This window comes from Streptomyces sp. NC-S4 (assembly GCF_054353315.1).
In genome coordinates, this window is sequence record NZ_CM135937.1 from 5,262,756 (window position 1) to 5,318,709 (window position 55,954).

General features: G+C 71.8%; 53 protein-coding genes, 2 pseudogenes and 1 riboswitch (1 of these 56 running past the window's edge). Of the genes and pseudogenes, 33 read left to right on the top strand and 22 right to left on the bottom strand.

The window, feature by feature from the left end; translation table 11 throughout:
• Positions 1-96 carry the beginning of a carboxymuconolactone decarboxylase family protein gene (locus ACXNSR_RS23775; protein ID WP_458637502.1) on the bottom strand. Its footprint begins 396 nt before the window's first position, so 96 of the gene's 492 nt are visible here — the first part of the coding sequence; the start codon lies at positions 94-96; its stop codon lies off the left edge, out of view.
• Positions 97-143: 47 nt separating this feature from the next.
• Between ACXNSR_RS23775 and pdxR the strand changes: the two genes are divergently transcribed.
• Positions 144-1,541 carry a MocR-like pyridoxine biosynthesis transcription factor PdxR gene (gene pdxR, locus ACXNSR_RS23780; protein ID WP_458637503.1) on the top strand — a complete coding sequence of 466 codons (1,398 nt, stop codon included), beginning with the start codon at positions 144-146 and terminating at the stop codon, positions 1,539-1,541.
• A 53-nt stretch (positions 1,542-1,594) separates the two neighbouring features.
• On the opposite strand, the gene ACXNSR_RS23785 is transcribed toward pdxR, so the two are convergent.
• Complete coding sequence (locus ACXNSR_RS23785) at positions 1,595-2,443, bottom strand: DMT family protein (RefSeq protein ID WP_458643370.1); 849 nt, start codon at positions 2,441-2,443, stop codon at positions 1,595-1,597.
• 116 nt (positions 2,444-2,559) lie between these two features.
• On the opposite strand from ACXNSR_RS23785, the gene ACXNSR_RS23790 reads away from it, so the two are divergent.
• Both ACXNSR_RS23790 and ACXNSR_RS23795 read left to right on the top strand, forming a co-directional pair.
• Positions 2,560-2,862 (top strand): hypothetical protein, encoded by a 303-nt coding sequence (locus ACXNSR_RS23790; RefSeq protein WP_030710521.1) that lies wholly within the window; start codon positions 2,560-2,562, stop codon positions 2,860-2,862.
• An 8-nt stretch (positions 2,863-2,870) separates the two neighbouring features.
• Entirely contained in the window at positions 2,871-4,073 is a 1,203-nt protein-coding gene (locus ACXNSR_RS23795) for a glutathionylspermidine synthase family protein (protein ID WP_458637504.1), read from the top strand.
• Positions 4,074-4,093: 20 nt separating this feature from the next.
• Here the strand turns inward: ACXNSR_RS23795 and rocD are convergent, their stop codons facing one another.
• Positions 4,094-5,299, bottom strand: coding sequence for an ornithine--oxo-acid transaminase (rocD, locus tag ACXNSR_RS23800; protein ID WP_458637505.1), 1,206 nt, complete (start codon positions 5,297-5,299; stop codon positions 4,094-4,096).
• A gap of 131 nt (positions 5,300-5,430) precedes the next feature.
• A riboswitch (ZMP/ZTP riboswitch) is annotated at positions 5,431-5,521 on the top strand.
• Between the two features lie 34 nt (positions 5,522-5,555).
• Between rocD and ACXNSR_RS23805 the strand changes: the two genes are divergently transcribed.
• The 4 genes from ACXNSR_RS23805 (at position 5,556) to ACXNSR_RS23820 (ending at position 9,842) form a co-directional block, all read left to right on the top strand.
• Positions 5,556-6,824, top strand: coding sequence for a serine hydroxymethyltransferase (locus ACXNSR_RS23805; protein ID WP_458637506.1), 1,269 nt, complete (start codon positions 5,556-5,558; stop codon positions 6,822-6,824).
• Between the two features lie 169 nt (positions 6,825-6,993).
• Entirely contained in the window at positions 6,994-8,007 is a 1,014-nt protein-coding gene (gene trpS / locus ACXNSR_RS23810; protein WP_458637507.1) for a tryptophan--tRNA ligase, read from the top strand.
• A gap of 97 nt (positions 8,008-8,104) precedes the next feature.
• Positions 8,105-8,728, top strand: coding sequence for a 2'-5' RNA ligase family protein (locus tag ACXNSR_RS23815; protein WP_458637508.1), 624 nt, complete (start codon positions 8,105-8,107; stop codon positions 8,726-8,728).
• Positions 8,729-8,930: 202 nt separating this feature from the next.
• On the top strand, positions 8,931-9,842 hold the full coding sequence (locus ACXNSR_RS23820; protein ID WP_458637509.1) for a YihY/virulence factor BrkB family protein: 912 nt from the start codon (positions 8,931-8,933) through the stop codon (positions 9,840-9,842).
• Positions 9,843-9,915: 73 nt separating this feature from the next.
• Here ACXNSR_RS23820 and ACXNSR_RS23825 read toward each other — a convergent pair whose 3' ends face one another.
• The 3 genes from ACXNSR_RS23825 to ACXNSR_RS23835 form a co-directional block, all read right to left on the bottom strand.
• Complete coding sequence (locus tag ACXNSR_RS23825; protein WP_458637510.1) at positions 9,916-10,344, bottom strand: hypothetical protein; 429 nt, start codon at positions 10,342-10,344, stop codon at positions 9,916-9,918.
• Between the two features lie 59 nt (positions 10,345-10,403).
• A complete protein-coding gene (locus ACXNSR_RS23830; RefSeq protein ID WP_458637511.1) occupies positions 10,404-11,300 on the bottom strand; it encodes a hypothetical protein in 897 nt (298 codons plus the stop codon).
• Between the two features lie 118 nt (positions 11,301-11,418).
• The gene (locus ACXNSR_RS23835) at positions 11,419-12,627 is read right to left on the bottom strand and encodes a D-alanyl-D-alanine carboxypeptidase family protein (protein ID WP_458637512.1); all 1,209 of its coding nucleotides are present in this window, start codon (positions 12,625-12,627) and stop codon (positions 11,419-11,421) included.
• Positions 12,628-12,748: 121 nt separating this feature from the next.
• Here ACXNSR_RS23835 and ACXNSR_RS23840 point away from each other — a divergent pair, with 121 nt between their 5' ends.
• From ACXNSR_RS23840 to ACXNSR_RS23850, 3 genes are all read left to right on the top strand, one after another.
• On the top strand, positions 12,749-13,027 hold the full coding sequence (locus tag ACXNSR_RS23840; RefSeq protein WP_458637513.1) for an SCO4848 family membrane protein: 279 nt from the start codon (positions 12,749-12,751) through the stop codon (positions 13,025-13,027).
• Complete coding sequence (locus ACXNSR_RS23845; protein WP_458637514.1) at positions 13,024-14,280, top strand: metallophosphoesterase; 1,257 nt, start codon at positions 13,024-13,026, stop codon at positions 14,278-14,280. Before ACXNSR_RS23840 ends, ACXNSR_RS23845 begins: the two co-directional genes overlap by 4 nt.
• 122 nt (positions 14,281-14,402) lie before the next feature.
• Positions 14,403-15,959, top strand: coding sequence for an ABC transporter substrate-binding protein (locus tag ACXNSR_RS23850; RefSeq protein ID WP_458637515.1), 1,557 nt, complete (start codon positions 14,403-14,405; stop codon positions 15,957-15,959).
• An 18-nt stretch (positions 15,960-15,977) separates the two neighbouring features.
• Here the strand turns inward: ACXNSR_RS23850 and ACXNSR_RS23855 are convergent, their stop codons facing one another.
• The 4 genes from ACXNSR_RS23855 to ACXNSR_RS23870 form a co-directional block, all read right to left on the bottom strand.
• A complete protein-coding gene (locus ACXNSR_RS23855; protein ID WP_458637516.1) occupies positions 15,978-16,718 on the bottom strand; it encodes a TetR family transcriptional regulator in 741 nt (246 codons plus the stop codon).
• Between the two features lie 11 nt (positions 16,719-16,729).
• Positions 16,730-17,158 (bottom strand): thiol-disulfide oxidoreductase DCC family protein, encoded by a 429-nt coding sequence (locus ACXNSR_RS23860; protein WP_458637517.1) that lies wholly within the window; start codon positions 17,156-17,158, stop codon positions 16,730-16,732.
• Positions 17,159-17,161: 3 nt separating this feature from the next.
• Positions 17,162-17,566: a hypothetical protein gene (locus tag ACXNSR_RS23865; protein ID WP_458637518.1), complete on the bottom strand. Its 405-nt coding sequence runs from the start codon at positions 17,564-17,566 to the stop codon at positions 17,162-17,164.
• 79 nt (positions 17,567-17,645) lie between these two features.
• Positions 17,646-18,308 (bottom strand): DUF998 domain-containing protein, encoded by a 663-nt coding sequence (locus ACXNSR_RS23870; RefSeq protein ID WP_458637519.1) that lies wholly within the window; start codon positions 18,306-18,308, stop codon positions 17,646-17,648.
• Between the two features lie 141 nt (positions 18,309-18,449).
• Here ACXNSR_RS23870 and ACXNSR_RS23875 point away from each other — a divergent pair, with 141 nt between their 5' ends.
• Together ACXNSR_RS23875 and ACXNSR_RS23880 are read left to right on the top strand one after the other, a co-directional pair.
• A complete protein-coding gene (locus ACXNSR_RS23875; protein ID WP_458637520.1) occupies positions 18,450-18,773 on the top strand; it encodes a YciI family protein in 324 nt (107 codons plus the stop codon).
• Between the two features lie 95 nt (positions 18,774-18,868).
• Entirely contained in the window at positions 18,869-20,860 is a 1,992-nt protein-coding gene (locus tag ACXNSR_RS23880; protein WP_458637521.1) for a sigma-70 family RNA polymerase sigma factor, read from the top strand.
• Here the strand turns inward: ACXNSR_RS23880 and ACXNSR_RS23885 are convergent.
• From ACXNSR_RS23885 to ACXNSR_RS23910, 6 genes are all read right to left on the bottom strand, one after another.
• Positions 20,836-21,360: a hypothetical protein gene (locus ACXNSR_RS23885; RefSeq protein WP_458637522.1), complete on the bottom strand. Its 525-nt coding sequence runs from the start codon at positions 21,358-21,360 to the stop codon at positions 20,836-20,838. The two genes, ACXNSR_RS23880 and ACXNSR_RS23885, sit on opposite strands and share 25 nt — an antisense overlap.
• A 422-nt stretch (positions 21,361-21,782) precedes the next feature.
• Positions 21,783-22,541 carry a succinate dehydrogenase iron-sulfur subunit gene (locus ACXNSR_RS23890; RefSeq protein ID WP_189733159.1) on the bottom strand — a complete coding sequence of 253 codons (759 nt, stop codon included), beginning with the start codon at positions 22,539-22,541 and terminating at the stop codon, positions 21,783-21,785.
• Positions 22,541-24,295, bottom strand: coding sequence for a succinate dehydrogenase flavoprotein subunit (gene sdhA / locus ACXNSR_RS23895; RefSeq protein WP_458637523.1), 1,755 nt, complete (start codon positions 24,293-24,295; stop codon positions 22,541-22,543). The genes ACXNSR_RS23890 and sdhA overlap by 1 nt, the downstream gene beginning before the upstream one ends.
• A 23-nt stretch (positions 24,296-24,318) precedes the next feature.
• Positions 24,319-24,801, bottom strand: coding sequence for a succinate dehydrogenase hydrophobic membrane anchor subunit (locus ACXNSR_RS23900; protein WP_376159330.1), 483 nt, complete (start codon positions 24,799-24,801; stop codon positions 24,319-24,321).
• Positions 24,802-24,806: 5 nt separating this feature from the next.
• Positions 24,807-25,187 carry a succinate dehydrogenase, cytochrome b556 subunit gene (gene sdhC, locus ACXNSR_RS23905; protein ID WP_458637524.1) on the bottom strand — a complete coding sequence of 127 codons (381 nt, stop codon included), beginning with the start codon at positions 25,185-25,187 and terminating at the stop codon, positions 24,807-24,809.
• Positions 25,188-25,339: 152 nt separating this feature from the next.
• Positions 25,340-25,972, bottom strand: coding sequence for a 2-oxo-4-hydroxy-4-carboxy-5-ureidoimidazoline decarboxylase (locus ACXNSR_RS23910; RefSeq protein ID WP_458637525.1), 633 nt, complete (start codon positions 25,970-25,972; stop codon positions 25,340-25,342).
• Positions 25,973-26,312: 340 nt separating this feature from the next.
• Here ACXNSR_RS23910 and ACXNSR_RS23915 point away from each other — a divergent pair, with 340 nt between their 5' ends.
• Positions 26,313-27,056: an RNA polymerase sigma factor gene (locus ACXNSR_RS23915; RefSeq protein ID WP_458643371.1), complete on the top strand. Its 744-nt coding sequence runs from the start codon at positions 26,313-26,315 to the stop codon at positions 27,054-27,056.
• On the top strand, positions 27,056-28,111 hold the full coding sequence (locus ACXNSR_RS23920; RefSeq protein ID WP_458637526.1) for a hypothetical protein: 1,056 nt from the start codon (positions 27,056-27,058) through the stop codon (positions 28,109-28,111). Before ACXNSR_RS23915 ends, ACXNSR_RS23920 begins: the two co-directional genes overlap by 1 nt.
• A 294-nt stretch (positions 28,112-28,405) precedes the next feature.
• On the opposite strand, the gene ACXNSR_RS23925 is transcribed toward ACXNSR_RS23920, so the two are convergent.
• Complete coding sequence (locus ACXNSR_RS23925; RefSeq protein WP_458637527.1) at positions 28,406-29,290, bottom strand: L,D-transpeptidase family protein; 885 nt, start codon at positions 29,288-29,290, stop codon at positions 28,406-28,408.
• 206 nt (positions 29,291-29,496) lie between these two features.
• Here ACXNSR_RS23925 and ACXNSR_RS23930 point away from each other — a divergent pair, with 206 nt between their 5' ends.
• Positions 29,497-31,077, top strand: a complete 1,581-nt coding sequence (locus tag ACXNSR_RS23930) for an acyl-CoA mutase large subunit family protein (RefSeq protein ID WP_458637528.1) — start codon at positions 29,497-29,499, stop codon at positions 31,075-31,077.
• 45 nt (positions 31,078-31,122) lie between these two features.
• Positions 31,123-31,773: a leucine efflux protein LeuE gene (leuE, locus tag ACXNSR_RS23935; protein WP_458637529.1), complete on the top strand. Its 651-nt coding sequence runs from the start codon at positions 31,123-31,125 to the stop codon at positions 31,771-31,773.
• Between the two features lie 6 nt (positions 31,774-31,779).
• On the opposite strand, the gene ACXNSR_RS23940 is transcribed toward leuE, so the two are convergent.
• Together ACXNSR_RS23940 and ACXNSR_RS23945 are read right to left on the bottom strand one after the other, a co-directional pair.
• The gene (locus ACXNSR_RS23940) at positions 31,780-33,126 is read right to left on the bottom strand and encodes a polysialyltransferase family glycosyltransferase (RefSeq protein ID WP_458637530.1); all 1,347 of its coding nucleotides are present in this window, start codon (positions 33,124-33,126) and stop codon (positions 31,780-31,782) included.
• On the bottom strand, positions 33,126-34,109 hold the full coding sequence (locus ACXNSR_RS23945) for a glycosyltransferase family 2 protein (RefSeq protein WP_458637531.1): 984 nt from the start codon (positions 34,107-34,109) through the stop codon (positions 33,126-33,128). Before ACXNSR_RS23945 ends, ACXNSR_RS23940 begins: the two co-directional genes overlap by 1 nt.
• Positions 34,110-34,285: 176 nt before the next feature.
• Here ACXNSR_RS23945 and ACXNSR_RS23950 point away from each other — a divergent pair, with 176 nt between their 5' ends.
• The 13 genes and pseudogenes from ACXNSR_RS23950 to ACXNSR_RS24010 all read left to right on the top strand — a co-directional run bounded on the left by ACXNSR_RS23950 (position 34,286) and on the right by ACXNSR_RS24010 (position 48,219).
• A complete protein-coding gene (locus ACXNSR_RS23950; RefSeq protein WP_458637532.1) occupies positions 34,286-35,629 on the top strand; it encodes a DUF6716 putative glycosyltransferase in 1,344 nt (447 codons plus the stop codon).
• A pseudogene (locus tag ACXNSR_RS23955) lies at positions 35,626-35,991 on the top strand (acylneuraminate cytidylyltransferase family protein); the annotation flags it as partial. The gene ACXNSR_RS23950 and the pseudogene ACXNSR_RS23955, both read left to right, overlap by 4 nt.
• A gap of 432 nt (positions 35,992-36,423) precedes the next feature.
• Complete coding sequence (locus tag ACXNSR_RS23960; protein ID WP_458643372.1) at positions 36,424-37,332, top strand: N-acetylneuraminate synthase family protein; 909 nt, start codon at positions 36,424-36,426, stop codon at positions 37,330-37,332.
• A 210-nt stretch (positions 37,333-37,542) separates the two neighbouring features.
• Entirely contained in the window at positions 37,543-38,715 is a 1,173-nt protein-coding gene (locus ACXNSR_RS23965; RefSeq protein ID WP_458637533.1) for a hypothetical protein, read from the top strand.
• 137 nt (positions 38,716-38,852) lie between these two features.
• Entirely contained in the window at positions 38,853-40,097 is a 1,245-nt protein-coding gene (locus ACXNSR_RS23970) for an amidohydrolase (RefSeq protein WP_458643373.1), read from the top strand.
• A gap of 229 nt (positions 40,098-40,326) precedes the next feature.
• On the top strand, positions 40,327-41,388 hold the full coding sequence (locus tag ACXNSR_RS23975) for a BMP family lipoprotein (RefSeq protein ID WP_030009881.1): 1,062 nt from the start codon (positions 40,327-40,329) through the stop codon (positions 41,386-41,388).
• 230 nt (positions 41,389-41,618) lie between these two features.
• Positions 41,619-43,277 (top strand): ABC transporter ATP-binding protein, encoded by a 1,659-nt coding sequence (locus ACXNSR_RS23980; protein WP_458643374.1) that lies wholly within the window; start codon positions 41,619-41,621, stop codon positions 43,275-43,277.
• Positions 43,274-44,389: an ABC transporter permease gene (locus ACXNSR_RS23985; protein WP_458637534.1), complete on the top strand. Its 1,116-nt coding sequence runs from the start codon at positions 43,274-43,276 to the stop codon at positions 44,387-44,389. Before ACXNSR_RS23980 ends, ACXNSR_RS23985 begins: the two co-directional genes overlap by 4 nt.
• Positions 44,386-45,648 carry an ABC transporter permease gene (locus tag ACXNSR_RS23990; protein ID WP_458637535.1) on the top strand — a complete coding sequence of 421 codons (1,263 nt, stop codon included), beginning with the start codon at positions 44,386-44,388 and terminating at the stop codon, positions 45,646-45,648. Before ACXNSR_RS23985 ends, ACXNSR_RS23990 begins: the two co-directional genes overlap by 4 nt.
• On the top strand, positions 45,645-46,043 hold the full coding sequence (locus ACXNSR_RS23995) for a cytidine deaminase (protein WP_458637536.1): 399 nt from the start codon (positions 45,645-45,647) through the stop codon (positions 46,041-46,043). The genes ACXNSR_RS23990 and ACXNSR_RS23995 overlap by 4 nt, the downstream gene beginning before the upstream one ends.
• 103 nt (positions 46,044-46,146) lie before the next feature.
• Positions 46,147-47,424, top strand: coding sequence for a thymidine phosphorylase (locus tag ACXNSR_RS24000; protein ID WP_458637537.1), 1,278 nt, complete (start codon positions 46,147-46,149; stop codon positions 47,422-47,424).
• Positions 47,425-47,580: 156 nt separating this feature from the next.
• Positions 47,581-47,829, top strand: a pseudogene (locus ACXNSR_RS24005) (Uma2 family endonuclease); the annotation flags it as partial.
• Between the two features lie 51 nt (positions 47,830-47,880).
• Positions 47,881-48,219, top strand: coding sequence for an STAS domain-containing protein (locus tag ACXNSR_RS24010; protein WP_458637538.1), 339 nt, complete (start codon positions 47,881-47,883; stop codon positions 48,217-48,219).
• Here the strand turns inward: ACXNSR_RS24010 and ACXNSR_RS24015 are convergent.
• The gene (locus tag ACXNSR_RS24015; protein WP_458637539.1) at positions 48,106-49,113 is read right to left on the bottom strand and encodes a sigma-70 family RNA polymerase sigma factor; all 1,008 of its coding nucleotides are present in this window, start codon (positions 49,111-49,113) and stop codon (positions 48,106-48,108) included. The two genes, ACXNSR_RS24010 and ACXNSR_RS24015, sit on opposite strands and share 114 nt — an antisense overlap.
• 199 nt (positions 49,114-49,312) lie before the next feature.
• On the opposite strand from ACXNSR_RS24015, the gene ACXNSR_RS24020 reads away from it, so the two are divergent.
• Positions 49,313-50,614 (top strand): MFS transporter, encoded by a 1,302-nt coding sequence (locus tag ACXNSR_RS24020; protein WP_458637540.1) that lies wholly within the window; start codon positions 49,313-49,315, stop codon positions 50,612-50,614.
• Here ACXNSR_RS24020 and ACXNSR_RS24025 read toward each other — a convergent pair.
• Positions 50,611-51,309 (bottom strand): L,D-transpeptidase family protein, encoded by a 699-nt coding sequence (locus ACXNSR_RS24025; protein ID WP_458637541.1) that lies wholly within the window; start codon positions 51,307-51,309, stop codon positions 50,611-50,613. The genes ACXNSR_RS24020 and ACXNSR_RS24025 overlap by 4 nt on opposite strands.
• An 89-nt stretch (positions 51,310-51,398) precedes the next feature.
• On the bottom strand, positions 51,399-52,682 hold the full coding sequence (locus ACXNSR_RS24030; protein WP_458637542.1) for an MFS transporter: 1,284 nt from the start codon (positions 52,680-52,682) through the stop codon (positions 51,399-51,401).
• A gap of 62 nt (positions 52,683-52,744) precedes the next feature.
• Here ACXNSR_RS24030 and ACXNSR_RS24035 point away from each other — a divergent pair, with 62 nt between their 5' ends.
• The 3 genes from ACXNSR_RS24035 to ACXNSR_RS24045 all read left to right on the top strand — a co-directional run bounded on the left by ACXNSR_RS24035 (position 52,745) and on the right by ACXNSR_RS24045 (position 55,584).
• Positions 52,745-53,719, top strand: coding sequence for a LysR family transcriptional regulator (locus tag ACXNSR_RS24035; protein ID WP_458643375.1), 975 nt, complete (start codon positions 52,745-52,747; stop codon positions 53,717-53,719).
• Positions 53,720-53,818: 99 nt separating this feature from the next.
• Positions 53,819-54,856, top strand: coding sequence for a hypothetical protein (locus tag ACXNSR_RS24040; protein WP_458643376.1), 1,038 nt, complete (start codon positions 53,819-53,821; stop codon positions 54,854-54,856).
• A 251-nt stretch (positions 54,857-55,107) separates the two neighbouring features.
• Entirely contained in the window at positions 55,108-55,584 is a 477-nt protein-coding gene (locus ACXNSR_RS24045; protein WP_458637543.1) for a hypothetical protein, read from the top strand.
• Positions 55,585-55,954 lie beyond the last annotated feature (370 nt).

Genomic DNA, 55,954 nt, shown 5'->3' on the forward strand with positions numbered 1-55,954 from the left:
CTCCAGGGCGAGGACGGCCTTGTAGACCTCGGGGGCGAGCTTCGCCATGTGCATGCGCGGGGTGTGCTCGGGGGCGTGTTCGTGCGTGGTCGTCATGTGATCCACCCTAGGAGGCAGGCGGCCCACCGATATGGTCCATTTCCATGACGGAATCGTGGGCCACTTTCGGCGCCGACCTGCACCTGGACCTCACCGCCGGACGCGGCCTGCGGGCCGGGCTCACCGAGGCCCTGCGCGAGGCGGCGCGCAGCGGGCGGCTGGCGGCCGGAACCAGGCTGCCGTCCTCCCGCACCCTGGCCGCGGACCTGGGCGTCGCCCGGAACACGGTCGCCGAGGCGTACGCCGAGCTCGTCGCCGAAGGCTGGCTGACGGCCCGCCGGGGCTCCGGCACCCGTGTCGCCGAACGGGCCCGCCCGCGACGGCCCGCGGCCGCCGCCCCCGTGCGGCGCCCTGCGCGCGAGGGGCCCGCGTACAGCCTGATCCCCGGCTCCCCGGACCTGGGCGGCTTCCCTCGCGCGGCCTGGCTGTCGGCCGCCCGGCGGGCGCTGACCGGCGCGCCGAACGAGGCCTTCGGGTACGCGGCCGACCCGCGCGGGCGCGTCGAGCTGAGGCAGGCGCTGGCCGGATACCTGGCGCGGGCGCGCGGGGTGTACGCCGACCCCGAACGGATCGTCCTGTGCGCGGGCTTCCTGCACGGGCTGGCGGTCCTGGCGGGCGTACTGCGGGCGCGGCGGGTGCGGGAGGTGGCGGTGGAGGGCTACGGCCTGGACTTCCACCGGAACCTGCTGGTGCGGGCGGGGCTGCGGACGCGCCCGCTCGGTGTGGACGGGGCGGGGGCCCGGACGGGGGAGCTGACCGCGGCGGCGGGCGCGGTGCTGCTGACCCCGGCGCACCAGTTCCCGACGGGCGTCGCCCTGACCCCGGCCCGGCGGGCGGCGGCCGTCGACTGGGCCCGGACCACGGGCGGACTGATCCTGGAGGACGACTACGACGGGGAGTTCCGCTACGACCGTCAGCCGGTCGGCGCGCTGCAGGGACTGGACCCGGACCGGGTGGTGTACCTCGGGACGGCGGCCAAGTCACTGGCGCCGGGGCTGCGGATGGGCTGGATGGTGGTCCCGCCGGGGCTGCTGGAGGAGGTGCTGGCCGCCAAGCGGCCCACGGACTGGGCGTGCGGCGCGCTGGACCAGCTGACGCTGGCGGAGTTCATCACCTCCGGGGCGTACGACCGGCACGTGCGCGGGATGCGGCTGCGGTACCGGCGGCGCCGGGACGAGCTGGTGGCGGCGGTGGGGGACCGGGTGGGCGTGTCGGGGATCGCGGCGGGGCTGCACGCGGTGCTGGACCTCCCGGAGGGGCTGGAGCGGTCGGTCCTGCAGTCGGCGGCCTGGCAGGACCTCGCCCTGCACGGGCTGGGGCGGTTCCGGCACCCGGAGGCGGTGGCGCTGCCCGCGCGGGACGCGGTGGTCGTCGGCTACGGGACCCCGTCGGACAGTGCGTGGTCCCCGACGCTGGCGGCGCTGTCGGCGGCCCTGCCGTGACCGGGTGACCCGCGGCGCCGTTGCCGGGGGCGCTGCCCCCGGACCCCCGCGCCTCAATCGGCGGCGGGGCTGGGCGGGTCGGCGGGGCCGGAATCGGCCGACGGCTCGCCGAAGCGCGCCAGGGCAAGGGAGCCGGCCACCGCCACCGCGAAGCCCGTCACCGCCAGCCAGGTCAGGCCCTCGCGGGTGCTGTCGCCGAGCCAGACCACGCCCACCACCGCCGGGCCGATCGTCTCGCCGATGACCATGCCCGCCGTCGCCACCGTCACCGAGCCGCGCGCCAGGGCCGAGGTGAGGAGCAGGAAGGCCGCGCCGCCGCCCAGCAGGAGGGCGTACAGGGCCGGGTTGCGCAGGTCCCAGGGGGAGTCGATGAGCCGTACCGAGACCTCCACGACCCCGAAGCCCGTCCCCGCCGCGAGGCCGAGCACCAGCGCCCGCGGCCCGTCCGGGAGCCGGCCCGCGACCACGCCGACCAGCAGCACCAGTCCGGCCACCACCAGCATCCCCACCTCCAGCGCCGTCGACCCGGTACCCGTGCCCTCCTCCCCGGCGGAGAGCCCGAGCATCAGCAGCCCCGCGCACACCACCGCGACCGCACCCCACTCGGTCCGGGACAGCCGTACCCGCAGCAGCCGCGCCGCGACCACCGCCGTCACCGCCAGGCTGGCCGCCAGCGCCGCCCCCACCGCGTAGATCGGGACGTGCCGCAGGGCGATGATCTGGAGGACGAAGCCGGCTCCGTCGAGGCCCAGACCCGCCAGGTACCGCCACTGCCGCACGGCCCGCAGGAACAGCGCCGTGTCCACGCCGGACCCGCTGCCGGGCTCCGCCGCCCGCGCCGCGACCGCCTGCAGAACCGAGGCCGTACCGAAGCAGACCGCCGCACCGAGTGCGCAAATCATCCCAATCAGCACGAACTGACTCTAGGTCACGGATCTCACAGCGGCCGGATTCCATCGGCCGGTGACCCCCCTCTACTCTGTCGGCAGCACGCGAGGCCCCAGGGGGAGCAGCAGACATGGACAGCAGCAGCACCAACCAGCGCCGCATGCGCTCCGGCGCGGTCGCCCTCGGCGGCATGGGCCTGCTCGCGGCCACCCTCGTGGCCTGCGGCAGCAGCGACGAGCCCGACAAGCGCTGCGCGTCCCGATCCACGCTGGAGCACCTGAACAACAAGGAGTGCAAGAGCGGCGGCCGCGGCGCGTACTACTACGGCGGCTACGTCAGCAGCGGCAAGGTCTCCGGCGGCAGCTTCGACAAGTCCGCCGTCACCCGGGGCGGCATCGGCGGCCACTCCAGCTCCGGCTCCAGCGGCGGCTGACCGGCACCATGGAGCGGCACACCATCGAGCCCCGTCCCGACTGGCAGAAGACCGTCGAGGAGCAGGGTCTGATCTATCCCCTGACCCGCTACCCCGACGACTCCCTGCGCCCCTACTGGGACGAGAGCGCGTACTACTCCTTCTCGCTCCCCGAGGTCGAGGCCCTGGAGAACGTCGTCGAGGAACTGCACGCCATGTGCCTGGCCGCGGCCGCGCACATCGTCGAGCACGACCGCTTCGCCGACCTCGGCATCACCGACCCGGAGCTGGCCGCGCTGATCGCCGAGTCCTGGCGGCGCCGCGCCGAACAGCCCTCCCTCTACGGCCGCTTCGACCTGCGCTACGACGGCACCGGCAGCCCGGCCAAGATGCTGGAGTACAACGCCGACACCCCCACCTCCCTGGTGGAGGCGGCCAGCCCCCAGTGGTTCTGGATGGAGGAGCGCTTCCCCGGCGCCGACCAGTGGAACTCCCTCCACGAGCGCCTCGTCGACGCCTGGCGGCGCCAGGCCGAGCTGCTGCCGCCCGGCCCGCTGCACTTCGCGCACTCCGAGACCGACGAGCTCGGCGAGGACCTGATGACGGTCGCCTACCTCCAGGAGACCGCCGAGCAGGCGGGGCTGGAGACGCACGCCCTGTCCGTCGAGCAGATCGGCTGGGACGGCCTGTCCGGCCGGTTCGTGGACGAGAAGCTCCGCTTCATCCGCTCCTGCTTCAAGCTCTACCCGTGGGAGTGGCTGGCCACGGACGAGTTCGGCCCGCAGGTCCTCGGTACGTACGACCACGGCGGCGGCTCCGGCACCACGGCCTGGATCGAGCCGCTGTGGAAGATGCTGCTGTCCAACAAGGCGCTGCTCGCGATCCTGTGGGAGCTCTTCCCGGAACACCCCAACCTGCTGCCCGCCTACCTCGACGGCCCGCGCGAGCTCGCCGAGCCCGGGTCCGGCGGCTACGTGGCCAAGCCCCTCCTCGGCCGTGAGGGCGCGGGGGTCACCCTGCACGGGCCGGGCGGGGGCGGCGAGCCGTTCGTACCGGAGGAGGGGGAGCGGTACTGCTTCCAGGGCCTTGCCCCGCTGCCCGACTTCGACGGCAACCGGGTGGTGCTCGGCGCATGGGTCGTCGAGGACGAGGCGGCAGGGCTCGGCATCCGCGAATCGGCGGGGCCGGTCACGGACGAGTACGCCCGCTTCCTGCCCCACGTCATCCTCTAGGCCGCGGTGACCGGGGCGCCCTACGCGCCGAGCACCGACCGGAGCTGGGCCAGGCCCCAGTCCAGGTCCTCCTTGCTGATCACCAGCGGCGGGGCGATCCGGATCGTCGACCCGTGGGTGTCCTTCACCAGCACCCCGAGCTCCATCAGCTTCTCGGAGATCTCCCGGCCGGTGCCCCGCGACGGGTCGACGTCGACGCCCGCCCACAGGCCGCGGCCGCGTACTGCGGTCACCGCGCCCCCGCCGGCCAGCAGGTTCAGCTCCCGGTGCAGGTGCTCGCCCAGCTCGGTGGCGCGGCCCTGGAACTCGCCGGTGCGCAGCATCGCGATGACCTCCAGGGCGACCGCGCACGCGAGCGGGTTCCCGCCGAAGGTGGACCCGTGCTGCCCGGGCCGGAACACCCCGAGCACGTCCCGGTCGGCGACCACGGCCGACACGGGCACCACACCGCCGCCGAGCGCCTTGCCGAGGATGTAGACGTCCGGGACGACCCCCTCGTGCTCGCACGCGAAGGTCCGGCCGGTACGCCCCAGACCCGACTGGATCTCGTCCGCCATGAACAGGACGTTCCGCTCGCGGGTCAGTTCCCGTACGCCGCTCAGGTACCCGGCCGGCGGCACCAGCACCCCCGCCTCGCCCTGGATCGGCTCCAGCAGCACGGCCACGGTGTTCTCCGTGACGGCGTGCGACAGCGCGGTGAGGTCCCCGTACGGGACGATCTCGAAGCCCGGCGTGTACGGGCCGAAGTGGTCACGGGCGTCGTGGTCCGTGGAGAAGGACACGATGGTCGTGGTGCGCCCGTGGAAGTTGTCGGCGGCCACCACGATCTTGGCGTGCCCGTCCGGGACGCCCTTGACCTCGTAGCCCCACTTGCGGGCGGTCTTCACCGCCGTCTCCACGGCCTCCGCCCCCGTGTTCATGGGGAGCACCATCTCCTTGCCGCACAGCGCGGCGAGCTCGGTACAGAACTCGGCGAAGCGGTCGTGGTGGAAGGCGCGTGAGGTGAGCGTGACCCGTTCCAGCTGGGCGCGGGCGGCGTCGATCAGACGGCGGTTGCCGTGCCCGAAGTTGAGGGCCGAGTACCCGGCGAGCATGTCGAGGTATCTGCGGCCCTCGACATCGGTCATCCACGCGCCTTCCGCGGACGCGACGACCAGCGGCAGCGGATGGTAGTTGTGCGCGCTGTGCGCGTCTGCGGAGCGGATGGCATCAGCAGTTGTCGACACGGGATCTCCGATCGTCCGTCCGGCGCGGTGCAGCGCCGGGTGAAGCGGTGACGAGGGTGGCGTCACCTTCTTATCGTCGCTCGTATCGCGGACGCAGAAACCTCTCTTCCGGCGCGCCCGCTAAGGTGTCCGGTACGCACGGCGACTGGCGTACGGAGAACCAACTCCGGGGGAGTCGTGCGCGCTCGACCGCATACAGGGCCGCTCGCCTGGGCCTCGCGGGGTACCGATCACATCGACCCCGGAGGAGCCCGCCATGTCCGCGAGCCGCCATCCCGCCCTGTCCGCCACCGACCCCGAGCTGGCGTCGTTCGTCGCCGCGGAGGAAGTGCTGCAGGCGCAGACCCTGCGCCTGATCCCCAGCGAGAACTACGTGTCCGCGGCCGTCCTCGAAGCCTCCGGCACCGTGCTGCAGAACAAGTACAGCGAGGGCTACCCCGGCCGCCGCTACTACGAGGGCCAGCAGAACATCGACCGCGTCGAGGCGCTGGCGATCGAGCGGGCCAAGGGCCTGTTCGGCGTGGACCACGCCAACGTGCAGCCGTACTCCGGCTCGCCCGCCAACCTGGCCGTGTACCTGGCCTTCGCGAAGCCGGGCGACACGGTCATGGGCATGGCCCTGCCGATGGGCGGGCACCTCACCCACGGCTGGGGCGTCTCGGCGACCGGCTCCTGGTTCCGGGGCGTCCAGTACGGCGTCCGGGCCGACACCGGGCTGATCGACTACGACGCGGTGCGCGAGCTGGCCCTCGCCGAGCGGCCCAAGCTGATCTTCTGCGGCGGTACCGCCCTGCCGCGCACGATCGACTTCGCCGCCTTCGCGGAGATCGCGCGGGAGGCGGGTTCGATCCTGGTCGCCGACGTCGCCCACATCGCGGGCCTGATCGCGGGCGGCGCGCACCCGTCCCCGGCGGACCACGTCGACGTCGTCTCCACCACCACGCACAAGACCCTGCGCGGTCCGCGGGGCGCGATGCTGATGTGCCGGGAGGAGCACGCGAAGGCCATCGACAAGGCGGTCTTCCCGGGCCTGCAGGGCGGCCCCCACAACCAGACGACGGCCGGTATCGCGGTGGCGCTGCACGAGGCGGCCCAGCCGTCCTTCACGGCGTACGCGCACCAGGTCGTCGCCAACGCCAGGGCGCTGGCCGCGGCGCTGCTGCAGGAGGGCTTCGACCTGGTCTCGGGCGGTACGGACAACCACCTGATCCTGATCGACCTGACGGGCAAGGACGTGCCGGGCAAGACCGCGGCCAAGGCCCTGGACCGGGCGGGCATCGTCGTGAACTACAACACGGTGCCGTTCGACCCGCGCAAGCCCTTCGACCCGTCCGGCATCCGCATCGGCACGCCGTCGCTGACGTCCCGCGGGCTGTCCACGGAGCACATGCCGGTCGTGGCGGACTGGATCTCGCGGGCGGTGGACGCCGCCGCGAAGGGCGACGAGCAGGCCCTCGCCGTGATCCGCGCCGAGGTGACGGACCTCATGGCCGCCTTCCCGGCCCCGGGCCTGCCGCTCGCCTGACCTGCGGCGCCGTGGCCGGGGGCGCCGCCCCCGGACCCCCGCGCCCCGATCTCCCCCAGCTACCGCTGGGAGGTGCCCCCTGGCGGGGCTGGAATTTCCAGCCCCGCCGGCGATTGGATCAGGCCGACGGCGGGCACGGGCCCGCCCCCGCACCTGAGAGAATGAAGCCATGGCTTCTGATCGTCCTCGCGCGCTCTCCGGCATCCAGCCCACCTCCGGTTCGTTCCACCTCGGGAACTACCTCGGAGCCATCCGCCAGTACGTCGCCCTGCAGGAGACGCACGACGCCTTCTACATGGTGGTCGACCTGCACGCGATCACCATGCCGCAGGATCCGAAGGACCTGCGGGCGAACACCCGCCTGTCCGCCGCGCAGCTGCTGGCCGCCGGCCTGGACCCCGAGCGCTGCACCCTCTTCGTCCAGAGCCACGTGCCCGAGCACGCGCAGCTCGGCTGGGTCATGAACTGCATCACCGGATTCGGCGAGGCCAGCCGGATGACCCAGTTCAAGGACAAGTCCGCCAAGGGCGGCGTCAACAGCGCCAGCGTCGGCCTGTTCACGTACCCGATCCTGCAGGTCGCCGACATCCTGCTGTACCAGGCGAACGCCGTCCCCGTCGGCGAGGACCAGCGCCAGCACATCGAGCTGACCCGCGACCTGGCCGAGCGCTTCAACAGCCGGTTCGGCCGGACGTTCACCCTCCCCGCCGCGCACATCGTCAAGGAGGTCGCGAAGATCTACGACCTCCAGGACCCGGCGATCAAGATGTCGAAGTCCGCCTCGTCCCCCAAGGGCCTGATCAACCTCCTCGACGAGCCCAAGGTCACCGAGAAGAAGATCAAGAGCGCGGTCACCGACACCGAGGCCGAGATCCGCTTCGACTCCGAGAAGAAGCCCGGCGTCAGCAACCTGCTCACGATCTACTCCACCCTCACGGGCGAGACGATCGCCGAGCTGGAGGCCAAGTACGAGGGCAAGGGCTACGGCGCGCTGAAGACCGACCTGGCGGGCGTGATGGTCGATTTCGTCACACCGTTCAAGAAGCGGACCCAGGAGTACCTGGACGACCCGGAGACGCTGGACTCCATCCTGGCCAAGGGTGCGGAGAAGGCCCGCGCGGTCGCCGCCGAGACCCTCGCGCAGGCCTACGACCGCCTCGGTCTGCTGCCCGCCAAGCACTGACGAACGCAACTACGGACAGAGAGCCCTGGCACGAATGGGGGTGCTGCCGCCACACTGGGGCGGCAGCAGTCCACAGCGACAAGCGGAGGAGAGATACGTGGGGACCGTAACGCTCGGCGTTTCGATCGCGGTCCCGGAGCCGTACGGCAGCCAGCTCCAGGAGCTGCGCGCGGGCTTCGGGGACGCTGCCGCGCACGGCATCCCCACGCACGTCACCCTCGTCCCGCCCACCGAGGTGGAGGCGGACCGGCTTCCCGCGATCAGGGCCCACCTGGTCGAGGTCGCGGCCGCCTTCCCGGCCTTCCGGATGCGGCTGGCCGGCACGGGAACCTTCCGCCCCCTCTCCCCGGTCGTCTTCGTCAAGATCGCCGAAGGGGTGGCGGGCTGCACCCGCCTCCAGAACGAGGTCCGCGACCCCGAGGGGCCGCTCGACCGGGAGCTGGCGTTCCCGTACCACCCGCACGTCACGGTCGCCCACGGGATCTCCGAGGAGGCGATGGAGCTCGCGTTCACGACCCTCGCCGAGTACGCCGCCGAATGGGTCTGCGAGGGCTTCGCGCTCTACGAGCAGGGCTCGGACGGGGTCTGGCGCAAGCTGCGCGAGTACCCGTTCGGCAGCGGGCCGAACTGCGTCCCGGCGCAGGCCGGCTCACCCGCCGACCAGGCCGCCGGGGCGGCGGGGACGGCCGGGGCCGCCGGGGCGACCGTACCGCCGTCCTGACGGAGCGGGCGCGGGGCCAGGGGCCGGCCCGGGAACAGGGGGAGCCGGGCGATGCGCCGGGCACGGAATCTCAGCCTTCGCAGGACCAGGGTGTGGAACGGGCGACCCGCAGGGCGCGTCTCGGGAAAAGTCACAATCGACGACCGTAGCGGCCACAAGCGACAATCCTGGCTATTTCCGGCAGCTGAATTACGGTGACCCCATGGACTGGCTGACGAAACTCCCGGTGATCGGGCCGCTCGCGGCCCGGCTGATGCGCACGCACGCGTGGCGTTCGTACCAACGCCTCGACCGCGTGCACTGGACCCGCCTGGCCGCCGCGATCACCTTCATCAGCTTCCTCGCGCTCTTCCCGCTGATCACCGTGGCCGCCGCGATCGGCGCGGCGCTGCTCACCCCCGAGCAGCTGGACCGGCTGGAGAAGAACCTCTCCGAACAGGTGCCCGGCATCTCCGACCAGCTCGATATCGAGGGGCTCGTCGCCAACGCCGGCACCGTCGGTCTCGTCGCCGGCGCCCTCCTGCTCGTGACCGGTGTCAGCTGGGTGGGCTCGATGCGGGACTGTCTGCGCGCGGTCTGGGAGAAGGACGACGAGGACGACGGCAACCCGATCCTGCGCAAGGGCAAGGACACGCTCGTGCTCATCGGCCTCGGCGGCGTGGGCCTGGCCTCCGCCGCCGCCTCCATCCTCGGGTCCAGCGCGGTCGGGAAGACCGCCGAATGGCTGGACATCCCCCGCGAGGGCGCGGGCGGCGCGCTGCTGCGCTCCCTCGCCTTCCTCGTCGGCGTCGTGGCCGCCTTCCTGCTGCTGCTCTACGTCCTGACCCTGCTCCCGGGCGTCGAGCCGCCGCGCGGCCGCCTGATCCAGGCGGCCCTCATCGGCGCGGCAGGCTTCGAACTGCTGAAGCTGCTGCTCAGCGGCTATATGCGGGAGGTCGCCGCGAAGAGCATGTACGGGGCCTTCGGCGTACCGATCGCCCTGCTGCTCTGGATCAACTTCACGGCGAAGCTGCTGCTGTACGTCTCGTCCTGGACGGCCACGCGCGACGACGCGGACGGTGACGGCGCGGAGGATCCCCCGGCCGCCGGGGCGACGCGGCCGGCCGCCCCCTGAGGCCGCAGACGCGCGCCAGTGGCGCACCGGTGTGGGGCCCGGTGCGCCACTGGGGTACTGCCGGAAGGAAGACCTACCAGGTGCCGTTGCCGCAGCCGTACACCCACCGGTGCGAGGCGGCGTTGTCGTGGACCGCCTTCCACTGACCGCTGGTGTCGCCGTTGCGGGTCCAGTTGAACAACTGCCCGTTGCCCCGAAGGTTCCATTCGGTGCCGTAGCCGATGCAGGCGTAGGCGCCGGTGTTGTTCTCGTTGTAGTAGATGTTCACGTGGTCGCGGCCGCCGGCGCTGCCGCTGTTGCGGACCCAGTCGACCTTGTTCTTGACCTGGTAGGGCCAGTCGTTGGAGTTGCCGGCGTTCTGGTACAGGTAGTTGTAATCGTCCGAGTAGGCACAGAAGTTCGTGTAACCGCAGCCGCCGTCGGCCTGCGCCGTGGCCGCAGCGGCCACCACCGCCGTGCCGGCGATCGCGAGCCCCGCGAGGAGCGTCCTGAGCTTGTTCATCTGGGGTCCCTCCCAATGAGTGCCGTACATGGTTCACCGCCGGTCGGCGGTACGCGACGTCAGCTCCCGGCGTGCCGGGCGACCACATCGCGAGCTGTGGGCAGGGCCGCCACCTGCAGCCGACGCATGGCGTCGAAGGCGGCCCCGTGCTCGGCGCGGATCAGGTCCGAACAGCGCCGGTGCAGGTCCTGCGCGGTGTCGGCGAGGCCGGTCGAGCGTGCGCACTCGGCCTGGGCGGTGGCCATCGGAACGTCCTCGGCCTCGGCGGCCGGACCGGTCCGTGCCAGTTGTCCGTCGCGCTGCCGGACCGGGTCCACGGCCGGGAAGCCGCGCCCGCCTACGCACTCGCTCCACCGGGCCAGCGCCGCCCGGAAGGCGGGGTCCTGGCCGACCCGGCCGGTGCGCACCGCGCCGAGCTGCTTGACGGTCTCGCTGGAGCCGTACCACAGGCGCACGTCCCCGTAGAGCTGCCGCCACGACGTGGCGATGCAGCCCCGGTCGCTGTGGCTCAGCGTGCCGCCGCCCGGGTTCTCGACCGCGAGCCCCTTCGCGTCGGGCCCCATGAGGGCCACGCCCAGGGCCTCCAGCCGCTCAGGGGAGAGCCCGCCCTGGTAGCGGCCGCGCGGGCCGGACGCCGCCTCCTCGTCCAGCTGCCGCTCGATCCCGCGCCCGAACCCGTGGCGGCGGGCCCAGTCCACGTCGTCCACGCCGTACGGGAAGTCACGCCAGTCCGGGTGCGGCACGCGCGGGACCGGCCAGTACGAGAATCCCTGCGCCCGCATGCAGTCCTGTACGAGCAGTTCTCCCGCGGTGTGGAGCACGTCCAGCTCGGCGGTCTCCAGGGCGCGCGGCGGGGCCGGCCGCCCGGCGCCGTCGGCCGGGAGAGCGGTCCGGGCCGCCACGGCGAGCAGCGCGCCGCAGGCCACCACGACGACGGCCGACCATCTCCTGCGCACGGCAGGACCCCCTTCCCGACGGCGCCTTACCGTCGGGAGTGAGCAAACCCTGCCGAAGTGCTGTGGTGAACCTGTGAGTTGATAGGTGGCGCGGTGACGGGAACCGGGCTAGGCCGTCTCAGATCAGTTCTTCGCCCCGGCCGCGGCGCCCCCGGGGCCAGCGCCGGTTGACCGCGAAGGCGCCGCCCGCCAGTACGGCCAGCACACCGCCCGCGACGGCCAGCGCGGTGCCCGCACCGCCGCCCGAGCTCTTGCCGGCCGCCGACGAGTCGTTCTCGTGCGACTGTGCCGGGGAGCCGTGCGAGGAGGTGTCCGCGCTCTTCGGCGGCACCAGCTCACCCACCGGCTTGACCTTCCCGGCCGCCGCGAAGCCCCAGTCGAAGAGCGCGGCGGTCTCCTCGTAGACCGAGTTCGCCCCGGCCGTCCCCGGATTCATCACCGTGACCAGCAGCTTCCTCGAACCCTGCTGCGCGGCGCCGGTGAAGGTGGAGCCGGCCATGGTGGTGTTCCCGTTCTTCACCCCGGCGATGCCCTTGTAGGGGGCGATGCCGCCGGCGCCCGTCATCAGCCGGTTGGTGTTCTGGATCTCGAAGTACTCCCGCGGCTTCCCCGCCTCCTGCAGCCCGGGGAACTTCGCGCTCACCGTGCCGCAGTACTCCCTGAAGTCCTGCTTCTGCAGTCCGGAGCGGGCCACGAGCGTCAGGTCGTACGCGCTCGACACCTGCTCCGGGGCGTCGTACCCGTCGGGGGACACCACGTGGGTGTCCAGGGCCTGCAGCTCCTCGGCATGGGCCTGCATGTCCTTGACGGTCTTCTCGACGCCGCCGTTCATGGCCGAAAGTACATGCACGGCGTCGTTGCCCGACCGCAGGAAGACCCCGAGCCACAGGTCGTGGACGGAGTACTCGAGATCCTCCTTGACGCCGACCAGGCTGCTGCCCGGCCCCACGCCCTCCATGTCCTTGTCGGTGACCCGGTGGACCTGGTCCTTGGGCAGGCCCGGCAGCACGGTGTCCGCGAAGAGCATCTTCATGGTCGAGGCCGGGGGCAGCCGCCAGTGCGCGTTGTGCGCGGCCAGCACCTCCCCGGACTCGGCGTCCGCCACGATCCACGACCGCCCGGTGAGGTTCGCCGGCAGCGCGGGCGCGCCCGGCAGCAGGTTCACCTGGGTCCCCGGCTGGCCGAGCAGGGATCCGCCGACCGTGGACATCGAGACGGGCGGAGCGGGGGCCGGCGGGGTCGGCGCGGCGTGCGCGGGAGCCGCCAGTGCGGTGGGCACCAGCAACGCGGCGGAAAGGACCGTCAGCGCGGTCGTCTTGGCAGACACGCAGGTGAAAGTACCTCCCGATGAGCTGGACAGCGCAGCGGACCGGCCAATTCCGGGCAACCGACCCCGGGACAGCCCACCCCGGCGCGTCCGTCCTGGGGACGAAACCGATACTGAAGGCATGAGACTCAGCCGTGCCGCCTCCTGGTTCCTGCTCGCCTTCGGAGTGTGGAGCTGGTTCATCTGGGTGTCTTTCGTCCGGAACCTGTGGAAGAACGGCAGTGGTCTCGCCTTCGATGCGGCCGGCGATCCCACGTCCTACTTCTGGGTGCACCTGACGCTCGCGGTGACGTCCTTTCTCCTGGGGACGGCGGTCGGTCTGATCGGGTTGCGCAGCGTCCTCGCCCTGCGGCGCTCGTCACGTACGGCGGACCGTCCCGACCGGGACACCCCGGCATGACGGTCCTGGTCTTCGTACTCGTCGCCCTGGCGGTCTGCGCCCTGCTCGTCCTGGTCCACCGCTGGCTCTGGATCCGCCTGGTCCGCGACACCACCGCCCCGGGCGGCCGGACCCGGCGCATCGGCACTGCCTTGGCCATCGCCCTGCCCCTCCTCTCCCTGGCCGCGCTCACCGCGGGCCGCGCGGGTGCCCCCTTCTGGCTCCAGCAGACGGTGGCCTGGCCCGGGTACCTCTGGCTCGCGGTACTCCTGTACCTGACCCTGACGATGCTGGTCGCGGAGCCGATCCGCGCGCTGTCGCTGCGCCGTCTGGCCCACCGCGATTCCGCCGGCCGGCCGGCCGACCGGCCCGAGCCCGTGGAGGTGCCCGCCGCGGCGGTGCCCGCGGCCGCCCCGGCCACCGCCGAGCGGCCCGCCGGGGGCGACGGGCTGAGCCGCCGCCGGTTCGTCGCCCGCACGGTCGGCGGGACGGCCGCCGCCGTGGCCCTCGGCACGGTCGGGGCCGGGGCCCACGGGGTACTGCGCGGGCCGAGCGTGAAGCGGGTGCGTGTCCCCCTCGCCAAACTGCCGCGTGCGGCACACGGTTTCCGGATCGCCGTCGTCAGCGACGTCCACCTCGGCCCGGTGCTCGGCCGCGCCCACACGCAGCGCATCGTCGACACCGTCAACCGCACCCAGCCCGACCTCATCGCCATCGTCGGCGACCTCGTCGACGGCAGCGTCCCCGACCTCGGGCCCGCCGCGGAGCCGCTGCGCCGGCTCGCCGCCCGCCACGGCTCGTACTTCGTCACCGGGAACCACGAGTACTTCTCGGGAGCCCAGCAGTGGATCGACCACGTCCGCGAGCTGGGGCTGAACCCGCTGGAGAACGCCCGCCGCGAGCTGCCGTACTTCGACCTCGCCGGGGTCAACGACATCCAGGGGGAGCGGGAGGGCAGCGGCCCCGACTTCCGGGCGGCCCTCGGCGACCGGGACCGGACCCGGGCCGCCGTGCTCCTCGCGCACCAGCCCGTCGTCATCCACGACGCCGTCCGCCACGGCGTCGACCTCCAGCTCTCCGGCCACACCCACGGCGGCCAGCTCTGGCCCGGCAACTACCTCGCGGAGCTCGCCAACCCCACCGTCGCCGGTCTGGAGCGCTACAGCGACACCCAGCTCTACGTGTCCCGGGGGGCCGGAGCGTGGGGGCCGCCGGTGCGGGTGGGGGCGCCGTCCGACATCACGGTCGTCGAACTCGCCTCATTTCAGGCCTGATCCGTGCCAAGCGTGCGGAGCCGCCGCCCCAACTGACCTTCCGGAGGCCGGAATTCCGTGATGGGATGACCGTTAATCGGACAGCGCGTCGCTGTCTTCGGTCATGGGGTGGGGTTCAGGGGATGCGGTCTGTCCGCTCGAAGATAATCGCGGCCGGGCTGGTCCTCGGCGTGGCCGGCGTGGGTGCCTGGCAGTTGCTGCCCGAGGACGGAGGCGGCCGCGGAGCGGTCCGGGTCGGAACGAGTGACGTCGTCTCCTCCCTCGACCCCGCCGGGGCGTACGACGCCGGTTCCTGGGCCCTGTTCAGCAACATCTACCAGTCGCTGATGACCATCAAGCCCGGCTCCGACGCCCCCGTGCCGGACGCCGCCGCCTCCTGCGGTTTCGTGGGCCAGAAGCTCGACGTCTACGCGTGCGAGCTCCGCTCCGACCTGAAGTTCGCGGGCGGCCGCACCATCACCGCGGAGGACGTCAAGCACTCCTTCGACCGCATCAAGGCGATCAACTCCGACCAGGGGCCGGCTCCGCTCTTCAACACGCTGCAGTCCGTCAAGGCCGAGGGGCGCACGGTCACCTTCAACCTCTCCGCCGGTGACTCCACCTTCCCCTTCAAGATCGCGACGGGCGCCGCCTCGATCGTCGACAAGGACAAGTACCCGGCGAAGTCCCTGCGCGAGGACGGCAAGGCGGACGGCTCCGGCCCGTACACGCTGGGCGGCTACAAGGCCGGTACGAGCGTCGAGCTGAGGCCCAACGGCTCGTACAAGGGCCAGGGCAAGCCGGCCCGCACGCCGGTCACCGTCAAGTACTTCAAGGACTCCGAGCAGCTCGACCAGGCCTGGAAGGCCCGCCAGATCGACGTCGCGCACCGGGACATGCCGCCCGCCGTGCTCGCCGGCCTCAACCCGGGCCTGAAGGACACCCGCTACCAGGCCTCCGGCGGCAGCGAGACCCGCTCCATCGTCTTCAACGTCCGCCCCGGCTCCACCGCGGCACCGCTCGCCGTCCGGCAGGCCGTCGCCGCCGTCCTGGACCGCGCCAAGGTGGCCACCGAGGTCCACCTGGGGACCGTCACCCCGCTGTACTCCCTGGTCCCGGCGGGCATCGCCGGCCACAGCACGCCGTTCTTCGACGCCTACCCGGCCCCCAACGTGGCCACCGCCAAGAAGCTCCTCAAGGACGCCGGGATCACCGGCCCGGTCCGCCTCAACCTGGGCGTGAACGTGCGCGGAGCGAACCTGCCCGAGGCCGAGGAGCTCAAGCGCCAGCTGGAGTCCACCACCCTCTTCCAGGTGACGATCAAGCCGGTCGACGTGTGGAACGACTTCCAGAAGGCCTACGCGGCGGGCGAGTTCGACGCCTACACCATCGGCTGGATCGCGGACTTCCCGGACGCGGACAACTTCCTCGCCCCGCTCGTCGGAGCCGACTCGTCCATGAACAACGGCTTCTCCGACAAGCACGTCGACGAGCTGATCACCCGTACCCAGTCCCACGCGGAACGGAGCGAGGCGGCCGCCGAGCTCCGCGACCTCCAGAAGCTGGTCGCCCAGCAGGCCCCGATGGTGCCGATCTGGCAGAAGAAGGACTACGTGATGTCCCGCGAGGACGTCACCGGAGCCCAGTACCTGTCCGACGGCACCGGCGTCTGGCGGCTGTGGGAACTCGACTGGCTGTAGCCCGCGCGTGCCCGCCGGCTACGCGGGGTCCGTCTCCGGGTACGGGTCCGAGGCCTTGCGCCGGGCCCCCGCCGTGGCCGTCTGGGCCATGCCCGGCAGGAAGTCCGCGAACAGCTCGTGCACTTCCCGCACCAGCGGCCGCAGCACCCGGAAGCGGGCCAGCACGATGCCCCGCGTGGTGAGCTGCGCGCCGCGCTCGGCGAGCCGGCGCGTCTTCTCGCTGTTCGGCGAGCGGTCGAAGACCCAGTACAGGACGAGGCCCATCTGCGCGAGCCACATCAGCTCGGGCAGTACGTCGGCCAGTTCGGCCGGCACCTTGGTCTTCGCGCCGGCCAGCACCTCGCGGTGGATGCTGATCGCCGCCTGCCGCGCCTGCTCGGACTCCGGCGAGAACGGGCTGAGCGGGCTTTCGGGATCCGCCGCGTTCTTGAAGAACTGGGAGGCGAACTCGTGGTACGGGGCCGCGATGTCCAGCCAGGCCGTCAACACGCCCGCGTACCGCTTCTGCAGATCGGTCTCGTTGTCCAGGATGGGCCGGACCGCGGCTTGGTGGGCGGCGCCGATCCGGTCGTAGAACCCCTGGACCAGGTGTTCCTTCGATTCGAAGTAGTAATAGGCGTTGCCGACCGAGACGCCGGCCTCCTTCGCGATACCCCGCATCGTCGTCTTGTCGAAGCCGCGCTCCTGGAAGAGGCGGAGCGCGGTTTCGAGGATGAGCGTGCGGGTCTGCTCGCTCTTGGGAGCCTTCTGATCAGTCACGGTGTATGAGCCTATCGGGGGACGGAGCACTCGTCGTCACAGGCCGGTCCCTCGGCGCCCTCGGGGTAACCCTCGGTACGCACGGCCTGCCGCCAGGCGGAAGCCGTGTGCATGGCCGCCCGGGCGAAGGGCCGGCCGGCCGGGGTGGCCAGCCAGTTCGCCTTCGGCCGGTGCTCGGCCAGCGCCCACAGGCACACGATGAAGGCGTCGGTCCCGGTCCACACCTGCCCCGAGTCCCCGATCACGGTGATCTCCCGCAGTGTCGAGGCGTGGTCGAGCCGGGGGAACCGCCGCCTCGCCTCCCAGGAGGCGGCGGGCACCAGGGCGAGCGGGACCAGCCGCCGCTGCCCGATGAGCCAGTGCCGGATGTGCACGCAGAGCGGGCAGTCGGCGTCGTAGAGGACGGTCAGCTTCCGTACGGGCGCGGCGGCGGTCGTCATGGCTCAGGCCCCGACCGGCGCGGTCCACCCCTGCGGGGGGACGGGCGGGGTCTGCTGGCGCTCCATGATCCCGCGGCGGCGCATCTTGTTCAGCACCCACACGTTCCCGAGGTGCATGACGCCGAGGACGAGCAGGACGACGCCGAGCTTGACCGAGAGCGCCTCGAAGAGGGCGCGGGGGGTCTGGATCTCCTCGCTCGAGCGGAGGTAGAGGGTCACGAAGCCGATGTTCACGAGGTAGAAGCCGACCACCAGGAGCTGGTTGACGGCGTCCGCGAGCTTCTCGTTCCCGTGCAGGACGTCGCTGATGAAGATGCGGCCGTTGCGGCTGAGCGTGCGGGCCACCCAGACGGTGAGGGCGATGCTGATGAGCAGGTAGATGACGTACGTGACAACGGTGAGGTCCATGTCCCCAGCCCCTTTGAACGTGTTCAAACTGCTGACGGAGATGACTGTAGGCCTCTTTTTGAACAAGTTCAAGCTGTGTTCAGAGGGTGCTGCGGAAGCGGTTCGCGACCAGGGCGACCGAGAGCATCGCGGTCATGACGCCGACGGCCAGGGTCAGCGTGCCGGCCCTGCCGCCGGCCATGGCCCAGCCGTTGCCGAGCAGCAGGGCGGTGCCGCCGGCGCGGGAGAGCAGGGCGTACCGGCGGTCGCCGGCGCGGCCGGAGCGGCGGCCCAGGACGAAGCAGGCGGCGATCAGTGAGAGGAAGGTGACCGACCCTGCGGCGAAGTGGGCGTAGCTGTGCCAGGTGAGGGTGGCCGGCGGTCCGTACGGGGTCCCCGCGGGGAAGCCGTCGGCCGGGTCCATGACGAACACCCCCGCGGCGATCATGCCGACGCCGGCGACGCGCACCAGACGCGGCGCCCAGGTGCCCCCGGTCCCCCCGGCCAGGGCCCGGCGCAGGCCGGCGGCGCCCACGGCGAGCAGGGCCCCGACGATCACGAAGTCGGCGATCTGGAGCCACCCCAGGGACCCGTTGCTCAGGGCGCTCAACGGGTGGCGGGTGATGTCGAAGCCCTCGCGGAGGGCGGCCTGGGACAGGGCGACGGCCGCCCACAGCGGGGTCGCCGCGACCACGCAGGCGAGCAGGGAGCGGGTGGCGGTCCGGGTGCGGGATCCGGTCGCGGGGGCGGTGGTGGCGGTCATGGCGGGTGCCTCTCGGGTCGTCTCCGGTGCTTGCGACCACACGTCGATCCGGCGATGTGACAGGGAACGGCCGCCGTTCCCTGTCACATCGGCCCGTTCGACGTGTTGTCGCAAGCACCGCACGACCGAGAGAAGGACCCCATGCGCTACCTGATGACGACCCGGCCCACCGACACCGCCCCCGACGAGAAGCTGTACGCCGAGATGGGCAGGTTCATCGAGGAACTGTCGGCGGCCGGTGTCCTGCTGGCGACCGGCGGCCTGGAGCCGGGCGGCGTCCTGGTGACGTCGCTCGGGGACGAAATCACCGTGACGGACGGGCCCTTCGCCGAGGCCAAGGAGGCCGTGGCCGGCTTCGCCCTGATCGAGGTCCGCTCCAAGGAGGAGGCGATCGAGCTGGCCCGCCGCTTCCGCAGGATCGTCGGCGACGGCGAGAGCGTGGTCCAGCAGGTCTTCGGACCCTGATCCGTCGGCGCCGGCACCGGCGCCGCCGACGCCACCGCGCCCCGAATCCGGCCCCGGCTTGCGTGCGAGCCGGGGCCGGTGCTGTGATCGTCCCCGTGCCGGACACCCATCGCACGATCGACGCCGTCTGGAAGCTGGAGTCCGCGAAGATCATCGCCGGGCTCACGCGGATGGTCCACGACGTCGGCCTCGCCGAGGAACTGGCCCAGGACGCGCTCGTCGCCGCACTCGAACAGTGGCCCGCCTCGGGAATCCCCGACAACCCCGGCGCCTGGCTGACGACCACGGCCAAGCGGCGGGCGGTCGACCGCATCCGGCGCGACCGGCGGCTGACGCACAAGCAGGAACAGCTCGCCCACGAGCTGGAACAGCAGCGGGAACCCGAACAGGACGACGTCCTGCGGCTGATGCTCATCTCCTGCCACCCCGTCCTGCCGACCGGGGCCCGGGCCGCGCTCACGCTCCGGCTGCTCGGCGGTCTGACGGCCGAGGAGATCGCCCGCGCCTTCCTCGTCACCACGGCCGCGATCACCCAGCGCATCGCCGCAGCCAAGCGGACCCTGGCCGAGCGGCAGGTGCCCTTCGACCTGCCGGACGAAGCCGAGCTGCCCGAACGCCTCTCGTCCGTCCTGGAAGTCATCTACCTGATCTTCAACGAGGGTTACTCGGCGACCTCGGGCGACGACCTGATGCGGCCCGGACTCTGCCTCGAAGCCCTGCGGCTGGGCCGGCTGCTGGCGGAACTGGCGCCGCAGGAGGCCGAGGTGCACGCACTCGTGGCCCTGATGGAGATCCACGCCTCCCGCTCGGCCGCGCGCACCGGCCCCTCGGGCGAGCCCGTACAGCTGCACGAGCAGCACCGCGGACGCTGGGACCAGCTGCTCATCCGCCGCGGGTTCACCGCGATGCTGCGCGCCCGGCAGGTCGGGGGTGCGTCACCCGGCCCGTACCTCCTGCAGGCGGCGATAGCCGTGTGCCATGCGCAGGCCGCCAGCGCCGAGGACACCGACTGGGCCCGGATAGCCGGCCTGTACGAGGCCCTGGCACGGCTGCTGCCGACGCCGGTCGTCCAGCTCAACCGGGCCGTGTCGCTCGGGATGGCGTACGGTCCCCAGGCCGGCCTGGACCTGGTCGACTCCCTGACCGCCGATCCCGCACTGCGCGACTACCACCTCCTGCCGAGCGTCAGGGGAGACCTGCTGGCGCGGCTCGACCGGCACCGGGAAGCGCGGCTGGAGTTCCACCGGGCGGCGGCCCTCACCCGGAACGCCGCCGAGCGCGCTTTTCTGGAGCGGCGCGCGGAGGCGATCGCCGGACCGGACCCGGCCGGTCCCGCGCTCGGGGAGGCCGCCCGCGACTTCCTCGCCCGCGGCGACCTGGACCCGGCGACGGTCCGCTCCTACGGACAGACCCTGCGGAGGCTGTGCCTGGCCCTCGGCGACCGGCGGCCGCTGGCCTCGCTGACCGCCGGCCAGGTGGCGGGCGTCTTCGGGGCGGCCTGGGGCGGGGCGGCGGCCAGGACCTGGAACCGGCACCGCTCGGCCGTGCGGTCCTTCGGCTCCTGGGCCGGCCTGGACGACCTGGCGGCAGGGCTGGAGCGGCGCGCGGAGAGCGGCTCCCGGGCACCGGCGCTGGGCCCCGCCCAGCTGGACGCGCTCTTCGCCCGCCCGGACCTGCCCCTGCGCGAACGGACGCTGTGGCGGCTCCTGCACGAGTCGGGAGCCGGGGCGAAGGCGGTCCTTTCGCTGAACGTCGAGGACCTCGACCTGGCGGACCGCCGGGCTCCGGCCGGCCGCACCTGGGTGAGCTGGCGCTCGGGGACCGCCCGTCTCCTGCCCGGGCTGCTGGCCGGCCGGACCCGGGGCCCGGTGTTCCTCTCCGACCGGCGGCCCGGACCGGGCCGGACGCCCGCACCGGCCGACCTCTGCCCGCAGACGGGCCGGCGCCGGCTCTCCTACGAGCGGGCCGAGTACCTCTTCAAGGAGGCCACCAGGTCCCTGGACCCGGCGGCCGGCGGCTACACGCTGGGCCGGCTCCGGCCCGGCCCGGCGGAGCGCGTGCCTCACATGCTCATCGACCGCGCGTAGTTGAGCTGGCCCATCACCCACTGGTAGGTGTACGCGTCCACCGCCGGGATCATCGTGGAGTGGTGGCGGCCGCCGCTGGTGACCGTGACCTGGATGTAGCCGGTGGTGGTCTTCTGCTTCATCAGCAGGAAGAGCAGGCCGAGCAGGCAGAAGAGGAAGAAGATGATCGCGAGCACGATCGCGTGCGGCGGGATCTTCTCCTCGGTGCGCGAGAAGTCGGTCGCGTTCCACATCGCGCCCCGCAGCGGCATGGTGCCCGACGGGGTGATGATCTGGTCCCCGGCGATGGTGATGTCACCGAGGGACAGACCGGCTCCGCCGACCGGGGCGGCGGCCTGGAAGGCAGGGGCCGGGATACCGGCGCCGCCGATGGTCGGCTGGTAGGCCGGAGGCGCCGGATAGGGCTGCGGGTATCCGTAACTGGCTTCGCCGGGACCCCACTTGTAGTCACCCTGGCCGGCGGGGTCGCTCGTGTACGGGTTCGGCTGCTGCTCGCTCATGCCACCGATCCTTCCACAGGGACTCCCTCCCCGTACCCCCGGTCCCGCAACCAGGTCAGAGCGCCGCACCGGCCGGGGCCGCGATGTGCCGCCGCATCAACTCGCGGTCCCTGCTTGCCGGAAGGGGCGAGCGGACGACCGTGCGGTGTGCCCTCGGAGAGCGCGGGCAGGACGAACAACTGCCTTTGCTGGGCGGGCTTCAGCAGCCGGCCGCGCAGCAGGCCGGTCATGAACCGCTCCAGGTCGGGGGCGTTGGAGAGCGTGCCGCCCTCGGCCGAGGCCCACGGCTCGATCTCGCCCGCCGCCGGCGAGCACCGGCGCGGGAGCGGTGCGGTCGGGGCAGGGGAACGACGAGGCCCCGCCCCCGGACGAACCGGGGACGGGGCCGAGACCGACGGACGGAGTCCGGCGCGTCGAGAAGGCTAGAAGCGGCGCGTGATCAGCGCACGCTTGACTTCCTGGATCGCCTTCGTGACCTCGATGCCACGCGGGCACGCGTCGGTGCAGTTGAAGGTCGTGCGGCAGCGCCACACGCCGTCCTTGTCGTTCAGGATCTCCAGCCGCTGCTCGCCGGCCTCGTCACGCGAGTCGAAGATGAAGCGGTGGGCGTTGACGATCGCCGCCGGGCCGAAGTACTGGCCGTCGTTCCAGAACACCGGGCACGAGGACGTGCACGCGGCGCACAGGATGCACTTGGTGGTGTCGTCGAAGCGCTCGCGGTCCTCGGCGGACTGCAGGCGCTCGCGCGTCGGCTCGTTGCCCTTGGTGACCAGGAACGGCATGACGTCGCGGTACGCCTGGAAGAAGGGCTCCATGTCGACCACGAGGTCCTTCATCACCGTGAGGCCCTTGATGGCCTCGACGGTGATCGGCTTCTCCGGGTTGATGTCCTTGATCAGCGTCTTGCAGGCGAGCCTGTTCTTGCCGTTGATCCGCATCGCGTCGGAGCCGCAGATGCCGTGCGCGCACGAGCGGCGGAAGGTCAGCGTGCCGTCGAGGTCCCACTTGATCTTGTGGAGACCGTCGAGCACGCGCTCCTTCGGGTCGATCTCGACCTGGAAGTCCTGCCAGGTCGACTCCTCGGAGATCTCCGGGTTGAAGCGGCGGATCCGGAACGTGACCGTGATGAACGGCGAGGCGGCGGCCGCCGCCTCCATCTTGTCCAGGGTGGGGGTGGCCATCAGTACTTACGCTCCATCGGCTGGTAGCGGGTGACGACGACGGGCTTGTAGTCCAGCCGGACGGAGTCCTTGCCGTCGTCGCCGACCTCGCGGTACGCCATGGTGTGGCGCATGAAGTTGACGTCGTCGCGGTTCGGGTAGTCCTCGCGGTAGTGACCGCCGCGGGACTCCTTGCGCGCCAGGGCGGACACGGCCATGACCTCGGCCAGGTCGAGCAGGTTGCCCAGCTCGATGGCCTCCAGCAGGTCCGTGTTGAAGCGCTTGCCCTTGTCCTGGACGGACACGTTCTTGTAGCGCTCGCGCAGCTCCGCGATCTTCTCGACCGCGGTCTTGATGGTCTGCTCCGTACGGAACACCATCACGTTCGCGTCCATCGTCTCCTGGAGCTCCAGACGCAGGTCGGCGACCCGCTCGTTGCCCGTGGAGTTGCGCAGGTGCTCGACGAGGTCGGCGACCTGCTGCGCCGGGTTCTCCGGGAGCTCGACGAAGTCGTTCTCCTGGGAGTACTTGGCGGCGGCGATGCCGGAGCGCTTGCCGAAGACGTTGATGTCCAGCAGCGAGTTGGTGCCCAGGCGGTTCGCGCCGTGCACCGACACGCACGCGACCTCGCCGGCCGCGTACAGGCCCGGGACGACGGTGGTGTTGTCCGACAGGACCTCACCCTCGACGTTGGTCGGGATGCCGCCCATGGCGTAGTGCGCGGTGGGCTGGATCGGGATCGGGTCCGTGTACGGCTCGATGCCCAGGTAGGTGCGCGCGAACTCGGTGATGTCCGGGAGCTTCGCGTCGAGCTGCTCCGGCGGCAGGTGCGTCAGGTCCAGGTACACGTGGTCACCGGCCGGACCGCAGCCGCGGCCCTCACGGATCTCGGTGTAGATGGAGCGCGAGACGACGTCACGGGACGCGAGGTCCTTCATGACCGGCGCGTACTTCTCCATGAAGCGCTCGCCGTCCTTGTTGCGGAGGATGCCGCCCTCACCGCGGGCGCCCTCCGTCAGCAGGATGCCCATGCGCCAGATGCCCGTCGGGTGGAACTGGAAGAACTCCATGTCCTCCAGCGGCAGGCCGCGGCGGTAGCAAGCCGCCTGGCCGTCACCCGTGAGGGTGTGCGCGTTGGAGGTCACCTTGAAGAACTTGCCGGTGCCGCCGGAGGCGTAGATGACGGCCTTGGCCTGGAACACGTGGATCTCGCCGGTGGCGAGCTCGTACGCGACCACACCGGCCGACTTCTTGACGCCGTCCTCCTCGACCAGGAGCTGGTCCAGGACGTAGAACTCGTTGAAGAACTCCACGCCCTCCTTGACGCAGTTCTGGTACAGCGTCTGGAGGATCATGTGACCGGTGCGGTCCGCGGCGTAGCAGGACCGGCGGACCGGGGCCTCGCCGTGGTTGCGGGAGTGACCGCCGAAGCGGCGCTGGTCGATGGTGCCGTCCGGGGTGCGGTTGAACGGCAGGCCCATCTTCTCCAGGTCGAGGACCGCGTCGATGGCCTCCTTCGCCAGGATCTCGGCGGCGTCCTGGTCGACCAGGTAGTCACCGCCCTTGACCGTGTCGAAGGTGTGCCACTCCCAGTTGTCCTCTTCCACGTTGGCCAGCGCGGCGGCCATGCCGCCCTGCGCGGCGCCCGTGTGGGAGCGGGTGGGGTACAGCTTCGTCAGCACGGCGGTGCGGCTGCGCTTCGTCGACTCGATGGCGGCGCGCATGCCCGCGCCACCTGCGCCGACGATGACGGTGTCGTACTTGTGGATCTTCATTGGTTTCGCCTCAGCCCCGTTGCCTAGCGGATGTTCGGGTCGAAGGTGAAGATCACCAGCGTGCCCAGAAGGATGGTGAACACCGTGGCGGTGTAGAGCAGGCCCTTCAGCCACAGCCGCGTGTTGGCGCGCTCCGCGTAGTCGTTGATGACGGTACGCAGACCGTTGGCGCCGTGCAGCATGGCCAGCCACAGCATCAGCAGGTCCCAGACCTGCCAGAACGGGGACGCCCAGCGGCCGGCCACGAAGGCGAAGCCGATCTTGGACACGCCGCCGTCGAGCACCAGCTGGATCAGGAGGTGGCCGATGACCAGGACGACGAGCACGATGCCCGAGAGGCGCATGAAGAGCCACGCGGCCATCTCGAAGTTCCCGCGGGTCGAGCGCGGGGTCTTGCCGGTCCGCTTGCGCGGGGCCTCGATGTAGGGCGCCGGGTTGTCCACGTCGTAGAGGGACACGCCCTCCACGTCGCCGACTCCCTTTTCGAAAGAAGTGTCAGAAGACATGCGTGTCACTTCCCGAACAGTTCAAGGTAGGCGTGGCCCAGGACGGGGTACAGGGCCCCGCACATCAGCACGATCCAGGTGACCACGACGGTCCAGAGCATCTGCTTCTGGTAGCGCGGGCCCTTGGACCAGAAGTCCACGGCGATGACACGGAGACCGTTGAGCGCGTGGAACAGGATTGCGGCGACGAGGCCGTACTCCAGCAGCGCGACGATCGGCGTCTTGTAGGTAGCCACGACATCGTCGTACGCCTCGGGGGAGACGCGGACGAGAGCGGTGTCGAGGACGTGTACGAACAGGAAGAAGAAGATGAGGACGCCGGTGACTCGATGAGCCACCCAGGACCACATTCCTTCCCGGCCGCGGTACAACGTTCCAGCCGGCACGGAAAACCCTCCGGAAGCGGGGCGGGGGCCAGCCGGCTTCTTTGTCGGTCGGGCCCGGCCGGGTACGGTCCACCGGCCCCGGACATCGTAGCGACGCTTTGTCGGTTCCCTTGCGCGGGGTCCATCGGTGTGATCAAACAGGCACGGACGGCCTATCCCACAGGGGCGAATAGCCCGATTTCCGTGGCAGTCAGCCCATCCGGCGAGGTCAGCCAGCGTGTCAGATCCCGGAGCCGGGCCTGTGCGGCGCGGCGCAGCTCGTCCGCCGAGATCGAGCGCTCCTCGTCGACCTCGTGGCCCATCCTCCGGCGGATCGCGCCCAGCAGCTGGTCGGCCTGCTCCTCCGGCGGGTGTCCGTCGAGGCAGATCACGAAGGCGTGGCCGAATTTCCGTTCGTACTCCGCACGGGCCGCGTCGAGGGCCAGCAGCGCGGCGTACGGGGCCCCGTGGTCCAGCTCCGCCGAGCACTCCGCGGCCAGCGCCTCGGTCAGGTCGCCCTGCGAGAGGTCGTACGAGGCCTCGTCGGCGGCGGCGAGCAGGGCCCCGGCGTCCGGGTAGGGGCGGTGCGCCGCCACCCGGTGCGCCCAGCGCCTGCTCCCGCAGCAGTGCAGCAGGACGGCCCGGGCGGCCTCGGGGGACAGGGCGTTGAACCGGGCCAGCCCGAAGCCGTGGGCAGGGGCGGAGCTTCCCGTGGGTCCGGTCCGGGGGGTGCGCCCTGGGGCCTGTGCCGGAAGGTGGCTGGACAGCAGGGGGCTCCTCGGGGCGCGGCGGGGGTGTACCGCCACGCTATCGACGCAGGGCAGGGTGTGTCGTACCGATTCGGGGATTTCACCCGGAAGTGAGCCGAAAGGATGACGTGAGCGCCACGGACAGGCATGGTGAGGGCCCCGGGAAGGGGAGGGCGACCGAGGCCGCCACCCCCCACAGGAGAGGCCCCGGTCGCCATCCGTCACGGGCTCGTGCGACAAGCCCGTACCCATGTCAGCGCCTCGGGTGCGTTTTGTGTCACACCTCGCTCCGCACAGGGTTGGTTGCGCGTTGTATCACTCGTGGACGAGAGGTGCTTGAAAGCCGTAACGTGCTGATTTGCGCCACACGTACAGGACAGTGAACGGGTTGGGGACTTTGCTGGGGGACGACGCGGAGCTGACCGCCGCGGTGCTCGCGGCACAGGACGGCGACGAGAACGCGTTCCGTGCTGTGTACCGCGCCGTGCACCCACGGCTGCTGGGATACGTACGCACGCTCGTCGGGGACGGCGACGCGGAGGACGTGACCTCGGAGGCGTGGCTGCAGATCGCCCGCGACCTCGACTCCTTCACCGGCGACGCCGACCGCTTCCGCGGCTGGGCGGCCCGTATCGCCCGCAACCGCGCCCTCGACCACATCCGCATGCGCGGCCGCCGCCCCGCCATCGGCGGCGACGACACCGAGCTGACGAGCTGGGCCGCCGAAAGCGACACCGCGGGCGCTGCCATGGAGTCCCTCTCCACCGGGCGGACCATGGCGCTGATCGCACAGCTTCCGCAGGACCAGGCCGAGGCCGTCGTCCTGCGCGTCGTGGTCGGGCTGGACGCCAAGAGCGCGGCCGAGACCCTGGGCAAGCGGCCCGGCGCCGTACGGACCGCGGCCCACCGGGGCCTGAAGAAGCTCGCCGAGCTGCTCGGCCCCGAGGGCGGGTCCGACCCGGACCCGGAGACCGGCTCCGGTTCCGGCCCGGCGGTCGGCCATAATGCCCGTGGCCGGGCATGGGGCGGCGGGGGCGGGAGGGATCTCGACGCCGTACCCGCGCAGCGTGGCCGGAGCGGGGGCTTCGCAGAACAAACCGGTGTGACGGATTCACGTTGGCGGACGCAGAAGGACATGTGATGGCCGACGAGCGCAACAGGTGGCTGGACGAAGCCGCTGCGGAAGAACTGCTGCGCGGCGAACCGGTGCAACCCGTGGGACCGGCCGCCGATCGGCGTGCCCGGGACGAGGCCGCACGGCTGCGTGCCGCCCTGGACGCCCTGGCCGGCGCGAACGGTCCGGGGCCCGCGGGCACGGAACTGCCCGGTGAGGCCGCGGCGGTGGCCGCCTTCCGCGCGGCGCGCGGCGGCGTGCGCCCTTCCGCGGCTCCTTCCGCGCATCCTCCCGTGGTGTCTCCCGCGGCGGCCGCGTCCGCCGAACCCCTGATCGCCCTCGGCCGCATCGCCCCGGCGCCCGCACCCCGGCGGAGCCGGGCCGTGAGCTTCGGCCTGGCGGCGGCCCTGGCCAGTGTCGCCGTCGGCGGACTGGCCGCCGCGGCGGGCGCCGGGCTGCTGGAGCGGTCCCGGCACGACAGTGCGGGCCCCGGTCCGGCGATGTCCGTGAGCGCGGGCGAGGACCCGGCCCCGGGCATCGGCAGCGGAGCTCCGAGCGCCAGTGCGAAGCCCACGCCCACCCCGCTGCCGAGTGGCTCGAATCCGACGGTCACCCCGGGCGCGACGCAGCCGCCCGGTACGGAGGGGCGCGGTGCGACCCCCGGTGCAGGCGCGGGCGCCGGCACCTCCTCGGGCTCGTCGGCGACGGCCGGCTCGGGCAAGGACCTCCAGGGCGGTGCGGCGGCCGCGGGCGGCATGGGCGGCAAGGACGGCGACCGGGACACCTTCGCCGGCGGTGACACGGGCGCCAAGGACCGCGACCGCGACGGCGAGAACCGCCTCAAGGTCGCCGACCTCTGCACGGAGTTCAAGGCGGGCAGGCTCGACGAGGCCCGCCGTGAGCGGCTCTCGCGCCTGGCCAACGGCCTCACCCGGATCCCGGACTACTGCAAGTCGGTGCTCGACGACGGGAGCACCGGCGGCAAGCGCAGCGACACCCAGCTGGGGGGCGGGACGCTCAGGGCGCCGACCCTGACTCCGGCGGTTCCGCGGGGTTCGTTCGACCTGCGCACCGGCCGCTGATGCGCGCGCCGGGCCGGCTGTAACACTTTTCGAACCCGCGGCGCAGTACATAACGAGCCGACTGGTCATCGGCCGCGCATGAGCCGGGGTTCCCCCCGTACCCCTGGGCTCTGCGCAACCGGCGCGGGCGGGGCACGTTCCCCCGGCCCTGCCCGCGCCCCATACGTTCGGACCGAGGAAAAGCGGAAAAGCCCGAGGCGACGCCTCGGGCTTCTTGCTTGCTACCGGTCCGCCCCGGGCGCGGGGCTCCGCGGGACCGGACACCGGTCCCGCCCCGCCCGCACCCGCCGGGCCTCACCAGTAGACGACGACCTTGTCGCCGACCTGCACCTGGTCGAACAGCGCCGACAGCTTGCCCTTGTCCCGGACGTTCACGCAGCCGTGCGAGGCCCCGTTGTAGCCGCGGGCCGCGAAGTCGGCCGAGAAGTGCACCGCCTGGCCGCCGCTGAAGAACATCGCGTACGGCATCGGCGTGTGGTAGAGCGTCGACGTCCACTCCTTGGCCTTCCAGCCCACGTTGAACACGCCCTCGCGGGTCGGGGTGTTCTCGGAGCCGAAGCGCACGTCCATCGTCGAGACGACCTTGCCGTCGATCATCCAGGCGAGGGTGCGGCTCTCCTTGCTGATGCACATGACGCGGCCCTGCATGCAGCGCGGGTCCGGGGCGTCGACCTCGTTGACGGTCGAGGGACGCAGCTCGTCGGCGGTGGGCTTCTTGCTGGCGCCCTGGATCTTCTTCCAGGTGGCCTCGTCGACCCCGCCGGTCCCGTTCAGCCCGTTCTTCGACTGGAAGGACTTGACCGCGGCGGTCGTCTTGGAGCCGTAGAAGCCGGTCGGTGCGACCGACATCAGCTTGAGCTGGCGCAGCCGGGCCTGGAGCTCGCGCACCTGCTCGTTCTCGTCGCCGTTGGCCATCAGCTGCTTCACCGACGGCGAGGCGGAGGCCGAGGGGGAAGCCGACGCGGAGGCGGAGGCGGAGGCGGACGGCGACGCCGAGGCCTCGCCGGGCTTGTTGTCGGTGGAGGGTGAGGCTTCGGGGGAGCTGCCCGCCGTGGGCGAGGACGAGACCGCGGCGGCGGAGCCGGCGGGCTCCGTCTTCTGCGGCCCGCAGGCGGTCGCGGCGAGTGCGACGGCGGTTGCCACCCCGATCGTGCGGATTATGACTCTCTGGCGCTGCATTGCAGTCCCCCCGGTTTCTACGTCGTGTATCTAGGTGATGCTCCGCGTGCGTGGACAGTTGCGCTCGGCTCCGGGATGTTGCGCCATTGTGACCGGCAGCCGTCCGCATCCTTACGAAGCGATGCGCGGCTGGGGGCGCCCCAGCGGTGGCCCGGGGGAGGTCCTGCCGGTCCCGGGCCCGCTTGCTCCATGGAGGACTACGTCACATGGCACACACCGAGAGCGGAATCCCCATCGAACCCGTCTACGGGCCCGGTGACCTGACGGGATGGGACCCGGCGGCCGAGCTCGGGCAGCCGGGCGACTTCCCCTACACAAGGGGGATTTATCCGAACATGTACACCGGCCGCCCCTGGACGATGCGGCAGTACGCCGGCTTCGGCACGGCCGCCGAGTCCAACGCCCGCTACCGGCAGCTCATCGAGGGCGGGGGCACCGGCCTGTCCGTCGCCTTCGACCTGCCGACGCAGATGGGACACGACTCCGACGCCCCCCTCGCGCAGGGCGAGGTCGGCAAGGTCGGTGTCGCCGTCGACTCGCTCGACGACATGCGGACGCTGTTCGAGGGGATCCCCCTCGACCGGGTCTCCACCTCGATGACCATCAACGCGCCCGCCGCGCTGCTCCTGCTGCTCTACCAGCTGGTGGCGGAGGAACAGGGCATCCCGGGCGCGCAGCTCACGGGGACCGTCCAGAACGACGTACTGAAGGAGTACATCGCGCGCGGCACCTACATCTTCCCGCCCGGTCCCTCGCTGCGGCTGACGGCCGACACCTTCCGCTACTGCCGGGCCGAGATCCCCCGGTGGAACACCATCTCCATCTCCGGCTACCACATGGCCGAAGCCGGCGCCTCGCCCGCGCAGGAGGTGGCCTTCACCCTCGCCGACGGCATCGCCTACGTCCGTACGGCCCTGGCGGCCGGGATGGAGGTCGACGAATTCGCGCCCCGGCTCTCCTTCTTCTTCGTCGCCCGCACCACCCTGCTGGAGGAGGTCGCGAAGTTCCGCGCGGCCCGGCGGATCTGGGCCCGCGTCATGCGCGAGGAGTTCGGGGCCCGGGACCCGAAGTCGCTGATGCTGCGCTTCCACACCCAGACCGCCGGGGTCCAGCTCACCGCGCAGCAGCCGGAACTGAACCTCGTACGGGTGGCCGTGCAGGCCCTGGCCGCCGTCCTCGGCGGCACCCAGTCGCTGCACACCAACTCCTTCGACGAGGCGATCGCCCTGCCGACCGAGAAGTCCGCCCGCCTCGCGCTGCGCACCCAGCAGGTCCTCGCGTACGAGACGGACGTGCCGCACACCGCGGACCCCTTCGCCGGGTCGTACGCGGTGGAGCGGATGACGGACGAACTGGAGGCGGCGGCGCTCGCGCTGATGCGCCGGATCGAGGACCTGGGCGGGGCGGTGGCCGCGATCGAGGCCGGGTTCCAGAAGGCCGAGATCGAGCGGAACGCCTACCGCATCGCGCAGGAGACCGAGAACGGGGAGCGGGTGGTGGTCGGGGTCAACCGCTTCGCACTGGAGCGCGAGGAACCGTACGAGCCGCTGCGCGTGGACCCGGCGATCGAGGCGCGGCAGTGCGCGGCACTGGCCCGGCTGCGGGCGGAGCGCGACGGGGAGGCGGTGACGGCGGCGCTCGCGGCCCTGAAGGAGGCGGCGGCGGGGACGGCGAACGTGCTGTACCCGATGAAGGAGGCGCTGCGCGCCCGGGCCACGGTGGGGGAGGTGTGCGAGGCGCTGCGGGAGGTGTGGGGCACCTACGAGCCCGCCGGTTCCACCTGGTGAAACACACTGGCGCGACAGGTGCAACCTTGTGGGACACTCCTGCGCATGCTGGGTGTGACAGATCTTCCGACTTATCTCGCCGGCCTGGTGCTGATCATTCTGCTGCCGGGGCCGAACTCCCTCTACGTGCTCTCCGTGGCCGCCCGCCGCGGGGTGCGCACCGGGTACAAGGCCGCCGCCGGGGTGTTCACCGGCGACGCCGTGCTCATGCTGCTGACCGCCGTGGGCGCCGGGGCGCTGCTGCGGGCGAGCCCGCTGGTGTTCACCGTGGTGAAGTTCCTCGGCGCCGGGTACCTGGCCTGGCTGGCCGTCGGGATGATGCGGGGCGCGTGGGCGCTGTGGCGCACGCGCGCCGAGCGGGCCGGGGCGGAGGCCGCCGTCCCCGCCGACCCGGCCGAGAACGAGCGGCCCTACCGGCGGGCACTGCTGATCAGCCTCCTCAACCCGAAGGCCATCCTCTTCCTGATGTCCTTCTTCGTGCAGTTCGTGGACCCGTCCTACGCCTACCCGGCGCTGTCCTTCCTGCTGCTGGGCGGTCTGCTGCAGACCGGCAGCTTCCTGTACCTGACGATGCTGATCTTCGGCGGGACCCGTCTCTCGGCGGCCTTCCGGCGCCGCAAGCGGCTGTCGGCCGGGGCCACCTCGGCGGCGGGCGTGCTCTTCCTCGGCTTCGCGGCCAAGCTCGCCGTCAGCTGAGGCCCCTCAGCTGAGCACCCGGCGCAGCCACCCCATCCGCCGTACGACGCGGCGCACCGCCGGGCTCCGCGGCAGGAACGACAGCTGCGCCGGGATGCCGCCCGGCAGGCCGAGCGCGGTCAGCCGGCGGCGCGTGAAGTACCGCCAGGTGCGCGGGGTGAGGTGTCTGGCCAGGTAGGCCTCGGCCGCCGGGCGCCGCGCGGCCAGGATCTGCGGCTGCATGGTGAACCCGACAGCTGTGAGCAGCGCCGCCGGTTCCGCCCGGACCCGCTCGGGGGTCGGAGGCGTCCAGGTGCGGACGGCCTCCGCGTCGGCGAGGTCCGGAAGCAGGGCGTCCACCAGGGCCAGCGGGACCCGGTTGCTGTTCGGGTACGGGGTCAGGGCGGCCAGCACCGCGTCGGTGCCGGTCCGGGCGACCGGAAGCCCGTACAGCGTGGCGGCGGTCAGCAGCCCGGTGGAGAAGCAGCCGACGACCAGCGCGGGGCGCAGCCGCTGGTAGAGGGTCTCGGCCAGGACCGGGGCGGCGATCACGGTCAGCCGCGCGCCGAGCCGCTCGGCCTCCTCCTCGGCCCGGCGCCAGTACGCGGCCGGGGCGCCCGGGTGCGGTTTGAAGACCAGCTCCCGGTGGCCCAGGGCGTAAGCGCCCCGGACCATCGACACGTGCAGCTCCTCCTCCTCGGCCAGGGTCATCAGGTCGAGTGCGGAGAGGTACTGGCCCAGCAGGAGGGCGGGGCGTGCCGCGGGTCCGGGTGCCTCGTCCGCGGTGGCCTCGGCGAGCTCCGCGAGGACCTTCAGGAACGGCTCCGTCGGCACCAGTTCCACCCGCACGCCGAACTCCGTGAGCAGCAGGGGCTCCAGCCCGGGCACCAGGTCCAGGTGGAGCACCCGCCGTACCCGCATCCCGAGCTGCGGGTCGAGGCGGAAGCGGGTGGGTCCGTAGCTCATGAGCCCGTCGGCGTAGACGTCGACGGCCGCGCCGGGGAAGAGGCGGCACAGGCTCTGGGCCGGCGGGACCTGGAGGGACTCCACGATCAGCTCGACCCGGTCCTCGCCCAGGTTCCACAGCGTGCGCAGCTGCCGCTCCCAGACCGGGACGTCCTCCGCGCGCGGGGCCCAGGTGCTCGGGTGCTGCGGCTCGATGACCCGGTTCCAGTCGAGGACCTCGTCGAAGCGGGGGCGCAGGGCGGCGAAGCCCGGCATGTCCGTGACCCCCGGGGTGACCTCGGCCGTGACGGCGTGGTTGCTGGTCAGCAGGATGCGGCGGCCGGCGGGCGGGAAGGAGCCCGCGTCGATGCCCGCGGCGAGCGTGGCCGCGCCGTAGAGGGTGGAGGCCAGGAAGATCTGGGTGGGCATCAGGCACTCGCTCCCGACGGGGCGGCGCGGCGGCCGGTGCGCAGGCGGCGCAGCACGGCGGAGCGCTCGACGTCCATCGAGTCCAGGACCTGGTCCAGTACGGCCTGCGGCATGCGGCCGAGCGCGGCCGAGCTCATGAGACGGAGTTTCTTGGCCACGTCCGGCTCGAACCTTTCGATGGACCCGAAATGGTGGGCGATAATTGCACAATAAGTCCGAACGGCTTTCGGGAGCAGTCGATCGGATTCCCGGTCGGCGGTGACTTCCGCGAGTACTTGATCGAATGCGCGGATGAAATCGAGCTGCCGTTCGTCTCCGGTCTGCGTCAATGAGGTGGAAACCCCGCGCCGGTAGAAGACGCCGGGCAGTCCGACCGCGGCGAACGACTCCGCCTCCCGGTGCAGCCGCCAGATCCACGGCCGGTCCTCCGCGGTCCGCAGCCCGTCGGTGAAGTGCAGCAGCCCCCGGTCCAGCAGCCGCCGGTGGTACATCCCGGCCCAGGCGTACGGATAGTCCACCGACGTGGCCCGGTCGGCGGGCAGGATCGCCGTGCGCGGCGCGGCGACCACCGACTGCGGGCCGTAGGGGACGCGCTGCACGCTCCGCGACCGGCCGGCGCACCGCACATGGTCGGTACGGACGAAATCGCAGCTCAGACCCTCTATCGCGGCCAGCACCCGGGCCAGGTGGCCGGGCGCCAGCCAGTCGTCGCTGTCCAGGAAGGCCAGGTATTCGCCGCGGGCCGCGTCCAGACCGGTGTTACGGGCGGTGGCCAGGCCGCCGTTGCGCTCGTGTCTGAGGTGCACCGCCCCCGGCAGCTCGCGCGCCGCCCGTTCCAGCAGGCCGGACGTCCCGTCCGTCGAGCAGTCGTCGACGAGCAGGAACTCGAAATCCTCCCGGGCGTTGAGTTCGAGACTCTTCAGGGCGTCCGGTGCGTATGTCTGCACGTTGTAGAACGGCACGACAACAGAGAGCTTGGGCACCCGCGAGACATTAGGGCGCCGCCCGTCATTCACTGTGGCCCGTATGCGGAATCCATGTGAACGGCACGGGGCGGGCGAGTTAACCCGCACGCTTTCGCATTCAGTCGACGCGTTGTTAACCCGCTGTTGTGCGGTCGTTGGGCCGATCACCGAATTCGCGGAATAGCTTCTGCCGCGTGCCAGAACGCAAACGCGTCGCCGTACTCGCCGATTCCGACACGCGATGGAAATGGGGCGCACTCACCGCCCGCCGTCTCGTACCCGACCACCAGCTCACCGGATTCCTGCTGCGCGGCCGGGCCACGCCCACCGCGCGCCAGCTCGGCGAGGTGGGGGTGCGGGCCGACCGGCTGTCCGAGGTGACCTGCGCCGAGTTCCTCGCCGAGATCGAACGCGAGCGCTACGACGTGGTCGTCCTCGCGCTCGTCGGCGGGGCCGTCCAGGCCGTCCTGCACGGCGCCCGGGCCCTGTGGCCCGCCCCGGCCCGGCGCCCCGTCCTCGTCACCGGCTACGTGGGAGTCGTGTACGAGAAGCTCGCCGACGGGCTGCTGCTGCGCCACGGCGCCGACCTCGTCCTCGCCAACTCCCGCCACGACGCCCAGCGGTTCCGCGCCGTGTACGAGGGCGTCGGCGCGGACGCCGCCGCCGTCACCGAGACCGCGCTGCCCTTCCTGGGCGGAGCACCGTACGAGCCGGCCGGGAGCCGCGCCCACACCGTGGTCTTCGCCGTCCAGCCCTCCGTGCCCGACAGCCGCGCCGACCGCGCCTACCTGCTGGAACGAGCCGCCGGACACGCCCGGCTGCACCCCGGGCGGGAAGTGCTGATCAAGCTGCGCAGCAAGCCCGGGGAGCACACCACGCACCTGGAGGAGCAGCCGTACCAGCGGCTCGCCGAGAAGATCCCGGGCGGACTGCCCGCCAACTGCCGCCTGGTGTACGGGAACATGGGCGAGGTCCTGGACGGCGCCGACCTGCTCGTCACCGTCTCCTCCACGGCCGCCCTGGAATCCCTGCACCGCTCCATCCCGACCGCGATCCTCACCGACCTCGGCATCCGCGAGGCACTCGGCAACCACCACTTCCTCGGCTCCGGCTGCCTGGCCTCCTGGGACCAGATCGACTCCGGTCTGCTCCCGGTGGGGGACCCGGCCTGGCTGGCGGCGCAGGGCGTCCTGCCCGCCGCGGCCGCGGGTACGGGCGCGGACCCCGGCCGGGACACGGGCGCGGACGCCTACGCCGTCGCCCGGGCCAAGGTCGCCGGACTGCTCGCCGCCACCCGGCTGCCCTCGCCCGCCCCGTACTACACGCGCACCACCGCCCCCGGATACCTCCCCGGGATCCTCGCCCGCCACCACCTCGCGCCCGACGGCACCCCGCTGCCCGGCGCGGTGCGCCCGGCCGCGGGGGAGTCCCGGCTGCGCCGGCGGCTGCGCGCCCACCTGCGCGAGGCCGCCCGCGGGGCCTACCGGCACGGCGTCCAGCGCGTGGCCCCGGTGATCCGCAGGCTGGGGGAGCTGTGAGGGTCCTCGCCGTCATCCCGGCCCGCGGCGGCTCCAAGGGAGTCCCCGGCAAGAACCTCGCCGAGGTCGCCGGCACCCCGCTCGTCGCCCGCGCCGTCCTGGCCTGCCGGGCCGCGCCGACCGTCACCGACGTGGTGGTCTCCACCGACTCCGAGGCCATCGCCGCCGCCGCCCGCGCCGCCGGGGCCGACGTCATCGCCCGCCCCACCGCGATCTCCGGCGACACCGCGAGCAGCGAGGCCGCCGTCCTGCACGCCCTGGCCACCTTCGAGGAACTGCACTCCCTCGCCGTGGACGTGGTCCTCCTCGTCCAGTGCACCAGCCCCTTCCTCGCCACCTCCGACGTCGAGTCGGTCGCCGTGGCCGTCGCCTCCGGAGCCGCCGACTCGGCCCTGACCGTGGCCCCGTTCCACGGGTTCCTCTGGCGGGAGGGGGCCGACGGCTCGGGTGCCGGGGTCAACCACGACGCCGCGTACCGCCCCCGGCGCCAGGACCGGCCGCAGGACCTGCTGGAGACCGGCGCCGCCTACGCCATGGACGCCGCGGGCTTCCGCACCGCCCGGCACCGGTTCTTCGGCCGCACCCTCCCCGTCCCCACCGACCCCGCGCGGGTCCTGGAGATCGACGACCCGCACGACCTGGACCGCGCCCGACTGCTCGCACCCCTGCTCGACCCGCGCCCCGGAGCACACCCCGCACGGCCCGCCCCGGACCCCGGCGCGCACGCACACCCCGACCCGCAGCCCACACCCCGTACGCCCCGTACACCCCCGTACCGAAGGACGCCTCCTGCCATGACGACCCTCCCCGACCCCCGCCTGCGTACCTTCGGCTCCCGCGCCGCGGGCCCCGGCCGCCCCGTCTACGTCGTCGGCGAGATCGGCATCAACCACAACGGCGACCTCGGCAACGCCTTCGCCCTCATCGACGCCGCCGCCGAAGCCGGCTGCGACGCCGTGAAGTTCCAGAAGCGCACCCCCGAGATCTGCACCCCGCGCGACCAGTGGGACATCGAACGCGACACCCCCTGGGGCCGGATGACCTACATCGACTACCGCCACAAGGTCGAGTTCGGCGAGGACGAGTACCGCGCCATCGACGACCACTGCGCCAAGCGCGGCATCGACTGGTTCGCCTCCCCGTGGGACACCGAGGCCGTCGCCTTCCTGGAGAAGTTCGACGTCCCCGCCCACAAGGTGGCCTCCGCCTCCCTCACCGACGACGAGCTGCTGCGCGCCCTGCGCGCCACCGGCCGCACCGTCGTGCTGTCCACCGGCATGTCCACCCCGCAGCAGATCCGCCACGCGGTGGAGGTGCTCGGCAGCGCCAACATCCTTCTCTGCCACGCGACTTCGACGTACCCGGCCAAGGCCGAGGAGCTCAACCTGCGGGTGATCAACACCCTGCGGGAGGAGTACCCGAACGTCCCGATCGGCTACTCCGGCCACGAGACGGGTCTGCAGACCACCCTCGCCGCGGTCGCCCTCGGCGCCACCTTCGTCGAGCGCCACATCACCCTCGACCGCGCGATGTGGGGCTCCGACCAGGCCGCCTCCGTCGAGCCCGGCGGCCTCACCCGCCTGGTCCGCGACATCCGCACCATCGAGACCGCCCTGGGCGACGGCGTCAAGCGCGTCTACGAGTCCGAGCTCGGCCCCATGAAGAAGCTCCGCCGCGTCCGGGGCGAGCTCGCAGCCGTCTGACGCCAGGGGGTGTCTTGCCGGTCAGGGCGGGCTCGCGGCGCCCGGCACCGCGCCTCGCCGCGTTGTCCTCGGTCGGCGACGCTCCGCGTCGCCTCCCTCGTCCGCCTTGCGATACACGGCACCGACCACCGCTCCCTGATCCGCCCTGACCGGCAAGACACCCCCTAAGCCCGGCGCGTACGCGTTCCGTCCCCCGACAAGGAGCACGTGGTGACCCCCTCCAGCCCCACCGCCCCCACCCTGGCGTTCGTCGAGAGTCCGGTCCAGCTCCTGAACGTGCTGGAGTGGGCGTACGCACGTCCCGGAGGGCAGCCGCAGCTGGACGGCGTCCCGCGCCAGCGGGGGCGGCGCGCCGGCGGCGGGGACCCGCCCGGCTCCGCACCCCGGCCGGCGGGCGCCGCGGCCCCCCTGCGGATCGTCGTCCTGCCGCCCACCGACCCGATGTCCCGCGGCCAGCTGCGCCGGGTGGCCGCGCTGGCCCGGGACGAGGGGCACGAGGTGCGGTGGCAGGAGGCGCGCGGCAGCCGGTTCGCACCGCTGAAGGCGCTCGCCGCACTGGCGCACGACGTGCGCGCCGCGCGCACGGTCGTCGTCGGGGACCCCTTCTCGCGCTACGTCCAGCTGCTGCTCACCCTCGTGCGCGCCGAGGAGCTCGTCGTGGTCGACGACGGCACCGCCACCATGGAGTTCATGGCCCAGACCGCCCGCGGCGAACGCCTCGTACGGTGGCACCGGGTCGGCGGCGGCGGACTGCCCGGCCGGGTCCGCGAGCTGGCGTACGCACCCGTCTCGGCGACCGCGCGCCGCCGCTTCACCCCGGCCGCCCACCGCGGCCACCGCGTCGAGGTGTTCAGCTCGATGCCCGTCACCCCCCACGGCGGGATGACGCTGCGGGTCAACGACTTCGCCTGGACCCGCGCCCGGTTCGGACCGCCCCGGCTGACCAGGGGCACCGACCTGGTCGGCACCTCGCTCGTGGAGACCGGGGTGGTGGACCCGGACCGCTATCTGGAGGCGGTGCGCGCCCTGACCCTGGAACACGGAGCCACCCGCTACTTCGCCCACCGCCGCGAGTCCCCGGAGAAGCTGCGCGCCCTGAGCCGCGCGACGGGGCTGGAGATCGTGCGCCCGGACCTGCCGCTGGAGCTGATCGCCCGGCGCGGTCCGGTCGGCCGGACGATCGTCAGCTTTCCGTCCACCGTCGTCCACACGCTGCCGTACGCCCTGACCGGTACCGGTGTCACGGTCGCCGTATGCGATGTGGACCCCGCCTGGCTCACCGGGTCCGCCTCCCCGCGCGCCCGCAGCTTCCTCGCGGGGGTCACCGACACCGCCCGTGATGTGCGCAGACTGCCTGCCCAGGCGGCTCCCACGGCCGGATGAGCGCGCGAGTTTACCCCTGGGCGCATCCGGTCATGCGTCCGGAGGCCGGGTTTCTTTCCCCTAACGGCATGAACTTTTCGTGATCCCCGGCCAGTTGACCCGTCCGTGGGCCTACCCTTCAACGGGTGAACCAGTTGATGTCCCGCGAGTCCCAGACCGCCCAGCCCGCCGCGTCCGACCGGCCCGAGCTGCCCGGCAAGCTTCCGGACCACCTGCGTACCGAACTGATCGCCTTCCGCCGGGACTTGCACATGCACCCGGAGCTCGGACACCAGGAATTCCGTACCACCGCGGCGATCAAGGCCCGGCTGGAGAAAGCCGGCCTGCGACCACGGGTGCTGAAGTCCGGCACGGGCCTGATCTGTGACGTGGGCACCTGGGACGGGGGCCGGCCGATGCTGGCCCTGCGCGCGGACATCGACGCCCTGCCCATCCCGGATGCCAAGACGCACGTCCCGTACCGCTCGACCTTCGCGGACCGCGCCCACGCCTGCGGCCACGACGTGCACACCGCGGTGGTCCTCGGCGCCGGCCTGGTCCTCGCCGAGCTCGACCGGCAGGGGCTGCTGCCCCGCCCCGTGCGGCTGCTCTTCCAGCCCGCCGAGGAGGTGCTCCCGGGCGGGGCCACCGACGCGATCGACTCCGGGGTCCTGGACGGGGTCGGCCGGATCGTCGCCGTGCACTGCGACCCCCGGGTCGACGCGGGGCGCATCGGGCTGCGGGCCGGCGCCATCACCTCCGCCTGCGACCGGCTGGAGGTCACCCTCTCCGGCGCCGGCGGGCACACCGCGCGGCCGCACCTGACCACCGACCTGGTGACGGCCGCGGCCCGGGTGGCCGTCGACGCCCCGGCCCTGCTGGCCCGGCGGATGGACGCCCGCTCGGGGATGTCGGTCACCTGGGGCCGGATCGAGGCCGGGCACGCCTGCAACGTCATCCCGATGCACGCCGAGCTCTCGGGAACGGTGCGCTGCCTGGACCTGAACGCCTGGCACGAGGCGCCGGACATGATCCACGCGGCGATCGACGAGATCGCGACCATGCACGGGGCCAAGTTCGAGATCAACCACGTGCGCGGGGTGCCTCCGGTGGTCAACGACCCCGTGATCACCGAGCTGCTGCGGGAGGCGATGGGTGTCCGCTGCGGAGCGGAGTCGGTCGAGGACACCGAGCAGAGCCTGGGCGGGGAGGACTTCTCCTGGTACCTGGAGCACGTTCCGGGCGCGATGGCCCGGCTGGGAGTGCGTACACCGGGCGACAGCGCCAAGCGTGACCTGCACCGCGGTGACTTCGACGTGGACGAGTCCGCGATCGGCGTCGGAGTGGAGTTCTTCACGGCCGCCGCGATGATCGACGGGCTGCGCGCGGTGGCCGCGAGGTAGCCGGCGGCCGGATCTCCTTACAACATCGCGGGGCCTCCCGGCGGGCGTGTCCAGCCCTTGGTACGCAAGGGTTGGGCACGTAAGGAGTCACCAATCGGTCACTGTCCGGTTCGCGACGATCCGATAACGACTCATGAACGGGCCTTTAACTGACATCTACGCGCGTTACGATCGCCGCGAAACCAGCGCCGGTCGTGGCGCTTCGGTCAGGTTTTGAAGGAGCCTCCCCTTGCGCCGGATCACCAGGATCGCCACCGTGGGCATCGCGTCCGCGGCGCTGGCCCTCTCGGCCACCGCCTGTGGCGGAAAGAAGTCGTCGGACGCCTCGTCCTCCCCCTCGGAGTCGGGTCAGAAGTCCGCAGCCATCGCGTACGACATCGGTGGCCGCGGCGACCAGTCGTTCAACGATGCCGCCTACGCCGGTCTGAAGAAGGCCGAAACCGACCTGAAGGTCAAGACCGCCGAGGCGGAGCCCACCGACGGCGAGGGCGAGGCCGACAAGGTCCAGCGCCTCACCGAGCTGGCCCGCAAGGGCAACAACCCGGTCATCGGCGTCGGCTTCGCCTACGCCCCGGCCATCAAGAAGGTCGCGCCGAAGTTCCCGAACACCACGTTCGGCATCATCGACGACACCTCGGTCACCGGCCCGAACATCGCCAACCTCGTCTTCAACGAGGAGCAGGGCTCCTACCTGGCCGGCGTCGCCGCCGCCAAGGCGTCCAAGACCGGCACGGTCGGCTTCATCGGCGGTGTCGAGGTTCCGCTGATCAAGAAGTTCGAGGCGGGCTTCACCCAGGGCGTCAAGGACACCAACCCGAACGCCAAGGTGCTCTCCGCGTACCTGACGCAGCCGCCGAACTTCGACGGTTTCGCCAAGCCCGACCTCGGCAAGGCCGCCGCGCTGGGCCAGCTCGACGCGGGCGGCGCCGACGTGGTCTACGCCGCTGCCGGTCTCGCCGGTTCGGGTGCCATCGAGGCCGCTTCCTCCAAGGGCAAGTGGGCCATCGGCGTCGACTCCGACCAGTACAACCAGGCCGGTCTGGCGAAGTACAAGGACTCGATCCTGACCTCGGTCACCAAGGACGTCGAGGACTCGGTCTTCAACCTGATCAAGTCGGTCGAGGACGGCAAGCCGACCACCGGCGAGATCCGCTACGGCCTGGACAAGGACGGCGTCGGCCTGGCCGACTCCAACCCGAAGTACAAGGAGATGGCTGACGTCGTCGCCGCGGTCGAGAAGGCCAAGGCCGACATCATCGCCAAGAAGATCACCGTCAAGACCGCGCCGTAAGGCCGTTCCTGACATGTAGTCCTGGTCTCGGGGTCCGGGAAGCGGTCACTATCGCTCCCGGGCCCCGCGCCACTTTCTGTGATCATTAGTCTGTGACCACGCGGCCTGCTTGGCCGCAAGTTTTCACTTCCGACAGTGCTACGCGCGTAGAAGCATCGTGGACGCGATACTTTCTCTCCCCGCCCTGTCCCCCCTGCCTTCCGCTCCTTCCGCGCCAAGGAGAGTGCGTCATCAACGCGTCCAGCCCGCCCCACGCCGTAGAACTGCACGGCATCACAAAGCGCTTCCCCGGCGTCGTCGCCAACAAGGACATCGCGATCACCGTCCGCAAGGGCACGGTCCATGCCTTGATCGGTGAGAACGGCGCCGGCAAGTCGACTCTGATGAAGATCCTCTACGGCATGCAGAAGCCGGACGAGGGCACCATCGCCATCGACGGGGAGCAGGTCTCCTTCAACACTCCCGGCGACGCCATCGCCCGCGGCATCGGCATGGTGCACCAGCATTTCATGCTCGCCGACAACCTCACCGTGCTGGAGAACGTGGTTCTCGGCGGCGAGAAGCTGTACGGCATCGGCGCCAAGGCCCGTAAGAAGATCAAGGAGATCTCGGACGCGTACGGCCTCGGCGTGCGTCCCGACGTCCTGGTCGAGGACCTCGGTGTCGCCGACCGGCAGCGCGTGGAGATCCTCAAGGTCCTCTACCGCGGCGCGAAGATCCTCATCCTCGACGAGCCGACCGCCGTGCTCGTGCCGCAGGAGGTGGACGCACTCTTCGACAACCTGCGCGAGCTCAAGGCCGAAGGCCTGACCGTCATCTTCATCTCGCACAAGCTGGGCGAGGTCCTGAAGGTCGCCGACGACATCACCGTCATCCGGCGCGGCACCACGGTCGGCACCGCCGACCCGAAGACCGCCACCCCCAAGCAGCTCGCCGAGCTGATGGTCGGTGCGGAGCTGCCCTCGCCGGAGACCCGTGAGTCGACCGTGACCGACGTCCCGATGCTCCAGGTGACGGGCCTGACCCTCGCCGCGAGCGACGTCGTCGTCGCCGAGCCGGAGGTCCTGGTGCCCGCGCCCGCCGCGGACTCCGCCACCGTGGAGAACGTCGGGGCCGGCCGACTCCTGCTGGACGACATCAACCTCACGATCCACAAGGGCGAGATCCTCGGTATCGCCGGTGTCGAGGGCAACGGCCAGACGGAGCTCATCGAGGCCCTCATGGGCATGGCCGCCGCCGACACGGGCGTGATCACGCTGGACGGCAAGGACATCACCAGGACCTCGGTGCGCAAGCGCCGCGAGGGCGGCATCGGTTACATCCCCGAGGACCGCCACCGCCACGGCCTGCTGCTGGAGTCCCCGCTCTGGGAGAACCGGATCCTCGGTCACGTCACCGAGGCGCCCAACTCCAAGAAGGGCATCCTCGACCCGAAGGCGGCCCGCAAGGACACCGAGCGGATCGTGCGCGAGTACGACGTGCGCACGCCCGGCATCGACGTCACCGCGGCCTCGCTCTCCGGCGGCAACCAGCAGAAGCTGATCGTCGGCCGCGAGATGAGCCACAACCCGAAGTTCCTCATCGCCGCCCACCCCACCCGTGGTGTGGACGTCGGCGCGCAGGCGCAGATCTGGGACGCGATCCGCGAGGCCCGCCGCGAGGGCCTGGCCGTGCTGCTGATCTCCGCCGACCTGGACGAGCTCATCGGCCTGTCCGACACCCTGCGCGTGATCTACCGCGGCCGCCTGGTCGCGGACGCCGACCCCGCGACCGTCACCCCCGAGGAGCTCGGCACCGCCATGACGGGCGCCGCTTCGGGGCACCTGGAAGCAACCGACAACCACTCCGCCGCTGCCAACGGTGACACGACGGAGGACGAGGCCCGATGAAGACATTCGACAAGGACCGGCTGATGCTCGCCATCGCCGGGCCCCTGCTCGCGCTGGTGTCCGCCTTCGCGCTGACCATGATCGTGCTGGCGGCGACGGGCATCAACCCGATCGAGCCGCTGCGCATCATGGTCGAGAACGGTGGCTACGAGGACATCCAGGTCCTCATCGTCAACCAGGCCGGCACGTACTACCTGGCAGCCCTGGCCGTCGCCATCGGCTTCCGGATGAACCTCTTCAACATCGGCGTCGACGGCCAGTACCGCCTCGCCGCGATGATCTCCGCCGTGGTCGGTGGCGCCATCGTGCTGCCCGGCCCGCTGCACATCCTGCTGATCGTGCTCGTCGCGATGCTGACGGGCGCCGCCTGGGCCGGTATCGCGGGCGTCCTGAAGGCCAAGCGCGGGGTCAGCGAGGTCGTCTCGACGATCATGCTGAACGCCATCGCGACCAGCCTCATCGCCTGGCTGCTCCTGCCGAAGAACCTCGGCGTCCAGGTCGAGGGGTCCAACGACCTCACCACCGGTGAGATCGCCCAGTCCGGCTGGTTCCCGGCGCTCTCCCTCGGCGACTCGGGCGAGATCTACGGCTTCACCTTCGTGGCCTTCGCCCTCGGCATCGTCTACTGGTTCGTGCTCAACCGCACCCGCTTCGGCTTCGACCTGCGCGCCAGCGGCGCGAGCGAGTCCGCCGCCGCGGCCTCCGGTGTCGACTCCAAGAAGATGATCATCACCGCGATGCTCATCTCCGGTGCCGTCGCCGGCCTGTCCGGCATGCCGGTGCTGCTCGGCGAGAGCCACACGTACACCCTCGTCTTCCCCGTGGGTGTCGGCTTCACCGGCATCACCATCGCCCTGCTCGGCCGTAACAGCCCCGTCGGCATCTTCTTCGCCGCCCTCCTGATGGCCTTCATCGACAAGGCGTCCGCCGGCCTCGACACGGCCGGCTACGCCAAGGAGATCGGCACGATCATGAAGGGTCTGATCGTGATCGCGGTGGTCGTCTCCTACGAGCTCATCCGCCGCTACGGCATCCGCCGCCAGCAGCAGAAGGTCGGCGAGGAACTGGCCGCGGGCCACGCCATGAAGACCGAGAAGGAGGTCGCGGCGTGAGCGCCAGCACCGTTTCCACGAAGAAGGCGGCGCCCGCTCCGGGCAGCCGCAAGAAGCTCACCCTGCCCTGGATCCTGCTGATCATCGCGGGCGCCCTCGCGCTGGTCTCCGTGGTCCGCCTGATCTCCGGGGCCAACGACCTGACCTCCGTCGGCCAGGTCTCCGGCGCCCTCTCCCTCGCCGTGCCGATCGGCCTCGCCGGTCTCGGCGGTCTGTGGGCCGAGCGCGCGGGTGTCGTCAACATCGGCCTCGAAGGCATGATGATCCTCGGCACCTGGTTCGGTGCCTGGGCCGGCTACCAGTGGGGCCCCTGGACCGGTGTGCTCGTCGGCATCGCCGGCGGCGCCGCCGGCGGCCTGCTGCACGCGATCATCACGGTGACCTTCAACGTCAACCACATCGTCTCCGGTGTGGCCGTGAACATCCTGGCGCTGGGCTTCACCCAGTACCTGTCGAACTTCACGTTCGCCGACGCCCCGGGCGGCTCCTCCAAGCAGTCCCCGCAGGTCGAGCCGATCACCAAGATCACCATTCCTGGCCTGTCGGACTGGATGGCCGACCTCCAGGGCAAGCACTGGTTCTTCGTGTCGGACCTGGCCGGCGTCATCGGCGGTCTGGTCACCGAGATCTCGCTGCTGACCATCGTGGCCCTGCTGCTGATCCCGGCCACCTGGTGGGTGCTGTGGCGGACCTCCTTCGGTCTGCGCCTGCGCTCCTGCGGTGAGAACCCGATCGCCGCCGAGTCCCTCGGCGTCAACGTCTACAAGTACAAGTACATCGCCGTGATCGTCTCGGGCGCCCTCGCGGGCCTCGGCGGCGTGTACCTGTCCGAGGTCGCGAGCCCCATCTACCAGGAGGGCCAGACCGGCGGCCGCGGTTACATCGGTCTCGCCGCGATGATCTTCGGTAACTGGATGCCGGGCGGCATGGCGCTGGGCGCCGGCCTCTTCGGCTTCATCGACAGCCTCAAGCTGCGCGGTGGCGCCGAGAACGTCCACGCGATGCTGCTGCTGATCGCGATCCTGCTGGTGCTCGTCTGCGTCTGGCAGCTGTACAAGAAGAAGTACATCCAGGCCGGCGTCGCCGCCGCCTTCGCCGCGCTGCTGTTCCTCTGGTACGCGACGACGGACTCGGTGCCGAGCCAGTTCGTGGACGCCGCTCCGTACCTGACCACGCTGCTCGTGCTCGCCCTGTCGGCGCAGCGCCTGCGGATGCCCAAGGCGGACGGCATGCCGTACCGCAAGGGTCAGGGCAAGTGACCTCCGTACCGACGGTGGACTGGGAAGCCCTGCGGACGTCCGCCCGGGAAGCGATGACCCGGGCGTACGCCCCGTACTCGGGCTTCCCGGTCGGGGTCGCCGCCCTGGTGGACGACGGCCGCGTCGTGACCGGCTGCAACGTCGAGAACGCCAGCTACGGGCTGGGCCTGTGCGCCGAGTGCGGACTCGTCTCCTCCCTCCAGGCCACCGGCGGCGGCCGCCTCACGCACTTCACGTGCGTGGACGGCAAGGGCGAGATCCTCGTCCCGTGCGGCCGCTGCCGTCAGCTGCTCTACGAATTCGGCGGCGACGAGCTGCAGGTGGACACCCCGGACGGGGTGCTGCCGCTCGCGGCGATGCTGCCCCAGGCCTTCGGGCCCGGTCACCTGAGATAGCCGTGCCGACGGCCCTTCGCCCCTGCCGGGGCGGAGGGCCGTCGCACTTCCGTTCCTGAACCCCTCATCTCCCCCTCTCTATGCGCGTAGAAGGAAGCACCACATGGACGTCATCTCCGTCATCCGGACCAAGCGGGACCGCGGTGAGCTGAGCCCCGAGCAGATCGACTGGGTCATCGACGCGTACACCCGCGGTGTCGTGGCCGACGAGCAGATGTCGGCGCTGGCGATGGCCATCCTGCTCAACGGCATGAACCGGACCGAGATCGCCCGCTGGACCGCGGCGATGATCGCCTCCGGCGAGCGCATGAACTTCGACTCGCTCTCCCGCCCGACCGCCGACAAGCACTCCACGGGCGGCGTCGGCGACAAGATCACCCTCCCGCTCGCCCCGCTCGTCGCCGCGTGCGGCGCGGCCGTGCCCCAGCTGTCCGGCCGCGGCCTCGGTCACACCGGTGGCACCCTCGACAAGCTGGAGTCCATCCCCGGCTGGCGCGCGCTGCTCTCCAACGACGAGATGATGCACGTCCTGGACACCACCGGCGCGGTCATCTGCGCGGCCGGCGACGGCCTGGCCCCGGCGGACAAGAAGCTCTACGCGCTGCGCGACGTCACCGGCACGGTCGAGGCCATCCCGCTGATCGCCTCCTCCATCATGTCGAAGAAGATCGCCGAGGGCACCGGCTCGCTCGTCCTGGACGTCAAGGTCGGCACCGGCGCCTTCATGAAGAACATCGAGGACGCCCGCGAGCTGGCGCGCACCATGGTCGGCCTCGGCACCGACTCGGGCGTCAAGACCGTCGCGCTCCTGACGGACATGTCCACTCCGCTGGGCCTGACCGCCGGAAACGCGCTGGAGGTCCGCGAGTCGGTCGAGGTCCTCGCAGGCGGCGGCCCCGCCGACGTGGTCGAGCTGACCATCGCGCTGGCCAAGGAGATGCTGGACGCGGCGGGCATCAAGGACGCCGACCCGGCGAAGGCACTGGCCGACGGCTCCGCGATGGACCACTGGCGCCGGATGATCGCGGCCCAGGGCGGCGACCCGGACGCGACCCTCCCGGTCGCCCGCGAGCAGCACGTGGTCACCGCCCCCGAGTCGGGTGTCCTGACCCGCCTGGACGCGTACGGGGTCGGCGTCGCCGCCTGGCGCCTGGGCGCCGGCCGCGCGCGCAAGGAGGACCCGGTGCAGGCGGGTGCGGGCGTCGAGCTCCACGCGAAGCCCGGCGACACGGTGACGGCGGGCCAGCCGCTGATGACCCTGCACACGGACACCCCGGAGAAGTTCGACTACGCCCTCGCCTCCCTGGCGGGCACGTACGACATCGCCCCGGCGGGCACGGCCTTCTCGGCCACCCCGATCGTCCTGGACCGCATCGCCTGACCGGTACTCACCCGTGAGGCTGAACGGGACCGGTGGACGCCCACCGGTCCCGTTCGTCATGCTGGGATCGGCGCCAACAGCATGAGGAGCACACCATGAGCGCACCCTCCGTCCAGCACGAGCCCACGGGTGGCGACGGCTGGGACGACCTCGTCCGTCGAGATCGCCTCGAAGTCGAACGCTTCGCACGACCGCATCGCCAAGGCCGCCGGGTATGCCCAGGCAGGCATCCCGCTCTACCTGCTCATCGACGCCCACGCGCCCGGTGGTGCGACCATCACCCTCTACGGTGAGCCCAGCAACGGCGTTTACCGGGTCCTCCAGGCCGGCAAGTCCGGCGAGACCTTCCACCTGCCCGCGCCGTTCGACCTCAAGCTGGACACGTCGGTCTTCCCCGCGCCCTGAGGCGATCGCCCGGCACCGATGAGTTCCGGCGGGCGCAGGAGTCACCCCCTCGTGGAGACCAGACGACTCGTGCTGCCCGGACCCGGACCGGCCGCCCCGCAGGACGCGGCGCTGCTGTGCGCCCGGCTGGCCCGGCTCTACGACGCCGGGGCGGGTGCGGTGGTCTGCGACGCCGCCGCGGTGACGGCGCCCGGGCTGGCCGACGTGCAGGTGCTGGCCCGGCTGCGGCTGGCCGCCCGCGGGCGGCCGCTGCGGGTGGCCGGGGCCGGGCCCGCCCTACGCGCCCTGCTGGACCTCGTCGGCCTCGTCGAGCTGCTCGGGGAGGCCGAACAGCGGGAACCACCGCGCGGTGTCCAGGAAGGCGTTGAGCCCGACGATCTTGCCGTCTGAGATCTCCAGCACCTGCAGCGCCCACGGGGTGTGGCCCGGCAGCCCGTCCTCGCGCGGACGGTACTGGCCGAAGGCGGGCAGGCCGTTCGCCGTCGTCGGGACGAGCCGGGAGCCCTTGCAGCCGATGCCCTGGTTCAGGTGCCAGGCCGCGATGTCCTCGTGGCCCCGGAGCCACAGGTCGAACGGCGGCATCGAGAGCACCGCGTCCTCGTGGAGGAGGGTGGTGAGCCGGGAGATGTCGTAGGCCTCGAAGGCGGAGAGGTACCGCTCCAGCAGCTTCGCCTGGTCCGCGTCGAGCGGATCTGCCGGGTCGCTGTCGCGCAGCGACTGCCCGGCCAGGGTGGCCCGGGCCCGCTGGAGGGCGCTGTTCACGGAGGCCGTCGTGGTCTCCAGGAGCTGGGCCACCTCGTCGGCCTTCCAGGCCAGTACCTCGCGCAGGATGAGTACGGCCCGCTGCTTCGCCGGCAGGTGCTGGAGCGCCGCGACGAAGGCCAGGCGCACGGACTCCTTCGCCAGCGCCATCTCGGCCGGGTCGGCGGTCTGCGGGAGCACCCGACCGTCCGGGACCGGCTCCAGCCAGGTCACCTCGGGGCGCTCGTTCAGCACGGCGGAGGCCTGGTGCTGCGGGGCGGTCAGGTCCATCGGGCGGGCCCGCTTGTTCCCGGCGTTCAGCAGGTCCAGGCAGACGTTGGTGGCGATCCGGTACAGCCACGACCGCAGCGAGGACCGGCCCTCGAACTTCTCGTAGCTGCGCCAGGCGCGGATGTACGTGTCCTGCACCGCGTCCTCGGCGTCGAAGGACGAGCCGAGCATGCGGTAGCAGTACCCGGTGAGTTCGACCCGGTACCGGTCCATCGCGGTGTCGAGGTCCAGATCCGTGGCGAGGTCGCTCATGTCCGTTCATCCCCCTGGTCGTTCCGCTCCTTCGGAACCTACCGGAGGGGTGTGACATCGGCAGCCGGAAGCGCCGCGGCGGCCATGTATGTCGCCATCAAGTTTCTTGACGTCGAGATAAATGTCGGGCAGGCTTCCGTCATGTATCTCGACGTCGAGATACATGGACGGTGGGCGCGGCCGAAAACGGGGGACCGGTATGCGGAGCGGTGGACGGACCCGGACGGCACGGCAGGGGGACGGCGGTCTGCTGGCGCAGCTGCGCCGGCCGCCCGGCGGCCGTGACGCGCGGATCATGCTGCTCACCCAGGCGCTGGACCGGGCGGGTACCGGCGTGTGGGCCGCGTCCTCCGTCCTCTACTTCACCTTCGTCGTCGGCCTCGACGCCGGACAGCTGGGCCTGCTGCTGGGTGCGGCCGGGGTGGCGGGCATCGCCGGGTCGCCGCTCGCGGGCCACCTCGCCGACCGCTTCCCGGTGCGCACCCTGCTCATCGGCTGCCACCTCGTCCGCCTCGGGGCCCTGTGCGTGCTGCTCGTGGTCACCGACTTCGGCCCGCTGCTGCTCCTGTTCGCCGTCACCCACCTCGGGGACCGGGCGGCCAAGACCCTGGAGATGCTCTTCGCCACCCGGGTGGCGGGCGAGCGGCGCTCCACCTACCAGGCGCTGTCGCGCAGTTCGGCGAACGCCGGGTACGCCCTCGGCGCGGGTCTCGCCGCCATCGGACTCGCCGTCGGCACCCGCGGCGCCTACCAGGTGCTGATCCTGGCCAACGCCCTGTCGTTCCTCGTGGCCGCCGCCCTGGTGTGGCGCACCCGGGAGCCGAAGGGCCGCGGGCTCGCCGCCGCAGGGCCCGGATCGCGGGAGGACGCCCCGGTGGCCGGGCCCGGCCCCTGGCGGGACCGCGGCTACCTGCGGTTCGTCCTGCTGGACATCCCGATGAACCTGGACGACTCGATCCTCGGTGTCGGCGTGCCGCTGTGGCTCGTCGGGCACACCGCGGCCCCGCACGCCCTGATCCCGGCCTTCCTGGTCATCAACACCGTGCTCGTCGTCGCCCTGCAGCTACGGGTGTCGGCGCGGGTCCGGGACGCCCGCCAGGCGGCGGGCGCGGTCGCCCTGTACGGCCTGACGACCCTCGCCTGCTGCGCCTTCCTGGCCGCCGCCCCCGCGGGCGGGGCCTGGACCTCCTCGGCCGCCCTGCTCGCCGCGGCCGTGCTGGCCACCGCGGCGGAGCTGATGCGCTCGGTGAGCTCCTGGGAACTGGCGGTCTCCCTCGCACCCCGGGAGGCACGCGCCTCCTACCTCGGCGTGGCCGGCATGGCCCAGTCCGTCCAGAAGTCCGCGGGCCCGCTGCTGCTCACCGGCGCGGTGATGGCGGCCGGCCCGGTCGGCTGGCTGGCCCTCGGAGCCGGGGTGGCGGGCCTGTCCCTCGTCCAACGCCGCACCGCCCTGCGCCGGTTGGACCACCTGCACCCCACCCCCGCACCCGCGCCGGCCTAGGTGCCCGGCTTGCGGCCGTACACGTAGACGTCCTCGCCCTGCCCCAGCAGGTTCCAGTACGCCTTGGCGTCGGCGGAGCGCATGTTCACGCAGCCGCCCGAACCGGGCGGGTTCCACATGCTCTTGGTGGTCGAGTGGAAGGCGATGCCGCCGTCGAAGAACTGCGCGTACGGCATCGAGACGTTGTAGAGCGTGGACCAGTGGTCGATGTTCCGGTAGTAGATCTTCTTCAGGCCGGTGCGCGTCTGCGTGCCGGCCTTGCCGGTGCGGACCGGGACGGGCCCGTACTTCAGGGCGGCGCCGTCCTGGATCCAGCTGAGCTGCCGCGTCAGGTCCACGCAGGCGATCCGTCCCCGGTCCACCGGGCAGTCGCCCGCCTTGTTCGGGGTGGTGCCGGCCGCCCGCTGGGCCAGCATCGTGCTCATCGTCTGCCAGGTCAGCGGCCCGGCGTAGCCCTGGGTCGGGGTGATCCCGTGACTCGCCTGGAAGGAGCGGATCGCCGAACAGTCGGCCGCCGACTGCTTCCCGTCCACCGGCCGGCCGAGGAACTGCTCGACCTGCCGCTGGTACGGCCCGGTGGTGAGGTTGCAGGAGGCGGCGGCCTGCGCCGCCCCGCCCCCCGTGACCACCAGCGGCACCGCCAGCGCGACCGCCCCGCCCAGTACCGCCGCCCGCGCCCCGATCCTCGTACCCATCCGGCCCTCCCCTGCTCGTACGGCATCGTCCTCCGTGTTGAATGCCCGGAAAACGAGCAGGGGTTGCCTGCGGCAGGACGTAGTTTTCGTCAGCGCGCGCCGATGGCCGACACCGGCATCCGCCGCTCGGCACGCGCCGCGTGCGACCCGTACAGGGTGATCGACACGACGCCGAGCACCGCCAGCAGCGCGATGCCGACCGTGGCCGCCCAGCCGGCCCCGTGGTAGGCCAGGGCGCCCAGGGTGCCGCCCGCGCTGGAGCCGAGGTAGTACGCCGACTGGTACAGCGCGGAGGCCTGCGCCCGGCCCGTCTTCGCCGTCCGGCTCACCGCGGCCGAGGCCACCGCGTGTCCCGCGAAGAAGCCCGCGGTGATCAGGACCAGCCCGGCCACGATCAGCGCCAGGGAGTCGGACAGCGACAGCAGCAGCCCGAGCGCCGTGGTCGTCACGGCCAGGTACAGCGCGCCGCGGCGGCCGGTGCGGGCCACCAGCTTGCCGGCGGCGGCCGAGGAGACCGTACCGACCAGGTAGATCAGGAAGATCGACCCGATCACGCCCTGCCCGAGCGAGAACGGCTCGTCCACCAGGCGGTAGCCGATCACGGTGTAGACCGCGCCGAAGACCGTCATGAACAGCGCGCCGATCCCGTACAGGCGCAGCAGCAGCGGATCGCGCAGATGACCGGCGACGGTACGGCCCACCGCACGCGGGTTCAGCGACGCCGGACGGAAGAACCGCGCCCGGGGCAGCAGCACCAGGAAGGCCACGGCGCACGCCAGCGCCATCAGGGCGACGGCCAGCAGACCCGCCCGCCAGCCCCACAGCTGCGCGGCCCAGCCGGTGACGAGACGACCGCTCATACCGCCGATGGAGTTGCCCGCCACGAACAGGCCGATCGCGGCCACCAGGGCCTTCGGCTTGACCTCCTCCGCCAGGTAGGCCATCGCGGAGGCCGGGATACCGGCGATCGCCGCGCCCTGGACGGCACGCAGCGCCACCAGCCACTCCACGTTCGGCGCGAACGGCACGAGCAGGCCGACGCCGACGGCGATCACCATCGAGTACGTCATCATCCGGGTGCGCCCGAACCGCTCGGACAGTGCGCTCAGCGGGAGGACGAACAGCGCGAGCGCGCCGGTGGCCGCGGACACCGTCCAGCTGGCCCGGCCCGCCGTCACCCCGAAGCCTGCGGAGATCGCGGGCAACAGCGCCTGGGTGGAGTAGAGGAGGGCGAACGTCGCGAGTCCGGCGGCGAAGAGCGCGAGGCTCATCCGGCGGTAGCCGGGGCGGCCGGGGGAGAGGGGCTGCGGTGCGGGGGACGACGGGGTGGAGGCACCCGGGATGACGGGTGCCCCGGTATGAACGGGAGGCATGCTTCGACGTTAGGCCCGTCCTTTTCATGCGTCCAATGCACGGAATCGCGATAATCGATCCACTGATGCATCAACCCAGCTCAGAGGCGTGGATGTCGATGAACCGTTACGTAGAAGACATGGCAGTGACAACTCTGCTCGCGCCGCGGCTGGCGTATTTCGTCGCCGTGGCCCGCCACGAGCACGTCACCCGGGCCGCCCACGAACTGGGCGTGCCGCAGTCCACCCTGTCCCGTGCCATGGTCCGGCTCGAACAGGACCTCGGCGTCACGCTGTTCGCCCGCAAGGGCCGTACGGTCGCGCTCACCACGGCCGGCCGCACCTTCCTGGCCTCGGCCGAGCAGGCCCTCACGGAGATCGACCGCGCCGCCGAGTCCGTACAGCAGGACGCCGATCCGGCGGCCGGCAAGGTGGCCTTCGGCTTCCTGCACACCCTCGGATCCGAGACCGTGCCCGGCCTCATCCGCGCCTTCCGTGCCGACCACCCGCGCATCCGCTTCTCCCTCGTCCAGAACTACGGCGAGGCCATGCTGGAGAAGCTCCGGGCCGGCGAACTCGACCTGTGCCTGACCTCCCCGCTGCCGGACGCCCCCGACCTGGTCGCCCGGCGCCTCGACGAACAGCGGCTGCGGCTCGTGGTCCCCGACGACCACCGGCTCGCGACCCGCAAGCGCATCCGCCTCGCCGAGGCCGCCGAGGAAACCTTCGTCACCCTGGAGCCGGGCTACGGCATGCGCCGCATCACCGACGACCTGTGCGCGGAGGCCGGGTTCACCCCGAAGGTCGCCTTCGAGGGCGAGGAGGCCGAGACCCTGCGCGGCCTCGTGGCCGCCGGCCTCGGCGTGGCCCTCCTGCCACCCCCGGCCGTGGCCCGCCCCGGGGTGGTCGAGCTGACGGTCACCGCCCCGCGCGCCGTCCGCGAGATCGGCGTCGCCTGGCTCGACGGCCACCCCGACACCCCGCCGGTGGCGGAGTTCAAGCGCTTCCTCCTCTCCCGCCGCGGCCGCCTGATCCCCGAACTGGAGCCCCTGGCCTAGATCCTCCAGCCGTACCGCCGCTGCGAAAACCGATGGCCGTCCGCCGCTCCGGCCAGCAGAATCACGGGGTTGCCGGGGTGAGGGAGATGCTGTTTGGACGTGTTCGTGTGCGCCGGGTGCGGCACGGAGCTGACGGCGCCGGCAGCCCGGGTCGCCCTTCCCGTCCACACCCATTACGGGGCGTGGGAGAAACTGCATCCCCCGCTGATGGAGCCGGCGACGTACGCCGTCGAACCCCGGCCCACCGGACCGCCCTGGCGGTTGTGGGACGAGGTCGGGGAGGAACGGGCGGCCGAGCAGGGGGTGTTCCTGCCGCAGTACTCCGTGTCGTTCGGGCGGCGGAACCGGATCGTCATCGCGCCGGGCGACTCCCGGCGCATGGTCTTCATCCCCGAGAGGTGCGAGGGCTACTGCACGGGCATCGACGGCCGTGACGGCCCCAACCTGGCGTGCGAGCACTGCGGGCGCGCCGTGGCGACGCGGATGGACGACTGCGGGGTGTGGCAGACGGTGTGGCTGGAGCCCGACGCCGTCCGCCGCCTCCCCTCGGGCGGCCCCGCCGTCCCGGTCCCCGGCTGGGACGAGCTGGACCTGGAGCCGTACGCCCTGGAGCCCCTCGAACTCGACGGTTCCTGGAACCGCCGCTGGGAGGCCGCGGTCACGGTGGCCCTCGCGCACCTGGTGGTGGCCTGCGAAGGCCGCCCGGTGGAGCTGCCCGGCCCCCTCGCCGAGCTGCTCGGGGACACCGTCGCCGACTGCCTGCCCGCCGGGCCCCCGGCCCTCACCGCGAGCCTCGCCGGGCCGCGGACGCCCGTGCTCCGGCCCGGCGGCGACGTCCTCCTCGTACCCCGCCATCCGATCACGGGGGAGCCGTGGCGGCCCCCGAACGGCGCGGCGCCCGTGGTCCCGCTGGACATCGCGGTCTGGGCCCGGCTCGTCCTCCCGGGCGAGACCTCGCCGCTGCCCGCGTCCGGCACGCTGCCGGCAGGCGTCCTGCGCGACGACTACCCCCTGCCGCTGCACCCGTGGCGCGGCTTCCTGCCCCACCACCGGGCCTTCCAGGACACCCTGTCCCGGCTCCCCGCCATCCGCCGTCCGGAGCTGCGCCCCTACTACGACCGGTACGCCAGGACCTGAGTCCGAAGCGTCCGAGTACGGCGGTCAGCCGGACATGTGACAGGGACCGGACGGCACGTGGAGACGTGGCACCGGGCGCAGGAGCCGGTCTGGCCGGGAGTCCAGGTGGCGCGGACGACCTGCGGGCGGGGTTTGGTGTGGCCCGGCAGGGTGACCGGCTCACGTGCCGTGATCATCGTCACGATGACGATGGCACGTCTGAGTATCCGTACTCAGGACCCGTGCCCGGTCGGGCTGCGAGCCTCAGCTGCGTGAACAGGATCTACGGGGTTTTAGCGGGAAGCGCGGTTGCGGGTGCGGTCACGGGCTGGATGGCCAGGGTCCTGTGGCTGTGGGCGATCGCGGAGGAGGAGCGCGACTGCGCGGACAGCGTCACGCTCTGCTTTTCCCTCTACCCGCTCGCAGGGGTCGGGCTGTGGATGTTCCTGGGTGTGCCGGTGCTCCTGCTGGCCCTGTGGATGCTGGACGTACGGCCGTTGAAGGCGACGGTCGCGGCGTCGTTCGCCCTTCAGTGGTTCATCATCGTCGTTCTCGCCGGCCTTTCCCGGGGGGATCTCCCCGAGTCTGTGATCCTGACCGTCGGGGCGATGGCGGTGGGTCCGGTACTCGTCGCGCTCTGCGCCGATCCGGCGCGGCGCAGGGCAGGGCTGGTCGGCACGGGCGTGCTCGTGACGGTGTGCCTCTCTCTTGTCTGGTTCTTCGTTCACGTGGGTGGATCTTTCCTTTGAGGACTGTGCCGGCAGCCTGGGGCGGCGGTTCTCCCGCTGCCCCGGGCGGGCCCTCTATGCGGCAGCCGACCGGGCGGGGCGTCCGGCCGGCTGACCGGCGGAGGGCCCGACGGTTCCTGCGGTATACTCGATCTTGAGCTCGCGACCGTGGACGACGGTTGTGGAGCCTCGCGTTGGTGGTCCAAGGAAAGACGTCCCACTTCCTGTGGGGGAATGCAGGTGCAAGGCCTGCCCAGCGCTCGATCAAGGCCCCGGCCTCCTCACGGAGACCGGGGCTTTTTCGCTCGGTGCGTCGTCGGCCTGGCCTGCGGTGACGGTCAGGGCCGGCGGCCGTGCACGGTCGTCGGCCGCCAGGACAGCGGTCGGGAAC

What these genes read in the sequence shown, in the direction of transcription:
- ACXNSR_RS23900 (WP_376159330.1), bottom strand. Translation starts at nt 24,801, where the DNA reads ATGTCTTCTGACACTTCTTTCGAAAAGGGAGTCGGCGACGTGGAGGGC.
- ACXNSR_RS23790 (WP_030710521.1), top strand. Translation starts at nt 2,560, where the DNA reads ATGGACAGCAGCAGCACCAACCAGCGCCGCATGCGCTCCGGCGCGGTC.
- ACXNSR_RS23825 (WP_458637510.1), bottom strand. Translation starts at nt 10,344, where the DNA reads ATGAACAAGCTCAGGACGCTCCTCGCGGGGCTCGCGATCGCCGGCACG.
- ACXNSR_RS24030 (WP_458637542.1), bottom strand. Translation starts at nt 52,682, where the DNA reads ATGCCTCCCGTTCATACCGGGGCACCCGTCATCCCGGGTGCCTCCACC.
- leuE (WP_458637529.1), top strand. Translation starts at nt 31,123, where the DNA reads ATGCTGGGTGTGACAGATCTTCCGACTTATCTCGCCGGCCTGGTGCTG.
- ACXNSR_RS23785 (WP_458643370.1), bottom strand. Translation starts at nt 2,443, where the DNA reads ATGATTTGCGCACTCGGTGCGGCGGTCTGCTTCGGTACGGCCTCGGTT.
- ACXNSR_RS23970 (WP_458643373.1), top strand. Translation starts at nt 38,853, where the DNA reads ATGTCCCGCGAGTCCCAGACCGCCCAGCCCGCCGCGTCCGACCGGCCC.
- ACXNSR_RS23860 (WP_458637517.1), bottom strand. Translation starts at nt 17,158, where the DNA reads ATGACGACCGCCGCCGCGCCCGTACGGAAGCTGACCGTCCTCTACGAC.
- ACXNSR_RS23985 (WP_458637534.1), top strand. Translation starts at nt 43,274, where the DNA reads ATGAAGACATTCGACAAGGACCGGCTGATGCTCGCCATCGCCGGGCCC.
- ACXNSR_RS23960 (WP_458643372.1), top strand. Translation starts at nt 36,424, where the DNA reads ATGACGACCCTCCCCGACCCCCGCCTGCGTACCTTCGGCTCCCGCGCC.
- ACXNSR_RS23870 (WP_458637519.1), bottom strand. Translation starts at nt 18,308, where the DNA reads ATGACCGCCACCACCGCCCCCGCGACCGGATCCCGCACCCGGACCGCC.
- ACXNSR_RS23805 (WP_458637506.1), top strand. Translation starts at nt 5,556, where the DNA reads ATGTCCGCGAGCCGCCATCCCGCCCTGTCCGCCACCGACCCCGAGCTG.
- ACXNSR_RS23890 (WP_189733159.1), bottom strand. Translation starts at nt 22,541, where the DNA reads ATGGCCACCCCCACCCTGGACAAGATGGAGGCGGCGGCCGCCGCCTCG.
- ACXNSR_RS23865 (WP_458637518.1), bottom strand. Translation starts at nt 17,566, where the DNA reads ATGGACCTCACCGTTGTCACGTACGTCATCTACCTGCTCATCAGCATC.
- ACXNSR_RS23940 (WP_458637530.1), bottom strand. Translation starts at nt 33,126, where the DNA reads ATGCCCACCCAGATCTTCCTGGCCTCCACCCTCTACGGCGCGGCCACG.
- ACXNSR_RS23795 (WP_458637504.1), top strand. Translation starts at nt 2,871, where the DNA reads ATGGAGCGGCACACCATCGAGCCCCGTCCCGACTGGCAGAAGACCGTC.
- ACXNSR_RS23885 (WP_458637522.1), bottom strand. Translation starts at nt 21,360, where the DNA reads ATGAGCGAGCAGCAGCCGAACCCGTACACGAGCGACCCCGCCGGCCAG.
- ACXNSR_RS23845 (WP_458637514.1), top strand. Translation starts at nt 13,024, where the DNA reads ATGACGGTCCTGGTCTTCGTACTCGTCGCCCTGGCGGTCTGCGCCCTG.
- ACXNSR_RS23840 (WP_458637513.1), top strand. Translation starts at nt 12,749, where the DNA reads ATGAGACTCAGCCGTGCCGCCTCCTGGTTCCTGCTCGCCTTCGGAGTG.
- ACXNSR_RS23920 (WP_458637526.1), top strand. Translation starts at nt 27,056, where the DNA reads ATGGCCGACGAGCGCAACAGGTGGCTGGACGAAGCCGCTGCGGAAGAA.
- trpS (WP_458637507.1), top strand. Translation starts at nt 6,994, where the DNA reads ATGGCTTCTGATCGTCCTCGCGCGCTCTCCGGCATCCAGCCCACCTCC.
- ACXNSR_RS24020 (WP_458637540.1), top strand. Translation starts at nt 49,313, where the DNA reads ATGCGGAGCGGTGGACGGACCCGGACGGCACGGCAGGGGGACGGCGGT.
- ACXNSR_RS24025 (WP_458637541.1), bottom strand. Translation starts at nt 51,309, where the DNA reads ATGGGTACGAGGATCGGGGCGCGGGCGGCGGTACTGGGCGGGGCGGTC.
- ACXNSR_RS23925 (WP_458637527.1), bottom strand. Translation starts at nt 29,290, where the DNA reads ATGCAGCGCCAGAGAGTCATAATCCGCACGATCGGGGTGGCAACCGCC.
- ACXNSR_RS23930 (WP_458637528.1), top strand. Translation starts at nt 29,497, where the DNA reads ATGGCACACACCGAGAGCGGAATCCCCATCGAACCCGTCTACGGGCCC.
- ACXNSR_RS23875 (WP_458637520.1), top strand. Translation starts at nt 18,450, where the DNA reads ATGCGCTACCTGATGACGACCCGGCCCACCGACACCGCCCCCGACGAG.
- pdxR (WP_458637503.1), top strand. Translation starts at nt 144, where the DNA reads ATGACGGAATCGTGGGCCACTTTCGGCGCCGACCTGCACCTGGACCTC.
- sdhA (WP_458637523.1), bottom strand. Translation starts at nt 24,295, where the DNA reads ATGAAGATCCACAAGTACGACACCGTCATCGTCGGCGCAGGTGGCGCG.
- ACXNSR_RS24015 (WP_458637539.1), bottom strand. Translation starts at nt 49,113, where the DNA reads ATGAGCGACCTCGCCACGGATCTGGACCTCGACACCGCGATGGACCGG.
- ACXNSR_RS23850 (WP_458637515.1), top strand. Translation starts at nt 14,403, where the DNA reads ATGCGGTCTGTCCGCTCGAAGATAATCGCGGCCGGGCTGGTCCTCGGC.
- ACXNSR_RS24000 (WP_458637537.1), top strand. Translation starts at nt 46,147, where the DNA reads ATGGACGTCATCTCCGTCATCCGGACCAAGCGGGACCGCGGTGAGCTG.
- ACXNSR_RS23820 (WP_458637509.1), top strand. Translation starts at nt 8,931, where the DNA reads ATGGACTGGCTGACGAAACTCCCGGTGATCGGGCCGCTCGCGGCCCGG.